Below are 54,685 nucleotides of genomic sequence, written 5' to 3'. Positions count from 1 at the left end.
CGCGGGTTCACCAGGCAGGAGGTGACCCTGAGGCTGAACGTGTGGTCCAGGCATGCCTGGTTGCAGCCGATGCAGGTGTTGATCTCCTCGGGTGTCCCCGCGGCGGCCTTGGCGACGAAGTCCGGGTCGGCCAGGAAGGGGCGGGCCATGGAGACCATGTCCGCGTCGCCCCCGGCCAGGACCGCCTCGGCGACCTCTGGGGTGTTGATGCGGTTGACCGCCACGAGCGGGACGGACACCCTGCCCCGGAGCCTGCGGGTCACCCAGCTGTAGGCGCCGCGCGGCACGGACGTGGCGATGGTGGGGACGCGCGCCTCGTGCCAGCCGATACCGGTGTTGATGATGGTCGCCCCGGCCTCCTCGACGGCCTCGGCCAGCCGGACCACCTCGTCGAACGTGGACCCGCCTGGCACCAGGTCGAGCATGGACAGGCGGTAGACCAGGACGAAGTCGTCGCCGACGCGCTCGCGCACGCGCCGCACGATCTCCACGGGGAAGCGCATGCGGTTCTCGAAGGATCCGCCCCAGCGGTCCTCGCGCTTGTTGGTGGCCGAGGCGATGAACTGGTTGATCAGGTAACCCTCGGAGCCCATGACCTCCACGCCGTCGTACCCGGCCTCCTTGGCCAGTTCGGCGGTGCGGGTGAAGTCCTCGATGGTCTGCTCGACCTCGTCGCCGGTGAGCGCGCGCGGGGTGAAGGCACTGATGGGGGCCTTGAGCGCGCTGGGGGCCACCGAGTCCTCGCTGAAGGCGTACCGGCCGGTGTGCAGGATCTGCATGGCGATGCGGCCGCCCTCGCGGTGCACGGCGTCGGTGACCACGCGGTGCTCCTCGGCCTCCGCCTCGGTGGTCATCTTCGCCGCGCCCGTGTACGTGGCGCCCTCGGGGCTGGGGGCGATGCCGCCGGTGACGATGAGGCCGACGCCGCCCCTGGCGCGCTCGGCGTAGAAGGCGGCCATCCGCTCGAAGCCGCCGGGCACCTCCTCCAGGCCGACGTGCATGGAGCCCATGAGCACGCGGTTGGGGAGGGTGGTGAAGCCCAGGTCCAGCGGTTCCAGCAGGTGGGGGTACTCGCCCATGTCATCTCCTCGCGGGGTGCCTCGGGCCGGTGTCCGGCCGACCCGCGATCTATTATGCAACAAGTTGCAAAAAACGGGGGCGACGGTGGCCACACCTGTGCGCGGAGGGCGGGAGGTGAGGAGCGCGGGACGGCGAGCCGGGACGCTCCCTGGCGGATGTGTCTCAGGCGTCGCTGGAGCTCTCCTCGGCCTCCACCGGCAGGAGCGCGGGGCGCTTGGCCACACGGCCGTCCCCCGAGGACCGTCCGCGCAGGCGCCGCAGTATCCACGGGCCGAGGAAGGCCCCCAGCCAGCGGACCTCCTCCGCCACCGTGCGCAGTGCGCCGGAACGGGGCGGCGGGGGCAGTGGGTCGCACCACGTGTCGTCGGAGTCGGGCAGGGTGAGCGCCGACGCCAGCGCGCCCGCGATCCTGTCGTGTCCCAGCGGAGTGCAGTGCAGCCGGTCCCGCGACCACAGGCGCCGGTCGGTGGAGATCTCGTGGGCGGCGACGTCGGCCACCACCACGCCGTGCCGGGCGGCCGCCGCGCGCACGCGCTCGTTGAAGTCCAGCACCCGCGGCAGCAGGGGCTTGGTCAGCGGCGCGACCTTCGCGATGTTGGGGAAGGTCAGGGTCGCCACGCGGGTACCGGAGGCGGTCAGGTCGGCGAACATCGCCTCCAGGTGGCCGACCACCTCGTCGGCGTCGTACCCGGAGCGGATGACGTCGTTGACCCCGGCGAACACGGTGGCCACGTCGGGCCGCATCTCCAGTGCGGGAGCCAGCTGCTCCTCGCGTACCTGTCGGGCGAGCCGGCCCCGGACGGCGAGGTTGGCGTACTCCACCCGCGCACCGGTGGCGGCGAGGTGGACTGCCAGGCGGTCGGCCCAGCCCCGGACCCCGGTGCTGTCGTCGCCGTCCCCGACACCCTCGGTGTGGCTGTCGCCCAGAGCCACGTAACGCAGGTCTCCGTCGAACCGCATGCCCTCTCCTCACCCTCGTGAACACCGAGAATGTTACTCGGCGAAGTGACTATTCAACTTGGGGAGTAGGGCACGGGGGCTCCGGCCGCCACCGGCGCCTGAGTGAACGGAGGCGTCCGCGCGTGCCCGTCAGTCCCGCTCTCCGTCTGGCACCTCCGGGACGACGGAGTGCTCGGAGAAGGCTTCGACGACCACCGCCGCCTCCGTTCCGGCAGCCCCCTCGCCGGACACGGCGAAGGCCCCGACCGGTGTCCGGTCGGGGCCTTGCGTCTGCCCTGGCGGGCTCTTCGGGGGCTCGGGGGCCGTCCCCCGACAAGCAGCGAGGGCGGCCCTGTTCGCAGGACCGCCCTCGACCGGCGGAGGATAGGGGATTCGAACCCCTGAGGCGTTGCCACCAACACGCTTTCTTTGTAGTCGGACTAGCGAATCCCCACGTGACGCGACAGGACGAGTCTCACGTGTGGATATGCTCCACGTCAAACCACACAAAGAAAGCGAAGCGTCATTCCTAAGATGAGCCGTTGCGGAAGCGCTTCTTAGCCCGCATGTCTTCCATGTTCTCAGCGTGGGTGCCGACTCGAAGGTGTCGGGGATTAACACATGGGGGGTGGTCACAAACCACGTGCATGACAATCTCACCGCGCTCTAGCTCTCGGCTGAGGGTGTGGGACATGATCCAGCGGGTGGCTTTGTACTTCTTCTGGCGGCCGTTGCGGGTGACGTCGAACTCGCCGTAGCCTCCACGGTCTTTGTAGCGGAGCCAGAGCCAACACGAGTCATCACCGCCCGACGTGTCGGCGTAGGACATGAAGCGGTCGTAGTCGCTGGGGCCACGGGTGTAAGGCTGCTTCGTGCCGTTCGCTTTGCGGCAGAGGTAGCGGGCTCGTTTAGTTCCCTCATGGTCACAATCAGCATGAGGGCCACGACGTCCCCGCTTCGCTTCGGACATGTCCCGCATGTTGTCGGCGTGGGTTCCTGGCACCAGGTGATCGGGGTTGACACAGGCTTTGTTGTGGCACGTATGCCGGACTACTTCGTCTTCTTCGAGCGCGCGTCCAAGGTGGTATTCGAGCATCCAGCGCGGAGCGGAATAAGTCTTGCCGTCTACTCTGAATGAGCCGTAGCCATTACGCGCCAGGCTCTTAGTCCACACCCAGCAGTCTCCCGACGTGTCAACGCGGCTCATGAATCGCTCGTGTGTGCTCATGAGTCCATGCTCTCGTGCGTTCTGCGGCTCGGTCCGAGGTAGCTCTGAGTAAGTGTAATCGAGTGACTACTTTCTGTGGACGCCGATAATGTTCACTTATCGGAAGTCAGAATTCACGGGATGATCATACGTGTGGGTTAACGCTCTGTGAACCCATTCCCCACACCCTCAGAGGGTGAAATCTCGCGTTTCTCAGAATGCCGCTCGTTCGAAGCTCATCCATTGACTCTCACCGTCCGCAGACTGTTACCAGCAGTAACACCTTTTGGGGAACGCCTAAGTGGGCCCATGTAATCCGGACTACTACCCTCAACACTTCGCCACGTCGTGCGACTGCTCTAACGAACCCCCGTGGCTCTGCTCTCAACTGCGTTCGTTATCGTGCTCTAACGAACTGTCTCCGCACGTCACTAAGCCCTTAACTCTTAGTTCGTTACAGCTCGTTGCAGCTCGTTAACAAACCGGTTCGTTAGTTCGTTAGCTCGTATATAGAACGAGCTACGAACGAACGACGAAGTTCAACACACCAACGAGCACAGACCCTCAACACCAGACACCTAAACCCAAAGCTAGACGTCGCCGTCCTCAGCCTGAGCCAGCGCCGCGCGGTATTCGTTCGTCCACTCCGCGCCCTGCTGATCCTCGGGCAGGTTCGCTAGCGCGTCGCGGATGCTGTCGGCAGCCTCCCCGTTATCACCCAGAGCCAGGTACGTAAGGCCGATGTTCAGCCCGTGGAACGAGGGCACCAGCCAGTAAGCAGTGTTGGGCGGCGTCTCGATCTCCGCGCGGTCCTTCAGCGCGTGCGCCTGGTCCAGCAGACGCCGCGCGTCTTCGTCTTCCCCGAGCATCGCCAGCCCTTGCGCGGCTTGTGCGAGGTCCCCGAGCCGTTGTGCAGGATGAGCGCCCGGGGTGTGGTGCGCGGTCAAGAACCAGCGCACGACCGCACGCGGTCGTCCCTGCTGCCTTGCTAGATAGCCCTTGAAGTTGGCAGCCTGAGCGGCCAACGGCCCATCGTTGATCTCGTCTGCGTAGTCCTCGGCCTCGGTGAGGAAGTGCACCGCCTCGCGGTCGTTGCGTGCCTCAGCATGGAGCCACCCGGCGAACTGGACCCATTCCGCGGCTACTCGTTTCAGCCCGTCCCGGACGCCGGCGTTTCTCAGACTCTCCGAATCACGCGCTAGGGCAACGACGGTGTCCATCTGTACGAGCGTCGGTGACAGCATCGCCCTCGGCCCTAGCGTGTCGTCTAGACGCCGTTGGGCGGCGAGAACGTCACTCAGCGCGCGCACTGTCGAAGCGTCGGCGCGCATCGGTCCGATGCCGCCGTTCCGCTCGGCAACCGCCGCCACACGAGCCCGGTCGTCTTCGTCTATGGCGGTGTGGAGTTCGATAAGCCCGCCCTCAGCACCGAGCAGGTTGTCTAGGGCGGCGACCAGGGCCGGGGACGGGTGTTGCTTCCCGTTGACCACACGCGAGACATAACCCTTGTCGAAGTTCATCGCACGAGCGGCAGCGGAGATGGACATCCCGCGCTCTCGAAGCGCGGTCCGGACACGTGCGGCGAGATCCGACATACAGCCCCCCACGGGAGGTACAGGGGGTGACCTCCCTTGCCTCCAGGATAGTCAACGCGGTCACTCTTCCCCGGGCTCTTGGTGTTGGGGTCTGATCAGGGCATGGCTTACTCTTCACCGCTCTCCGAAGGGTGATCACCCGGAGACACGAACGTCCCGCGCTGAGGGACGACGAACACCACGCCCTCATCCGCCAGGACGTGAACCGCCTTGCGCACCGTCAGACGGGCTATGCCGAACTCGTCCGCGATGCGCTGTTCACCGGGGAGCGGCCGGTTTGGCTTCCAGTCGCCCCGCTCGATCCGCGCACGGAGGATCTCGGCGAGCTGCCGGTACACGGGCACGGGGCCGCCGTGGATGAGGTCGTCGTCAGGTCCATATTCCATGGTCACGACGCTAGATGGGCAGTCTCCAACACCCTCACTCGTCTACGTATAGTTCCTGGCATAGACGAGTAGTTCCTAGGTCAAGTATCGTGTTGTCTCACTCACTCGCTGGTCAGCGTGTGGGGACACAAAAAAGCTCCGACGGGTCGGCTACCAACCAGGACCCGCCGGAGCTCCCCGCCCCACACACCAGGTGTGAGGAGCGGGTGCCACCGACTAAATAGGAGTCGATGACATGAAGACTGTAGCGCGACGTCGTACCCATCGTGTGCGTCCCTTCCTGCGGGTGTGGGAAGAGCAGCAGGCAGCCGCGAATGCCGCCTACGCCGAACTCCTGGGCCGCGTGCGCGCTGGACTGGAGGCGATCTAATGAACCGCTTCACCGTGCCCGCGCCCCGTCAGCCGTCTACCCCTGGAGACGAAGTCACCGCCATGCGACAGAAGCGGCTTGAGGCCAAGGCCTCCGAGTGGCAGCGGACGATGGATCTCATGATCGCCCTCAACAACGCTCTGACCCTCCAGTTCCGGACGGGCACCATCGACAGCGGGCTTAGGACGATCGGAGACATGCCGATCCTCGTCACTGGCTGTGTGGTCGTGGAAGTCGAAGGCCCCGACTTCTCGATCAACAAGACCGACCACTACGGCGACATCCTCACGCGGCACCGCGTGTCCACCGGCACCGACGTCCACTCCGTCGCCAAGTTGATCACCCGGCTTCTCTGAGATCCACCACTCCATGAGTGGTGACCCCCCGAGCGCCCTTCCCCAGGAACCCGTCCGGCGCTCGGGGGTTTCTTATGGCTAGTCCGTGCCCCGGGTTAGTGAGTAGAGCTTGGCGTTACTAGCGCCCCTGTCATACTTGAGGGGACCCTCTTCCGCTCCCCACTTAAGCGCGTCGCGGATGACCCGCTGAGCGTGTGAACCCTGTAGAGCTGTCTCAATGGCGTTGCCGGAGCTTCCTGGGTTCGCGCGTAGGAAGCCGACGATGTCAGCGAGAGCAGCGTCACGCTTCGCGTCGCCCCGAGACCCTACGCCGACCGTAAGGTTCCGTGACTCGTGGTCATAGATCAGTTCGGTCTCTCGAACGTCAACGTCGCGCCCGTACGCACTGAGGAAGCGCGGGCTCCGCTCATCACCGGAGCGGACTAGCTTCCACTCTGAGTCGGGCCAGTCCCGCAACACCGAGGTTCCGCGCGGTCGCTCTTGTTCGTGTCCCATGTGGTGGACGATCATTCCCTCGGTGGCGCCAGACTCGCCCAAGAGCTCGTTGAACGCGGTCAGGAAGCGCCGTACCTCGGTCCCGTTCTCGTCAATGCCCATCATGCTCAGGATCGGCCCCAGGCAGTCGAGAATGACCACGCTTGCGCCGAGGTGGCGAAGCGCGTCGGCCCAGTGAGCGCGCGTGTCGGCGTCGGTGACGTCGAAGGACGAGACCCGGCCCCGGAGAGACACGATGGCGGCGTTCTGTGGGTTCTTGATTCCCTGGTCCCGAAGCCAGCGACGCGCCATCCGTTCGCTCAGCTCGACATCCAGCAGCACCACACGGCCCGAGGGCTGGCGTACGTGGTACTTGTCCAAGAACGGGGTGCCGTCCGCGAGAGCACGAACGACGTTACCCATCATGGTCGTCTTACCCGCCTTGTACTGAGCGGCTAGCAGGGCGTTCCCGCTGACTGGCCAGAAGTCTTGAACCAGGTACTCTTCCGGCTCGTCCTCCACGCTCAGGAACTCGTCTAGGGGCGTGATTGGGGGAACGTCGATCGTGAGGGATTCCGCCTTGTACCGGCGCTTGGCCTCTTCGCGGACCCGGATCTTGCGAAGCTCGGCCTCAACCTCCTCTGACAGGTCGTCATCCGGGGCGCTCTCTTCGTCGTCCTCCCCGTCTTCTTCCGGCTCGTCAGTCTCCCCCGGCTCGTCAGTCTCCGCCTCTTCACGGATCGCGACCGCTTCGGGGTTCCTCCACGCCCACGCCACGTAGTGGGAGAGCGGGTTACCCGACTCCTCGACCTTGGCCACGGCGAACTTACAGTTGCCCAACACCCAGAGAGTCTGGGCGAAGCTGAGCCCGTAGCGGCAACACTCCTTGACGCTGCCAGCAATGAGGCTGTGCTTCTTTACCTGGGGCTCGTCCTGCTCCCCCTCTTCAACCGCGCTCAGATCCGCCTCATAGAGGCCATTCGGCTTCCGTACTGCCCTACTCCGGAGGGCGCCGTAGTCACTCCACTTGATCGGCTCAGGCTCCATGTCGCCGACGTCTGCAAGGGGTGTTGAGCGTGACTCTTCCACCAGCTCTGAGAGCGGCTTGTCCGCGCCCAGCTCTTCCGCTAGCTCTTCCGGGACCCACTTGAACCGCTTCGTCTCAGCTTCGCGCGCTACGCGCTTCGACGTCTTGTGATTGATCGTTCCTGGCAGCCTGAGAACGCGCGACGGGTCCCAGCACTTATCCCCGCGATAGCGTGATGCGAGAAGTTTGTTCAGAGCCCGTACTTCGTCTGCGGAGACTTGCCGATCCAGCTTGACGTAAGCGTGTCGCCCGCCCTCACGGCCGGAGAGATTGACCCACGCGCCCAGCTCTTCAAGCTTGGGCAGCGCGGTCCCTTCCAGCCACTCCAGGTGTTCGGCAAGCTCTTGCTTGTACTGGGGGAGTGGGTTCCCGTCCTTGTCCTTCCGCTCCTTCGGTGGGTCGATGTCCACCCAAGCGACGAACGAGCCGACGACGTTCTCATCCTCACGACCGCCTGTGCCGTCCATCTCTGCGGGGGTGACGAAGATGTTCAGCGTCTCCGCCTCGGCAACCAGGGAGCGGATGGCGTCCTTGTCTCGCGGGTCTAGGGACTCGTTCCACCAGCTCTTAGTGTCCGGGTCCTGCCGACTTACCACGATGTATTTGGACTCCGGATGTACCGCGCGCAGGAAACGACGCGCTTTGGATGCCGCATCGATCGTGCTATTCTTTTCCATGTGATTCCCAAGTGAATATAGTTATTGGGGGCGCGCTTACGGGACAGGTAAGCGCGCCTTCCCTTATTTGACGATATAAGCCACGTCTGAGGCTCGGATCATAGCCTCTTCCATGGCGGTGAGCTTACGGCCGAGAATGCGCTCAGAGATAGCGATAGCCCGGCCGTTCTCCTCACAACACTCGGTGTGGTGTTCGCCATCACACCAAGCCGCGTGGATCTTTTCATTTTGAAAGTCGAAAACCCTTGCAGTAGCGCCCATGAGTTCCTCGCTCGTGTGTTGGGGGCGGTAGAAGCTGGCACTTCTGCCGCCCCAATTTATGGCTAACTGGCTGCCTGCTCTTCCTGAATCTGCCTCCAAGCCTTTTCGATCCTCGCGCGTTCCCGGGCTTCACTCTTGCGCTTCCAGGTGCACGCTTGGAGAGCTTTCTGTCCCGGCCCGTGGTCGCATTCTGGGAACTGTCGCATGTGTTCGCAATAGTTCTGTCCCACGAAAGTCTGCGGGTGGTCGCATTCCGGGTGGTACTTGCGACCGTTCCGGCAAATATGACGCTCATACGACGTAGCCGGGTGCTCGCATTCAGCATGGCTCTTAGCCATTCCTGTTCCCTGTCCAATTGAGTTTCTATCCCGTCACCAACAATGTAGCACACGTGTTATCGGAGTTACCCATAAAAAAAGGCTCCCTCTAGCACGGGGACTAGAGGGAGCCATCCCGGAGGGACAGACCGAGAGACATACCCATAACTAAGAATGGCACACGCCGGAAGAGAAGACACGCCGAAGAGCATCAAACCCATTCACAGAATAGCACGACGAATGTCGTTACTCACTTGTGATAATCACTCGGGACCACGTCAAATTTTGTCTCGCTTCTCGTGTTCTATTGTTCTCATGCACTCAAAACACGCGAGGAGAAACGGAATGAAAGCCACCCCCAGTGCGGAGCATGTGCGCGCTCGTGAGCCCCTTACGTGGCCGGATGAATATGCGGACGGCAATGTGTACGAGTTCACCACCGAAGAAGTTCAGGCGAACGGTAGGACGCTGGAGCAGGTCCGGAAGGACTTGCACAACTACGCACGTACACGAAGCCTACGGGCGATCACACGAATGATTGGGCCGAAGTCAACGCGCAAGCTTCGCTTTCGTTTCGTCAAGCGTCCATAGAAAAGCCCGTGCCTCTTGGAGCCAGGAGGCACGGGCTCGTGTCACATTCCCGCCTTGCCAGAAGGAGTAACAGTGAACAACGATATCAGTTCGCGCGTGTCGAGAATTCCCATTTACGTAATGATCGGTGTGGCGGTTGTCTGCCTCGCCGCTTCGTTCGACCACCTGTCATCGGTGTTGAAAACGTTCGGCTACTCGGACATTGTCGCGTACCCGCTCGCCGTGGCAATCGACCTTTACATCCTGTCCATGCTTTTCTTGTGCTGGCAGCGGACACACTGGATGCTTCAAGCTTTGCTAGCCCTCGGGATCATCGCCAGCGGCAGCGCGAATTTCTTTGCAGGGATGGAGCACGGGTGGTTTAGTGCCGTGTATTCGCTTGTGCCTATCGTGTTGATCAAGGCGGTGTATCTGGCACTGTGGAGTATCTCGAAGACGCCCAACACCCCGGCCGCTTCGACAATCGCCACACCCGTTGTCGATAAGAGGAAGACGTTCGAAGAGATCACGGCGCCACTCCGGGAAGAGCTGGCGGATCGGCAGGGCCGAGCCGACGACGTGCGGGAGAGGCCACAGGGCTTGTCAGACGAAGATCTCCGCGCCCGCATGACCGAACTGGATGCCGAGATGAAAGAACGTGCTCAGCAGCATGTCCGGGACAACCCCGAGGTAAGCGCTAGGGAACTGGCGCGACGTTTCAAGCGTAGTCAGACCTGGGCAAGCGATCGAATCTCCAAGGCAAACGTCGCATAGCCATAAAAGAGCCCCCGGGTCGTGGAATCCGGGGGCTCTGCCGCATAGCCTCATCTATTGCCGGTAAAATCCATTACCCAAGGCGAAACTAAACGTGGCATATCACGTACCAACAATAGCAGAAACGAGAGCAACAATGATCCGAGCACCCAGGAATCTTGTAGCGGTTTACGCGGACATGGAGGATGAGGAAGACAGCATTACCATTCCAGTCTGGGCGTTCAATCGCCATGGTGAGGCAATGGTGATCAACACTGAAACCGGATGTCTCATCTCTGCCATGAGCTTTCAACCCGACGGGTTTCCCGAGTTCTCTCGACTCGAATTCACCGCACCCGATGAATAGCGACATGTACAATACCATTAACATGACCGGAGGAAATTGAATGGCAGTCGCAGATAAGATTATGCGCGGGCTTAGGGGAGAGTGGGAAGCTCCCTCAGCCGCCGCAGAGAAGCCCGCAGCCAAACAGCCGGAGCTAGCCCTAGACGTCCAGGAAGTTCTTAGCGCTTTCCCGTGGCAGGTGCTGGCCCAGAATCTCGCCACACGGGAAGGCATCGACGCCGAAGAACTGTCCGGCATTCTCGAAGGCACCGAGGCGGAAACCGAGGAGGCAGCATGAGCAGCCGCACTATCCTAGAGGCTATGCAACGCGGGACCGGTATCGGTGACCCCGACGCCTACAAGCGCGGCAACGCCGAGATGTTCAAGGGCATTGACGCTGAGCGGGCGGCGATTAAGAAGCGCGCTCGTGCGCTCGAAGCTGAGGGCGTCACCAACGCCGATCAGGTCGCGCGTAAGGAGTTCAGCGACGCAGACGCGAAGCGTCGCACTGAACAGCGAGAGCGCACCCTACGAACTGCTATGGACGCGATCCAGGAACGCGATAGCCGGGAAGCCCGTGCAAAGTACTGGGAGGGACGCGCGGACGAACCCCTCGTTCCGCCGGGTGAGATTCCGCCCGGTACCCCGGTCAACGTCGTTCACCGGGCCAAGACTCGTGACCGCGTGGGCGAGAAGCTCATGGCCCAGGCTTACAGGGTTAAGAACCAGGAGAACTAATGTCCACTGTCAGCATCGATTCCAACGACCTCGAAGCGGTGTTCTGCCTGCTTCTCAAGGAGCCCACCCGGAAGAGTAAGGGGCTCGAACTCGTCAACGCTATCCGTGTGGAGAACGGACGCGCTGAGGTTGGCGACATCCACACCGTGACGTCTCCCCACCCGCAGGCGACCACGATGACGAACATCCTCGCCGACATCGAAGCGGCGGCGTAGCTGCCACACAAAAGAGGGGGTAGATAGCATCTACCCCCTCTTCTGGTGGATCTAGTCGTTCAGGGTGACGCGCTCGACCTCGTCGGCCGGGACGCGGACGCTCTTGTCAGCGCCCAACACCAAGTAATCAAAGTAGACCTTGCCCCACCCGGTCACGCGGGCGTTCTTCACCGGCATCCGGTTGTAAATGTGGATCGTCACGTTCTCGTCCTTGTGGCTCTTCCACGTCTCCCGGGTGACGACGTTCGGGGAGTCGGTGACCCCGTCGAGAACTGCGGGGGTCTCGGCGATCTCTTCGACCTTCGGCGCGGGAGCGGGCTTAGCCGTCACGGTGGCACCCGCGCTCTGCTGAACAGTGATCTTGCCCTTTGCGCGACGGCACTTCGCTCGTGCTGCCTTCGTCGCTTCGTGGTCACAGTGGCTGTGGGCCGTGATCTTCTTAGCGCCCGTCTTCTGCTCTTCGGTCATCGTGACTCCCTCGTGTTCGTCGTTGTGCTTACGAGGTCAACACTCTCAAGGCACCAGGTGCCTCCGAAGGGGTAGAAGAGAAGTCCATGGCGAATCGAGACCACACCCCACGGCTGAGCGTTACATAGCAGCGGGCTTGATAACGATCGCCCACGGAATCACTTGTGCGCCCTTCGGTGTTGGGGTCGCTCTTCGTAACGTGAGCCAGGTAAGCACACCGGGCGCGAAGGGACACAAGATGAGCCACAAAGAATGCACCCACGAAAGCACGAAGGCAGCTCGTGCGCGTTGTCGTCGGGCCCGCGCAAAGGGTGAAAGCGCTCCGAAGATTACGGTAGAGAAGCCCGCCGCGATGACCGTCCCCGCCAGCGCCGACGAAGAGCGCCGGATTAAGACCGTGATCTTTGAGAACACCGAGTGCGGGCGTTGCGACGGGTCGGGACAGTACGGCCCCGCTAGTGTCGCCAACGGGGTTTGCTTCTCGTGCGCCGGCAAGAAGACGAGGCTCACCAAGAAGGGGGAGCGCGCTTCGAACGAAACGACTCGCCTCCTGGACGAGCGTTCGAGCGTGCCGCTCTCTGACCTCAAAGAGGGCGACGTGATCTGGGCTAAGGCGAGCGGGTGGTCCGGGTTCCACCCCATCGACTACCCGTACAAGTGGCGCCAGATTAAGAGCATCTCCGAGCCGCGCGTGTCGGCTCACTCGATCACGAAGGACGAAGACGGCAACGAAGTTCGTACGCCCTGCTATAACGTGACCGTGACGTTCGAGTCCATCGCCGGTCAGGAAGAGCGCACTAACTCCCTCGGCGGCAGCTCCCCCGAAGAGATCATGGCGAAGACGTACCGCCAGCGCACGGACGAGTACCGCGAGATCCACCAGGGCGTCATGCGAGAGATCGTCCGTCGCTTCTCGGGAGCCACCGCCGTGTACTACGAAGACGAGTAAGCCCAACACCAGCCCGCTCTTTCGCTTCTGAGAGAGCGGGCTTTTCTATGCGCTCTCAGAAGCTCTCTCGGGCTCTGCTAGTGCTCACTTGATAGACGACACGCGAGACGCACGTCTAAGCGCTCAGCGTCGATCTCAGCGACGTTTGGGATGTGCTCGTGACTTCTTATGAGCGCTCATAAAAACTTTCTGAGCGCTCATAAAGTTAGGGCGGTGTGGGATAAGAGTTCCCACACCGCCCCGTCGTTACTTTGCCGACGTCGGCAAAAAGTACGTGGCTAGTAACGATCCCCGAGCTTCTGAACCGCGTTGACCGCGCGGGATGATGCCATGTCCGCGCCGTAGCGGCGGAGCATTGCCGGGCTCTTCCATCCGCGAATTGCCATGACGTCCTCGCCGGAGACGCCCGCGCTCAGCAGATCATCCGCCCACGTGTGGCAGAACGAGTGCGGCGAGACCATCGCGGGATCGTATCCGGCCTGTTCTGCCCGACGCTTCACCATGCGACGGAGCCCGCCGTACTTGAGACGAGAGCGGTTCCGCGTGCCCAGCCACAGATGGTCGTCTTTGGTGGCGAACTTGTGAGACGCCCGCACGCGGAGGTATCGCGCTAGTGCCTTGACCGTGGACGGCTGGAGCGGGATCACCCGGCCGTCGGTGGAGTTGCGCGCGTCCTTGAGCGGCAGCACGACCAGGGTTCGCGTCGGCAAGTCGAGGTCCTGGACGCGGAGAGACAGAAGCTCTTCCGACCTCAGCCCCTCGGTGAGAACGCGGACGATGGCGTGGTCCCTCGTGGTCTCGAAGTCATGGGGGGCACCTGGTGACCGCCGTCGTTTGGGGCCGGTGACCGCCAGGACGTCAGACACAAAGTCGGTGCTGAGTGTCTTGGGCTTGCCCATCGGCGGTGTGGCGTAGCGCTGGAGCTTCACACCGGACCCGTCCGCTGTGTAGGGGTTGGCGACGTCGTACTCCTCGGCTAGGAAGAGGAAGAGAGCGCGAAGGTTGCGCTGGATCGTGTTCGTGCCGCCCGTGTAACCGCCCTTGCCGTCCTGGCTCTTCGGGACGTCGTAAGTCTTGTAGTACCAGCGGAAGAACTTGTTCAGCGTCGCCGTGTCCACGTCTTCGAAGCGGGTGCGCGACGGGAGCCAGTTATGGAGCTGGTGCGCGGCATAGCGATAGGCATTGATCGTCCGTCGCTGGTAGGGACGACCGCGCTTGTTGTTGGTCGTGCTGAGGTGAAGCTCTAGCTCAGCGATGATCGCCAGACGCTCATCCGTCGCGCTCTGTACGGCGCGTACGGGTGCGGGGACTGCTGAGAGCGTGTGCTCTGACGTGCGCTGAGATGAGACGCGCCGCTGAGCGCGTAGGGGACTCTTGTGTGCCATCGGGCGACTTCCTTACCGAAGCGTGTTGCCTAGTCGGAGTCGCGACACGTTCCACACCAGCCGAGCGGTGACATGAAAGAAGCCCCGAGCCACGTCATCGCAGCTCGGGGCTTCACCCGCGGAGGATAGGGGATTCGAACCCCTGAGGCGTTGCCACCAACACGCTTTCCAAGCGTGCGCCCTAGGCCACTAGGCGAATCCTCCGCTGACAACTCTACATGCCGTCACAGGGTGCTCCGAACGGTTTCGGGCCGTCCCGGTGACCGCCCGACGGCGGCCCCGGCGGTCCGCCGGATCCGGCCCGGCTCAGGGGCGGCGGCTGGACCGAACGCCGCTGATGGCGTTGTTGCGGAAGGCGTCCACGAACAGCAGGTGGTCGGCCCGGGCCTGGGCCGCGTACCGGTGCGCGAACTCCACGCACCAGCGCGTGAACTCCGCCTCGCGGCCGTCGAGCACCTCCATGATCGCCGCCTCGGTCTCGCCGCCCCCCATCGTGGAGTCCGCGTGCGAGTCGGACACACAGTGCGCCTTGGCGGTGGCGCGCCCCAGGTAGTCCAGCACCGGGGCGATCTCCGCGGGCTCGGTGAGACCGTCCCAGTCCAGGTCGTTGGTGTAGGGGGAGATCTCGCTCACCACGAAGCCCATGCCGTTGATCTCGGTGTGGCCGAGCAGCGGGTCGGCGTGCGCCTGCAACGCGCGCTGGGACACGGCGGTGCGGTGCCCGTGGTGCTTGAAGTACCCCATGATGCTGGGGTCGGTCACCACCCGCGACGGCGCGGCCACGTTTCCCTGCTTCACGGACAGTACGACGTCGTTGTCCCACGCCTCGGACTGGCCCTCGATGAGCAGGGTGTAGGCGGGCAGCCCCGCCGAGCCGATCCCGAAGCCGCCGCTGCCCACCACGTCCTTGACCCCGTAGCTCAGCGACGCGAACCGCTGGTCCTCGGGGATGGTCTCCAGGTAGGCGTCGTAGGCGGCCAGGACCCTCTCCCGCTCCTCGTCCTCCAGGCGGCGCGCCCGGCGACCCTCGCGGAAACGGCGGGCGTACCCGTCGCGCTCGGTCATGGACACCAGCATCTCGGCGCGGCTGTTGAGCCGGGCCTGCTGGAGCACGTCGTGCACCGTGCCGTCGGTGTTGTCCAGCTTGAGGGAGAACTCCGAGTCGCCGCCCTCCGTCGCGAACTCGCGCACCTGGGCGACGTAGGCGTCGACGTAGTGCGGCACGAGCATGCCGATGTCGTCGTCGGACAGGGCCTTCTGCCACCCCATCAGGGCGATGCTGGCCACGAACCTGAGCACGTCCCAGGTGAAGTGGCCGAGGTAGGCCTCGTCGAAGTCGTTGACGTCGAACACCAGCCGCCCGGTGGAGTCCATGTAGGTGCCGAAGTTCTCCGCGTGCAGGTCGCCCTGGATCCACACCCGCGAGGTGCGGTCGTCGGCCCAGGGGTCGTCCATGGCCGATACGTCGGTGTAGAAGAGCGCGGCGCTGCCCCGGTAGAAGGCGAACGGGTTGGCCGCCATCTTGCGGAACTTGACGCGGAAGGCGGCCGGGTCGGCGGCCATCAGGTCCGAGAAGGCGTTCTCCAGGGTGTCCACGATGAGGTCGCGGCGGGCCGGGGAGTTGTCAGTGGGTTTCAGGGGGTCGAGCATGCCGTCCATGATGTCCGCGGACGGGTCGTTTATCCAAACAAGGCGCGTGGTCCGCCGGGGCCGGAGGGATCGTCGGATCGGGCGCGGACGGGTTGCCAGAGCAGTCCGGGTGTCGGATAGACTTGAGGCAGACCCCTCGTGCGGCGTCACCCTATGAACCTCCCCAGGGCCGGAAGGCAGCAAGGATAAGTGGGCTCTGGCGGGTGCGCGGGGGGTCCTTTCTCTTTCTCCGGCCCGGTCGAACCCCTCCCGGTCTGCGCCAACCGGCGCGAGTCGTCACTGCTCGCGGGTTGAATGGACACGTGGCAGGGACCAGGGGAGTGATCACACCGTGAGCATCGCGCTGTACCGCAAGTACCGGCCCGCGACTTTCGGCGAGGTGCGCGGACAGGAACACGTGACGGACCCGCTGCGCCAGGCACTGCGCAGCGGACGGATCAACCACGCCTACCTGTTCAGCGGCCCGCGCGGCTGCGGCAAGACCACCAGCGCCCGCATCCTGGCCCGTTCCCTCAACTGCGCCGAGGGCCCCACCCCGGACCCGTGCGGCACCTGTGACTCCTGCGTGGCGCTGGCCCCCGACGGCGGCGGAAGCATCGACGTCATGGAGATCGACGCCGCCTCCCACGGCGGTGTGGACGACGCCCGCGAACTGCGCGAACGCGCCTTCTTCTCGCCGGTCAACTCGCGCTACAAGATCTACGTCATCGACGAGGCGCACATGGTGACCCGCGAGGGTTTCAACGCGCTCCTCAAGCTGGTGGAGGAACCGCCGCCGCACCTGAAGTTCGTGTTCGCGACCACCGAGCCCGAGAAGGTCATCGGCACGATCCGCTCGCGGACCCACCACTACCCCTTCCGCCTCATCCCGCCGAGCACCCTCAAGGAGCTCATGGAGGACCTGCTCAAGCAGGAGGGCATCCCCTACGACCCTGCCGCGCTGCCGCTGGTCGTGCGCGCGGGCGCGGGCTCGGCGCGTGACACGCTCTCGGTGCTGGACCAGCTCATCGCCGGTTCGGACGAGGGCGGCATCACCCGCGAGGGCGCCGTCTCCCTGCTGGGTTACACCGACTCCAGCCTGCTCGGCGAGATGGTCGGCGCTCTCGGCGCCCGTGACGGCGCGGCCGTGTTCGGCCTGATCGACCGTGTGGTGGAGGGCGGCCACGACCCGCGCCGCTTCACCACGGACCTGCTGGAGCGCTTCCGTGACCTGGTCGTGCTGGCCGCGGTCCCCGACGCCCTGGACAAGGGCCTGATCAACGTCGGCCCGGAGGCGGTCGAGCAGATGAAGGGCCAGGCCTCCAGCCTGGGTCCGGCCGAGCTCACCCGCGCCACCGACATCCTCAACCAGGGGCTGACCGAGATGCGCGGGGCCACCGCGCCCCGGCTGCTGCTGGAGCTCATGTGCTCGCGGATACTGCTGCCGGGCACCGACGGCGACCAGGGTGTGGCCCTGCTGGCCCGCCTGGAGCAGATGGAGCGCCGGATCGCCTCCGGTGCCGTCGCTCCCGCCGCCCAGTCCCAGCCCGCGCCCGGGCCCCAGCAGTCCTCCCAGCCTCCTCGGCCCTCGCCGGCGGCCACGCCCGAGCCTGTGCGGGCCACCGAGCCGCCGGCTCCCGCGGCCCCGTCGAACCCCGCTCCGGCACCGGCACCCGCGGAACGGCGCTCCGAGCCCGCGGGCTGGGACGCCCCGGCCCGGCAGAGCGCCCCCGAGCGGGGACAGGCGCCCGCACCCTCCGGCGGCGCACCGGACCTGGGGCGGCTGCAGGGCGCCTGGGGCCAGATCCTGGAGGCGGTCAAGGGTCGCCGCCGGTTCACCTGGATGGTGCTGAGCGGCAGCGACGTCCGCCCGGTGGGGGTGGAGGGCAACACCGTCCTGCTCAGTTTCTCCCGGCCCAACGACGCCAAGGGCTTCGGCAACAGCGGCAGCGACCAGGTGGTCGCCGCAGCGATCCGGCAGGTCCTCGGAGCGGAGGTGCGTGTGGCCGCGGCGGGCGGTGCCACGGCGCCTCCCGCCCCCGCACGCAGGGCGGAGCCCGCGCGCCCGGCCGAGCCCGCGGGATGGGACGCGCCCGCTCCCGAACCCGCGCGACCCGGCGCGGCCGCTCCGGAGTCCGCGCCCTCTCCCGAGCCGGCGCCCGGACCCGCCGGTCCGCCGCCGGACCGGATCGTCACCGGGCTCCAGGAACCGCCGCCCGACCCCTACGAGGACGCGGCCGCGGCACCTCCGCCGGAGTACGCCGACCCGTCGGCGTCCTCCTCGCCGGCGCCCGCGCCGAAGCAGTCGGAATCCCGGGCGCGGACCCCGGCCTCCTCCGGAGGGGGGGCTTCCCCGAAGGCCCCGGTGTCCCCGGGGGCCGGGACCGCGCTCATCGAGTCCGAGCTCGGCGGCCGGGTCATCGAGGAGATCGAGCACGAGGCCCCGGACACGCTCTAGCGTTCTCCGGGGCGCAGGGCGCGCAACACCGTGTCCACCAGTCCGTCCACGTACTCGTGGGTGAGCGGCGCGGTGCGCAGCAGCCAACGATGGTGGACCGGCCCGTTGATCAGCTCCGCGGCCAACTCCAGGTCGGCCTCCGGATCCACCTCTCCAGCGTCGACGGCGGAACGCAGCCGGTCCTTGAGCGCTTCCGTGTTCGGGCGGACCAGGCGCTCGTTGACGGCCTCGGCGAGGGCCAGGTCGCCCTGGATCTCCGCGGTGAACGCCCGGGTGGTCCGGTCCATCTCCGGGAGGTGGAACTCGTCCACCGTGGCGCGGAGCACCGTCCTCAGGTCAGCGGACAGGTCGCCGGTGTCGGGCAGCGGTTCCCCGGCGGTTCCGCCGGTCAGCGCCGTGAACACGTCGAAGGCCACGGCCGCCTTGGAGGGCCACCACCGGTAGATGGTCTGCTTGCCGACCCTGGCCCTGGCCGCGATCGCCTCCATGGTCAGCCTCGCGTAGCCGACCTCGCCCATCAGTTCGGCGGCGGCGTCCAGGATGGCGCGCCGCGAGCGCTCGCTGCGGCGGCGGGGGTCGGGGCTGCGGCGAGCCCGGGTCTCTTCCTGTGCGGTGCTCTCTGCCATACCTGCCACGGTAGTGGCTGAAAAATGACGAGACGTATCGTCTTGGTGGGGATACCCTGAGGAGGTCAGGACCGATTCCGGCAGGACCTCGCGTGTCCGGCCTGAAGGGAAAGGAGGTCCGCGTGGCCAGGAACAGTGACAACCTTCTCGGTATGGGCGGACAGCGCACCAACGTCTCCCGCTCCACGCTCCGCGGGGGTAACGGCGGAGGGAAGGGCGGGCCCAGCACCGATGCCGTGGAACGCAGGCGGGAACTCCTGCGCAAGCTCCAGGAGAGGAACGCCTCCCGCGGCCCCGGGGGACCCGGGCAGTCGGAGGGGGCCGAAGGAACGGCGTGAGCGTGCGGTGACGGTCCCCCGGCGAGGGGGCCGTCGGCGTTCACAGCCGCCAGCCGTGGCCGTCCGGCGAGTCCAGCCACACCCGGTGCGCGCCGTCGGCGCCCACCGACAGCCCGAACCGGTCCGGCTCCGGCTCTCCCAGCCCCTCCCACAGCTCCAGGGCCTCCTCGAACTCGTCCCAGATACTCCTCGGGCCGCCCTGCTCGATCATCCACGAGGTGCCGTAGGGGTAGACCCGCACCCACGAGGCGCCTTCCTGGTCGCACACCCACACACCGGACCCGGTACCGATCCACCGGCGCCGCATCCGCCAGCCCGGCACCATCACCGACAAGGCGAACGCCGACGGGAACGCCATCAGCGGCGCCACCGGATCGGTCTGGGTGAGCCGGTACTCGTCGGGCTGCTGTCCCGAGTCCCGGACCGGCCGCAGCGGGGGCTCCGGGGTGCGCAGCGGCACGAACCCCACCCCGCCGTGGAAGCTTCCCCGGGCCGAGCCGTCCCCCGGGCACTCGATCCGCGCGAGTACCCCCGCCCCCTCCAGCAGCCCCCACGGGCAGACCGCCAGGCCGCCCGGGCGCAGCTGCTCCATCCACGCGGGCGGCAGCCGACGCACACCGCAGGTCGAGGTGATGCGGTCGTAGGGCGCGCCGGGCGGATACCCCTCGTACCCGTCGGTCAGGTGGACGGTGGGGGAGTAGCCCTCCGATCTCAGGGCCTCCCGGGCCGTCCTGGCCAGACGTGGGTCGATCTCCAGGGAGGTGACGGCGCGGTCGCCCAGCCTGTGCGCCAGCAGCGCCGTGTTCCAGGCCGTCCCGGTGCCCACCTCCAGCACCCTCTGCCCGTTGGCCAGGTCGGCCAGCTCCAGCAGGTGCGCGAGGACCGTGGGCGCCGAGCTGGACGAGGTCGAGGTCTCCCCCCTGTGCCGGGGATCCGGTTCCCGGGGCGCGGGCGCCTCCCTGCGCTCGGGGACGAAGGGGTCGTCGATCTGGGTGACGATGGCGTTGTCGGCGTAGACGGCCGCGAGCCACCGCTCGGGGTTGCTGTTGGCGTTGAGGGAGGTCCCGTGCGCGGTCAGCGCTCCCATCTCGGGGATGAACCGGTGGCGGGGCACCGACCGGAACGCTTCGATGAGGGAGGCGTCGGTCAGCGTGCCGTCCGCGACCATCGCCTCGACCAGCGCCGAGTGGCGCTCTCTGGCGGTCAACACGTCCTCAGTCCCCCGTGGCTTTCAGTGGTACCGGTAGTGCCCGAGAGCACTACCGGAACTTTTCTGCCCCGCGAGGCACCCTCTCAACCGAGAGTGACGCTAGGGGCACCCTTCGTTCTCGCTGCTGGTGGGAGTCCCGTTCGAGTGAGTCGTTCCCGTGTCGTGGCGTGGGTAGTCCACATATCCCCGCAGACCGGACGAGTAGTGGAAGTTCTTCTCCCTGATCGGTGCCCACGGGACCCCGGCGGCGATCCTCTCGACCGCGTCGGGGTTGGAGATGTAGGGGCGCCCGACCGAGACCAGGTCGGCCCGCCCGTCACCCCTCAGACGGGCGGCGCTCTCGGGGGTGGTCTCCTCGTGCTCGCCGGTGTTGCCCACGAGGGTCCCGCTCCAGCGCGGGCGCAGGTCGTCCAGCGCCGGATACACCGGGTCGTCCGTGACGTGCAGGTACGCCAGCCCGAGCGGGTCGAGGGCCGCCAGCAGTTCCCGGTAGACGGGAGCCGGGTCGCGCTCGACCATCCCGCCCTCGGGGTTTCCCGGAGCGATCCGCAACCCCACCCTGTGCGCGCCGACCGCGTCGGCCACCGCCTCGGCCGCCTCCACGGCGAACCGGATCCGCCCGACCACGTCCCCGCCGTACCGGTCCGCGCGCAGGTTGGTGTTGTCGGCGAGGAACTGGTGCGGCAGATAGCTGTTGGCGCCGTGGATCTCCACCCCGTCGAAGCCGGAACGGATCGCGGCGCGCGCCGCCTCGGCGTGGTCGGTGACGGCCTGGCGCACCTCGGTGGCGGTCATCGCGCGCGGGACCACGGTGTCCACCTTGCCGTCGGGCGTGTGCAGCGGTCCGGGCGCGCGGACCGCGGAGGGCGCCAGGGGGACGCCGCCGTCCGGCCGGTTGGCCGGATGGCCGTTGCGCCCGGCGTGCATGACCTGGGCGAAGACGCGGCCGCCCGCGTCGTGCACGGCGTCGGTGACCCGGCGCCAGGCCTCCACCTGTTCCTCGGTGAACAGCCCGGGCTGGGTGAGGTACTGCTGTCCGTCCATGCTCGGGGCGATGCCCTCGGAGACGATCAGTCCGGCTCCCGCGCGTTGCGCGTAGTACTCGGCCATCACCGGCCGGGGTACCGACCGGCGGTCTGCGCGCAGGCGGGTCATGGGTGCCATGACCACCCGGTTGGGCAGGGTGAGTCCGGGAAGCTCGTACGCGCTGAGCAGGGAGTCGACGGTGTCGTCGGTGATCGTTCCGGTCGTGTGGAAGGCGGTGTCCGCCGTGCCCGTCTCGTTCATGGGAAGAGCGTAGAATCTGACATGGATGTCAGGTTCAAGTCCTTGTGCGGCACATCACAGGAGGATCGGTGCGTATCGGTGAGCTGTCGCGGCGGACCGGGGTCAGCCCCAGGTCGCTGCGCTACTACGAGGAACAGGGGCTGCTCGCCTCCACCCGGACCCCGGGCGGGCACCGCGAGTACGGTGCGGACGCCCTCGAACGGGTCGACCGCATCCAGTGCCTGTTCACCGCGGGCCTCAACAGCGACACCGTGCGCGAGCTCATGCCGTGCATGTACGCCCACGAGCGAGGCGAGCCCGCCCCCGACCTGCTGGACGGGCTCCGGGCCGAGCGCGCGCGGGTCGACGCCGCCATCTGCCGGTTGGAGAGGAGCAGGAGCGCGTTGGACACGGTGATCGGGGACGCCACCTGAGCCCGCCGGCGGGCGGATCCCGGACCGGCTTCGCCCGGGCCGCCGGTGACGCCCGCATGTTCGCTGATGACCGGTTACGCTCACAGCAACAGCGACATGACAGCGAGACCCAGCACTGAGAGTGCGGCGAGGAGACGGCCGTGAACCCTGGCGGAATGGACATGCAGGCCCTGCTCCAGCAGGCCCAGCAGATGCAGCAGCAGCTCGAGGAGGCCCAGAAGGCACTGGAGGAGGCCGAGGTCGAGGGCACCTCCGGCGGAGGCCTGGTCAAGGTCAAGCTGAGTGGGCGCGGGCAGGTCGAGGACATCGCCGTCGACGCCCAGGCGATCGACACCGCCGACGCGGAGGAGAGCGCCCAGACCGTCGCGGACCTGGTCCTGGCGGCCATCCGCGACGCCGAGGCGCAGGTGGAGCAGCTCCAGCAGGAGAAGATGGGGCCGCTCGCCGAGGGCCTGGGCGGCGGCGGGATGCCCGGCATGCCCGGCATGCCCGGCCTCCCCGGCCTTTAGGCCGTGTCCACGGGGCCCGGGCCGACAGCCGCGGAAAGGGTCTCCCGGGACCGTTCCGCGCGCCTGCTCGGGCACCCGCGCACGCCCGTGCGCAGGTGAGGGCCTCCGTGTACCCGGCAGGTCGTCGCTACGGATACGGTGGGCAGAGGGGAGACGGGCCGCCCCGAAGCATCCGGTCCGACCTGGTGGGTAGGCGATGTACGAAGGCGCGGTACAGAATCTGATCGACGAGCTCGGGCGGCTGCCCGGCGTCGGTCCGAAAAGCGCGCAGCGCATCGCCTTCCACCTGCTGTCCGCCGAGCACGCGGACGTCAAACGCCTCGTCAACGCGCTTGTCGAGGTCAAGGAGAAGGTGCGTTTCTGCGAGGTCTGCGGCAACGTCGCCGAAGAGGACCAGTGCCGCATCTGTCGCGACGCCCGCCGCGACCCCGCGATCATCTGCGTGGTCGAGGAGTCCAAGGACGTCGTCGCCATCGAGCGCACCCGCGAGTTCCGGGGCCGCTACCACGTCCTGGGCGGCGCCATCAGCCCCATCGAGGGCGTGGGCCCCGACGACCTGCGCGTCAAGGAGCTCATGACCCGTCTGGCCGACGGTCACGTGACGGAGCTGATCCTGGCCACGGACCCCAACCTCGAAGGGGAGGCCACCGCGACCTATCTGGCGCGGCTGGTCAAACCCATGGGGTTGAAGGTGACCCGTCTGGCCAGTGGCCTGCCCGTGGGCGGCGACCTGGAGTACGCCGACGAGGTCACCCTCGGACGCGCCTTCGAGGGCCGTCGCAGCCTGGAGTTCTAGCTCACACTCAGCCTTAATGTAGCCGAAACGCGAGTAACCTCCGTCTGACCGGGTAAGCCCGAGCGCTGGTGTGTCAAGACGCCACGCCCTCCCGCCGCAGGTCGGACGGGGTCGACGAGGACGTCGCTGGCTACACTCCATTTCATTGTCTTGATCCCAACTCCTCAGGAGCATCGATCGTGGCCCTAATCGTGCAGAAGTACGGTGGGTCTTCCGTGGCCGACGCGGAAGCCATCAAGCGAGTAGCCCAGCGGATCGTCGCTCAGAAAAAGGCGGGATATGACGTCGTCGTCGTGGTCTCGGCCATGGGCGACACCACCGACGAACTGATCGATCTCGCCGAGCAGGTGTCCCCGCTGCCGCCCGCGCGCGAACTCGACATGCTGCTCACCGCAGGTGAGCGCATGTCCATGGCGGTGGTCGCCATGGCCATCGAGAACCTGGGCTTCGAGGCCAGGTCCTTCACCGGCTCCCAGGCCGGTGTCATCACCACGTCGCTGCACGGCAACGCCAAGATCATCGACGTGACCCCGGGCCGCATCCGGGAGGCCGTGGACGAGGGGGCGATCTGTATCGTCGCCGGTTTCCAGGGTGTCTCCCAGGACAGCAAGGACATCACCACCCTGGGTCGTGGCGGCTCGGACACCACCGCGGTGGCGCTGGCCGCCGCCCTGGACGCCGACGCCTGCGAGATCTACAGCGACGTCGACGGTGTGTTCACCGCCGACCCGCGCATCGTGCCGAACGCGCAACGCATTCCTCAGATCTCCTACGAGGAGATGCTGGAGATGGCGGCGTGCGGAACCAAGATCCTGCACCTGCGCTGTGTCGAGTACGCACGTCAGTACAACATCCCCCTGCACGTCCGCTCATCTTTCAGCCAGAAGCCCGGAACCTGGGTCGTCCCAGCAGTCGAGGAAAGCGAAGGCATGGAACAGCCGATCATCTCCGGTGTCTCACACGACCGGAGCGAAGCCAAGATCACCGTCGTCGGGGTGCCCGACAGGGTCGGTGAGGCCGCCACGATCTTCCAGGCCCTGGCCGACTCGGAGATCAACATCGACATGATCGTGCAGAACGTGTCGGCGGTCTCCACCTCGCGCACCGACATCTCCTTCACGGTCCCCAAGGACTTCGGCAAGGAGGCGGTCGCCGCGCTGAAGAAGGTACAGGAGAAGGTCGGTTTCGAGTCCCTGCGCTATGACGACAAGATCGGCAAGGTGTCGCTGATCGGTGCGGGTATGCGCTCCTACCCGGGTGTGACCGCCCGCTTCTTCGACTCCATCGCCTCCTCCGACACCAACGTCGAGATGATCTCCACCTCGGAGATCCGTATCTCGGTGATCGTCGAGGAGGACCAGATCGACGCGGCCGTTCGCGCCGCCCACAGCGAGTTCAAGCTCGACGCCGACCAGGTCGAGGCTGTCGTGTACGGAGGTACCGGCCGATGAGTAACCGTCTTCCCACCCTGGCCGTCGTCGGCGCCACCGGCGCCGTCGGCACCGTGATGCTGGACATCCTGACCCAGCGTGAGAACGTCTGGGGCGAGATCCGCCTCGTCGCCTCCCCGCGCAGCGCGGGCAAGGTCCTGAGCGTGCGCGGCGAGGACGTCGTGGTCCAGGCCCTGGCTCCCGAGGTCTTCGACGGCGTGGACGTCGCCATGTTCGACGTCCCCGACGAGGTGTCCAAGGAGTGGGCGCCGGTCGCCGCCGCCCGCGGCGCGGTCGCCGTCGACAACTCCGGCGCGTTCCGCATGGACCCCGACGTCCCGCTCGTGGTGCCCGAGGTCAACGCGGACCAGGTCCGCGACCGCCCGCGCGGCATCATCAGCAACCCCAACTGCACCACCCTGTCGATGATCGTGGCGATCGGCGCCCTGCACCGCGCCCACGGCCTCACCGACCTCGTGGTCTCCTCCTACCAGGCCGCCTCCGGCTCCGGCCAGGAGGGCATCGACACCCTGCGCGACCAGATGGCCAAGGCCGGTGCCGACCGCAGCCTCGGTGAGAAGGCGGGCGACGTCCGCGCCACCGTCGGCGAGCTGGGCCCGTTCCCCGCGCCGCTGGCCTACAACGTCGTGCCGTGGGCGGGCTCGCTCAAGGACGAGGGCTGGTCCTCGGAGGAGCTGAAGGTCCGCAACGAGTCCCGCAAGATCCTGGGCCTGCCGGACCTGCGCGTCTCCGCCACCTGTGTCCGAGTCCCGGTGGTCACCACCCACTCGCTGGTCGTGCACGCGACCTTCGCCGACGAGGTGACCGGCGACGCCGCCCGCAAGCTGCTCGGCTCCGCCGAGGGCGTCGTGGTCCAGGACGACCCGGCCAACGGGGAGTTCCCGACCCCGGCCGACGTCGTGGGCACCGACCCGACCTGGGTCGGCCGCATCCGTCAGTCGCTGGACGACCCGAAGTCGCTGGACCTGTTCCTGTGCGGGGACAACCTGCGCAAGGGCGCCGCGCTGAACACCGCGCAGATCGCCGAGGTCGTGGCCCGGGAGTTCACCCAGGCCTGATCCGCGGGCCAGGGGCCCCAGGGCGAACGACGGGGGCGGTGACCGGTTCTGACCGGTCACCGCCCCCGCGCGCGTCCGGGGCCGGTCGCCGCTCGTGCGGAGTCAATACCGCCGCGGGTCGCCGGGGCGGCGGGGCCGGGCCAGCGTCAGTTTGTAGAGGAGTCGACACTGCTCGACCGACCCGATGAGGTCGGAGGTCTCCACCGGCCGGTTTCCGCTGTAGTGGGTGCGCTCCACCACCAGCACGGGTATGCCGGGGGCCGAACCGAGCAGGGAGGCCTCGGAGTCGCGCAGGGCACGCACCCTCACCTCCTCCGTCACACGGTCGACGGGGTACCCCGCTGCGCTGAGCCGTTCGAGCAGCCCGGCGTCGGACGCGCCGTCGAACGGGGCGCGCAGGGTTCCCGCCGTGAGGACCGCGGGCTCCCAGGACCGGTGCAGGGTGATGGGCATCCGCGAGGACAGCCCCCGCGAGGTGGTGCGGTACACCGGATCGCCCTCGCGCAGCCGGAGCCGTGAGCTCAGCGGTGAGGAGCACTGCTCCTGCTCGGTGCCGATCTCCTCACGGCTGAGCTGCCCCAGGCCGGAGCCGGAGGAGGAGTCGGTCCTGCAGATCCGGAAGACCTCGGGGACGGTGCGCACGAAGTATCCGGACCCGGGCCGGGACTCCACCAGGCCCTCGGTGACCAGGAGCCGGAGCGCGGTGCGGGAGATCTGCTCGCTGACGCGGTAGGAGCGTGCCAGCCGTGTCCGGGAGGGGAGCCGCGTACCGGGCGGCATCTCCCCGTTCAGGATCGGCTCGCGCAGCTGTTCCGCCAGCCAGAGGTACCGGGGTCGCCTGGCCATGGTCACAGGGTCCCGGCCGCGGTGCCTCCCGTCCGCCGTTGGCCTCTGTGCTTCCCGCGGGGGGTGATGGTGCGCGCGGATTGGCGGTCGCGGGTGCCGGTGCCGCCACCGTCGCCGGTGGGGTCTCCGGTGGGGAGGAGGGGAGTGAACCTGCCAGATCGCCGAAGCTCGCCCATGGTTCCCAGTAAAGCAGCGAAAAGGCCTGGTAGGGGGGCTTACCCGAAAGTAGGTGCTCCCGTGCGGTGTACGCCACCAAATCGGAACCTCGGTCGGAGGCTGAGGGAAACGCCCGAAAACCATGAAATAGGCGGGACTGGATACCCCGGTAATTACCCTGCGTAATAACATGGGTACGCCTTGTTTGGGGGAAGTATGATCACGAGTCTTGCGGACCGTGCGGAGACGGCGGTCGTCTGGATGGGCGGGACCACGGAACTGGTCCTGCTGCTCACCGCCGTGGCCCTGGTGGTGCTGGTGCTCGCGGCGGTCCTCTCGGCGCTGGCCGACCGCGACACGTCCGGGGGAGGCAAGCTGCTGTGGGTCGCCCTCGTCCTCTGGTTTCCGGTGCTGGGGGCGATCGCCTGGTTCGTGGTGGGCAGGAGGGGCCACCTCAACCGCTTCCTCGGCATCGACAGGGGGAGGGCGCGGCACACGGTTCCGGTCAGCGTCGGACAGCACAGCGACGCGCTGCCCCAGAGGAGCAACGGATTGCGCCACGCCTGAGCCGGGAGCGCCGGGCGGTACGGAGGAGAGCCCCGGAACCGGGAGGGGACCCGTGTTCCGGGGCTCTCACGTGCCGGAGGCCGGCGGAGGCCCCTGTGGACGACCGCGTCAGCGCCGGTCGGACGGGTACCAGACCAGTGACGAACGCGCCGATCACGCCTGGAGGGGACCGGGAGATGGTCAAGCACGCCGATATCGCCCGCGCGGTGGTGGACGAGGCGGGGACGACCCTCGCCGCCGAGGCCGGGATCAGGATGGCGGACAAACCCGCCGCGCTGTGGCAGCTGCTGGTACTGGTGAACCTGATGTCCGCGCGCATCTCGGCCGGGATCGCGATCGCCGCCGCCCGCGAGCTCAACGGGGCGGGCGGCACGACCCCCGACGGGATGGCCGGGCTGAGCTGGCAGGACCGTGTGGACGCGCTGGGCCGGGGGCACTACGTCCGCTACGACGAGAGCACCGCCACCAGGCTCGGCGAGTGCGCCGACCGGGTGCGCGAGGAGTACGGGGGAGACCTGCGCGGGCTCGGGGAGCGCTCCGAGCAGCAGGCCGGGCGTCTGGAGTCCGGACTGGGGGAGTTCCCCGGAATCGGACCGACGGGCGCCGCGATCTTCTGCCGCGAGGCGCAGGCGGTGTGGCCCTGGCTGCGGCCCTACACCGACGGGCTCGTCCTGGCCGGCGCCGGGAAGGTCGGCCTGCCCGGGGACGGGGACAAGCTCGCCGAGCTCGTGGAGGGGGACGACATCGCGCCCCTGGCCGCAGGGCTCGCCCGCGTCGCGCGCGACGACGACCTCGCTGGCCGGGTCCGCGGGAAGGCGGGGTGAGGTCAGGCGCCGAAGCGGTCGGCGACCAGGCGGTCGGCCCAGCGGGTCAGGGCCGGCCACACCGGGGGGTGCTCCAGCCCCGCCGCCCGGGCGAGGGTGTCGGCGGACGCGGTGTCGTAGCGGTCCTCGCTCAGGAACGACAGGGTCTCGGGCTCGACCCCCGTCAGCGCGCGGGGCAGCCGGCGCAGCAGCCAGAGGGGCACGGCCACGCGGGGGGCGCGTACACCGAGGTGGTCGGCCAGGCCCCGGAGGAGCGCGTGCAGGTGGGGGGTGCGGTCGTCGAGCACCCAGTGCGCACTCGGACCACCGGTGTCGTGCTCGGGGACCGCGGCGAGGAAGCGGGCGAGGTGGTCGACGGTCACCACGGGAACGAAGGTCGCGGCGCTCCCCGGCAGCGCGGGCAGGCGGCCCCGCCACAGATCCTCGACGCTCTCGGCCAGTCCGATGTACTGACCGGCCTCCCCCGTGGTCGAGTCGCCGATCACCGATCCGGGACTGACGATGCTCAGCGCGATCCCCTCCCGCTCCGCGAGGGCACGCACGGCCTCGTGGCCCTCGCGTTTGGACGCCTCGTAGGGCCCGTGCTCGCGGTACGCGCGCCCGATGTCCTCGCCTCCGGTTCCCGTGGCGGAGCCGGGCACCCCGGCCACCCGGTAACCGCTGATGTGGACGGCGCGCCGCAGACGTTCGCGCCCCGCGGCCCAACGGAGGGCGTTCAGCGCACCGTCGACGTTGGCGGCCCCGGCCTCGCCCCGGGTGAGGCCGAAGCGGAAAAGCGCCGCGCAGTTGTACACGTCCCGGACGTCGGCCAGCGCCTGGGCGGTGGCGTCGTCGAGGCCGAGTCCGGGAAGGGTGATGTCGGCGTGGACGGGGAGGAGCCGGTCGGTGGGGACGGCGTGTCCGTGCAGCCAGTCGAGCAGTTCCCGCGCGCTGGAAGCGCTCCGGGTGCCGACCGCGACGCTCCTGCCCGAGCCGAGCAGCTCGGCCGTGAGCCAGCGGCCGATGAATCCGTTCGCGCCCAGGACGAGGGTGTCCGGCCGGTGGCCGTCGGGTCTCGGGGACATGGGAACTCCTAAGTGGATCGATCTACATATTATTTGGACACGAGTGCGGATCCGGGCGGGCCGGTCCTTCGCTCAGGCTCCGGGCAGCAGGCGCGCGACCGCGTCGCGGGCGTGGTGCAGCGGCGCGAGGCTGCGGGTCGATCGGGACAGCAGGAGCGCACCCTCGACGAGGGAGAGCACGGACCACGCGTCGGCGTCCGCGTCCGCGGCTCCCCGCCCCTCCGCGGCCAGCCGCCGTGCCAGGGCCCGCTGCCAGGACGTGTAGACCCTCCGGCAGCTCTCGCGCACCGTGTCGTCGGCCTCCGAGGCGTCCAGCGCCGTCGCGGCGAGCGGGCACCCCCTGGTGAAGTCCGACTCCTCCAACCTGGCGGCGAAGGCGTCGAGCAGGCCGAGGACGGTCCCGCGCGCGTCCGGGGCCCGGTCCGCGATCTCCTCGATCAGCGCACCGACCTCGGAGCCCGACTCCTCGATCGCGGACGCGACGAGTTCGTCCTTGCCCCCGGGGAAGTGGAAGTACAGGGAGCCCCGGGGCGCGCCGCTCACGGCGAGGACCTGGTTGAGGCCGGTGCCCGAGTACCCGTGTGTCTCGATCAGCTCGCGCGCTCCGGCGACGAGCCGGGACCGCGTGGCCTCTCCCTTGCTTCCCATGGTCGAATAATAGACTGATCTACATATTTTGGCAACGCGGGCGGGAGCCCCGGTGAAGCACCCTCGCGAGGGCTGGTCAGAGGGCCTCGAAGTCGGCGAAGTCGAAGCCCGGGGACACGAAGCAGCTGACCAGGACCTCCTCGCCGGCCATCGGCCGTGCGGCCTGCCAGGTACCGGCCGGGACCACCGCCTGGAGGTGTTCGCCACGCTCGACCGCCGGGCCCAGGACCACCTGTCCGCCGGGCTCCGGTGCGGCCCCCGTGCCGCCGAGCTCCAGCCGCAGCGGGCCGCCCCGGTGGAGGGACCACACCTCGTCGGAGTGCACCCGGTGCCAGCGCGACTCCTCCCCGGGACCCAGCAGGAAGTGGACGCCGGTGGCGGTGGGCCGCGGCCCCGGGTAGCCGTCGGGGCGGACCGTCACCCCGCTGCTCCAGGTCCGCCGGTACCAGCCGCCCTCGGGGTGGGGCAGCAGGTCCAGCGCCTCGGCGGTCGCGGACCGCTCCTCGGCCCCGGTGTACCGGCCGGAGGGGTCGCGGCGCAGGTAGCGCACGCCCGTCACCGCCGCGCGCGGGATCGGTCCGTAGACGTGCGGGAAGAGGACGTCGTCCCCCACGCCCGGCGGCGGGGCGGGGTCGGCCGCCTCCCAGCGCACCTCGCAGCCGACCGCGTCGGTGTCGACGACGAGGGCGACCAGCTGGCCCGCGGCCTCGGCGTACAGCGTGTTGGCCACCGCCAGCAGCGCGGGCTCGTCCGGTGAGGCGTGCAAGAACCCCTGGGCGCGCAGGGAGTCGGCCTCGACGTCGCCGCCGGAGGCCCAGCGTTCGAGCTCGGTCATGTGCAGCACACGGGGCATGCGGCCGACCGTACACCGGCTCGGGCCGTCAGCGGACGTGCCCCCGCCGGTCGACTCGTCGCCCTGTGGGTTCGTCGCCATGTCGACTCGTCGGCCTGTCCGTTCGTCCGCTTGTCCGTGTGTCCGCTCGTCCACTTGTCCACAGCCTGTGGACGACGTCCGCCGATCCCCACGGCGTCGGGCACCGGGAACGACGGACGCCCCGGCCGTCTCCGGCCGGGGCGTCCGACAGCGAGGACGCCGCTGTCTCGGTTCCCGTGGCTACAGGATGATCCGCATCGGCTCCTCAAGGATCTCGGCGAGGTCCTTGAGGAAGGCGGCGCCCACGGCTCCGTCCACCGCGCGGTGGTCCACCGACAGCTCCAGGGAGATCCGGTTGCGCACGGTCACCTCGCCGTCCACGGCCACCGGCTCCTGGCGCATCGCGCCGACCGCGAGGATGGCCGCCTCCGGCGGGTTGATCACCGCGGAGAAGCTGTCCACGCCGAACATGCCCAGGTTGGACACGCTGAACGTGCCCCCGCTCATCTCCTGCGGCTTCAGCTTGCCGTCACGGGCCTTGCCCGCCAGCTCGCGCGTGCGCGTGGAGATCTCCGACAGAGTCGCCTTGTCCGTGTCGTGCAGCACCGGCACGACCAGCCCGGCGTCCACGGCCACGGCCACGCCGACGTTGACCCGGCGGTGCTGGAGCAGCTTGTCGTCCACCCACGAGGTGTTCACCTCCGGGTGCAGCTTCAGCGTCGTCGCGCAGGCCTTGACGATCAGGTCGTTGAAGCTGATCTTCGCGCCCGTGCTGGACAGCTGCTCGTTGATCTGCGCGCGGAAGGCCTTGAGGGCCTCGGCGTCGATCGTGCGGCGCAGGTAGAAGTGCGGCACCGTCTGCTTGCTCTCGGTCAGGCGGCGCGCGATCACCTTGCGCACGTTGCTGACCTTGAGCTCCTCGGAGTCGCGGCCGTCGTCGAAGGCCGGAGCGGTCGCCGCCTTCTCCGCGGCGGGCCTGGCCTCTCCCTCGGACGCGGCGGCGGGAGCGGTCCCCCCGGCGGCGCCGCCCTCCCGGGCGGCCTCGATGTCGGCGCGCACGATCCGGCCCTTGGGGCCCGACCCCTTGATCCTCGTGATGTCCAGGCCGTACTCCCTGGCCAGCCTGCGGGCCAGCGGGGAGGTGCGGGGACGCGGAGCGCCCTCGGCGGGCTCAGGCGTCTCGGGTGCCTCGGCGGGTTTCCCCGCGGACTCCTCGGCTCCGGCCCCGGAGCCCTCGGCCGCCTCCTTCAGCTCCTCGGCCTTCCCCGCCTGCTCCTCCTCGGGAGGCGCGGCGTGCTGCTCCGCGCCGCCGTCACCGGAGTCCTCGGGCACCGCGTCGGGGGAGTCGGCGATCACACCGATGACCGCGCCGATCGGCACCGTGTCGCCCTCGGAGACGGACTGCTTGACCAGGAAGCCGTCCTCGTAGGCCTCGTACTCCATGACGGCCTTGTCGGTCTCGATCTCGACCAGGACGTCACCGGAGGCGACCTTGTCGCCCACGTTCTTGACCCACGTGCTGATGACGCCTTCCTCCATGGTGTCGGAGAGGCGCGGCATCTGGATCTCGCTCATGCTTGGAATCTCCCTCTACCCGACCCGTTTGCCGACGGCGCTCAGGGTCTCCTTGATGGCGGTGCTGATCGAATCGACCGACGGCAGGGCCGCCGTCTCCAGCGGCTTGGCGTAGGGCATGGGGACCTCCGCCATCGCCACCCGGCGGACCGGGGCGTCGAGGTAGTCGAAGGCGCCCTCCTGGATCGAGGCGGCGATCTCCGCGCCGATCCCGTAGGTCAGCCAGTCGTCCTCGCAGATCACCGCGGCACCGGTCTTCCTGACCGAGTCCACGAAGGTCTGGCGGTCGAGCGGGCGCAGGCTGCGCAGGTCGACGACCTCGACGTCGATGTCCTCCTCGGCCAGTTTCCCGGCGACCTGGTTGGCCACCATCGCCATCCGGGAGTAGCCGATGAGGGTGATGTCGCTTCCCTCGCGCGTGACCTTGGCGCGGCCGATCGTGGCGACGGAGTCGTTCTCCGGTTCGGCGTAGCCGTCGGCGACCTCGCCCTTGGAGTTGTACAGGCCCAGGTTCTCCAGGAACAGGACCGGGTCGTCGTCGCGGATGGCCGCCCGCAGCATCTCCGAGGCCTCGGCCGGGGTGCTGGGAGCGAGCACCTTCAGCCCGGGGATGAAGGAGTAGAACAGCTCGATGTTCTGCGAGTGCGTGGCACCGAGTTGCTGACCGCCGCCGCCCGGCGTGCGGATGACCATGGGCACGCTCTTCTGGCCACCGAACATGCCGTAGATCTTGGCGGCGTGGTTGATGATCTGGTCGATGGCGATCAGTGAGAAGTTGATCGTCATCAGCTCGACGACCGGGCGCAGGCCCAGCATGGCCGCGCCGACGGCCGCGCCGACGAAGCCCTCCTCGGCGATCGGGGTGTCCTTGACCCGCCGGGGGCCGAACTCCTTGAGCAGGCCCTCGGTGATCTTGTAGGAGCCCTCGAAGACGCCGATCTCCTCGCCCATGACGAGGACGTTCTCGTCGCGGACCATCTCGGCGCGAAGGGTGTCCCGCAGAGCCTGGCGGTAAGTGATCACAGACATGTGGGTTCCTTCCCTACTCCGCGAACACCGGGTCGGCGGGCATGCGGGTGGACTCGTTGGGCACCGGGGTGGCGTAGGTGTAGTCGAAGAGCGTGGACACCTCGGGGTGCGGGCTGTTCTCGGCGAACTCCGCGGCCTCGGCCACCTCGGCCTTGACGGCGGCGGCGATCTCGTCGCGCAGCTCGTCGGTGAGGATGCCCTCCCGGGTGAGCTTCTCGCCGAACAGGGCGATCGGGTCGTTCTCCCGCGACCGCGCCTCTTCCTTCTGCTCGTCGCTGCGGTACTTGGCCGGGTCGACCACCGAGTGGCCCTTCATCCGGTAGCTCCACGCCTCCAGCAGGAAGGGGGCCTGCTCCTCGCGGGCGCGCTCGACCAGCCGCGCGGCGGTGTCGCGGACCGCGAGCACGTCGCGGCCGTCCACGCGCTCACCCTCGATGCGGAAGGCGGCGCCGCGCTTGTACAGGTCGGGCTCGGCGGAGGACATCTCGACCGTGGTGCCCATACCGGTGAAGTTGTTGACCACCACGAAGACGATCGGCAGGTTCCACAGCTTGGCGATGTTGAGGGTCTCGTGCCAGGCGCCGATGTTGGTGGTGCCGTCGCCCATCTGGCACATGACGACCTCGTCGCCGCCCCGGTAGGAGATGGCGAGAGCGGCACCGGCGGCCAGCGGCAGCTGCCCGCCGACGATGCCGTAGCCGCCGAGCATGCGGGTCTCGGTGTCGAACATGTGCATGGAACCGCCCCAGCCCTTGGACACGCCGTCGACGCGCCCGTAGAGCTCGGCCATGACCCGCTTGGGGTCCATGCCCTTGCCGATCGCGTACCCGTGGTCACGGTAGTTCGTGAACAGGTAGTCGCTCTCGCGCAGAGCGGTCATCAGGCCGACGACCGTGGCCTCCTCGCCGAGGTTGAGGTGGCAGTATCCACCGATCCTCGCCTGGGTGTAGGCCTGGGCGGTGCGCTCCTCGAACCGCCGGACGAACATCATCTGGCGGTAGTAGTCGAGGAGGGTGTCGGGTTTCTCGTCGGCGATGCCGGGGGAGGTGTCCTTGCGGCCGCGTCGACGGGTCCCTGAGGACCTGGCGGCGGTGCGGCCCTTCGGCTTGGCCGTGTCAGCCATGGTGTGCCTTTCTACGTGCGAGAAGGCCCGTCGCTCCGGTCTGTGGACCGGGGTGCCAGGCCCGCCGTGGTCACGCTGTCGGACGCGATCACGGCGTGCGCCTCCGCCCGGCTCATGGGCGTCGGTGCTCTGTGGCTGTTGCGGGGCGCGTTCCGGGGAGCGTGGCTCGTCCTCCCCGGAGGCGAAGCGCTGGTGGTGGGGTCTCGTGTGCAGTTGTCCGCCGGATCCCTGACCGCATTGCTTCCCGGTCTGCATCGGCCTATGCATCCGGGACCTGGCGCGACGGTGTCGGTCACCCGGGTTCGTCCACCGGCCGGATGAACGACTCAGGGTGACCGGGAGGGGTACCACGTGTGTGACATGCGTCGCGCCTACTCTACGGTCTGATCGATGATCGATCAATACAACTGTACGCGAGACGGCCGGGACGGGCGCGTGGGGGCAGGTCACACGCGGGGCGCGGACTTCCTCAGTGCACGCCCTGGTGGGACTGCAGCGCCGCCTCCACGTAGTTGAGGACGTGGTCACTGAGCATCTGCCCCACCGAGGGGTCGCGCTCGCGGAAGGCCTGGGTGATCTGGGCGTGGTCGGCGGCCTTGGCGTGCAGTTCCATGTTCAGCCAGCGCACCGACAGGGCGGTCCACACCTCCACGCCCAACGACTCCCAGGTGTGCAGCAGGACGCTGTTGTCGGCGGCGCGCACGACCTCGCGGTGGAACTCCACGCTGTGCCGGATCTGCTCGGACACGTCGCCCCGCGCGGTCGCCCGCCGAAGGGCCTCCACCTCCCGCTCCAGCGGGGCGGGGTCGGCTGCCAGCCGGGGCGCCGCCAGCTGCGCGGCGACCAGCTCCAGTCCGGCGCGGACGGGGTAGATCTCGGCCATGTCCTGGACCCCGAAGGCCCTGACCCGGGCGCCCTTGTTGGGAACCGTCTCGATCAGGCGCAGGGTCTCCAGCTCGCGCAGGGCCTCGCGGACCGGCGCCTGGCTCACCTTCAGCTCCGTGGCGACGCGGCGCTCCACGATCCGCTCCCCGGGCTGCCAGCGCCCGGACAGCAGGCCCTCGACCAGTACCTGCCGGATCTGCTCCCTCAACGGCTCACGGGCCAGTTTCGAGGGATCATCCGGCAACTGTGGCAGGTCGACCATCCAGGGCCCTTCCGTTCCACGGCCAGCGCACGGCCTGTGCGCGGACCGGCTCGCTCAGCGTCGTACAGACTCCTTGAAGAGTGCCACACACGCGCGGGTCGACCGGACGGCAGGCCTCGAACCGCTAACGGAAGGCTCACGAACGTGTCGCATGGCGGTGAACCGTCGCTGCCCGGCACCGGGGTTTCAGGCAGAGTCCGGGGTGGAGGAGAAGATACGTGTGCGACCACACCCCCGCTGCGGGGGAATGTCCAGGTAGGCTCATCTGTCGGCGATATTCACACAAAGCCGTACGGAGCGTGACGCACGTGACGGTGAGGAGACCGATGGGAGCGCCCTGACCTGCGCCCACCACATCATGGAGGTGCGCGGTGCGACGCGGACGCCAATGTCAGCCCCCTGCCCCCGTGTCTCGGACGCCGATCCCGCCGACGGCCGGCCACGACGCGGTGAACCAGTTCCAAGGACCGGCCGTCGAACGGAAGTGGGCGGAGGCGTCCATCCTCCGCAGTCCGCTCCGAGTCGACCCTGAGGACGTCGGATCAGTTCCAGCAACCACGGCTAGCCCATCCCCCCACGCTTCACGAGTGCCACAGGCAAGGCCACGACACGTGAGACAGCACTGAGCACATGACGCACTCTCCGAGGACCCGACGACATCCACGGGCCAGGCAGTTGACCAAGCCATACGACAGGGAAACGCGGCCGCTCCCGGCCGCGGGACCGTACAGCGGACCCATCCCCGTGGTGCGTACCACCGAGTACGCCCCCGGGCCACCTGTCGTGCGCGCGGTCAGATGGCCGAGTGTGAGCGAGATCGCGTGGGGTCTGGCCTCGGACCGTGTCGCCATCATGCTCGCCGTCGCGCTGATCGTCATGACGATGCTCGCCGCGGGGCCGCTGCACCCGGTGGACAACTTCCTGAACGAGCTGCCCCGGCCCTACTGGGACCTGCTCCGGGACCCGCTCATCCACTGGCTGGACACGGTCGCCTCCCGTGCCGTCGCGCTGCCGGTCCTGGGCGTCACCGCGCTCCAGCTGGCCTACTGGCACCGCAGCTGGCGCCCGATCGTCCTGAGCGCGGTCGGGGTCGTGGGAATGATGTCCATGGTCTCGGTGATGAAACTGGGCATCAACCGGGGGCACGCCAAGAACTTCGACCCGGACTTCTTCCTGGGACCGGGCAACGTGGCCTTCCCCTCCGGGCACGGCGCGAACGCGATCCTCATCTACGGGGTGGTGCTGTTCCTGATCATCCGGTTCGGCGCGGCCCGGCCGCACATCATCCGGCGCCTGGCGTACTGCATCGTCGGTATCGCCGTGCTGCAGTCCACGGTCTCGATCTACCTGCACTTCCACTGGTTCACGGACCTGGTGGCGGGGATGTTCGCGGGCGGTTTCGCGCTGCGGGTGACCATCCGCCTGGACCGGATGTTCCCGCACGGTCGCACCGTCGAGTGGTGGCCCTGGTACGGCGGGCGGCAGGACCCGCTCCCCACGAGGGAGTGAGCCTCCGGGCCGCCCACGGAGTACCGCGCCCGCCGGACCCGATCCGGCGGGCGCTCCCCGTCTCCGGGCCTTCGTCCGGTCCCGCCTGGGACGGTGTCAGCCCTCGCCCTCCAGCAGTTCCCGCATCCGGGCCAGACGTGTGAGGAACATTCGGTTCATCACAAACCGCAGAACTGTCCTGTCCATAACAAGGCCAAAGCGGCTGGCGAACTCCACCCGATCGGTGTAGAAGGTTCCGGTCCCCTCCGGCTCAACCGAATGGGTATGCCGAAAATACCGGAACAGGCCGCGTAGTTGCAGGTCGGTGAAGCGGACACCGTCCTCGAAGGAGTCGATGACGCCGACCCAGCGCACAGGGAGCACACCGGCCAGGCGCCAGCGCAGCACCATCACCTCGCCCTCGGCGAACCCCCGTCCGGGCCAGTGCAGGACCCTCACACCGCCCGGCATGGAGTCCTCGAAGCCCGACCTGCTCGTGCAGAACGAGAACACCCGGCCGGGCGGTGCGTCGAAGCGCGCCGTGTAGACCGCGGTACTCGTGGAGCGGGGGCGTTCGGTGGTGTGCGGTCCGCTCAGGAACCCGCGTTCGTCGGTCTCTCTCTCGGCCATGGTCCTCTCCGCGCCGTTCTCGGAGTCGGCCTACCCCGGCGTCGCCTGGAGGGAACCCGCGACCGGGGCCCGGGGCGCCGGGGACGTCCCCGCCAACGCGAGTGGTGGCGCTGGTCCCGGGAACATTCAGTAGATCGGGAAGCCCCGCCGTGGCGGGAGGGGCCTCGCGACAGGCCACCGTCCCGATCGGATACGGGACGGTGGCCGCCTTCCCTCCCGGCCTCCGTGAGGTTTCACGTGAAACCTTCACACAGGTCAGGCGATGCGCGCCTCGCCGAGCGTGGGTTCCCAACGGCTTCCCCGCCGCGGCGACCGCCTGGATCCGCGGCGCCGAGACCCGGCGTGGGTACAAGATCACGGCGGAAACGGGCTCCGGGACGGGTAGTCGGCCCGTGCGGGGGTAAAGAATCCTTTCCGTGCATCCGGCAGTTCGGAAAGGAAACCCCCTATGCGCGCCGTGACCCTACTCACCTCCCCCACGGAGGCCCTGCTGCCCGGGTTCGTCCCCGAGTGGTCCGTCATCATCAGCGTGGTCGGCGCCCTGCTCCTCGTCTCCGCTCTGGTGAGTGTCCTGAACTCGCGGCTCGACGGTCCGATGAAGGCGCTGTGGATCGTCATCAGCCTCGTCGTCCCCTTCGTCGGACCCGCCCTGTGGTTCCTCGTCGGCCGGCCCAAGGCCCTCTCCAGGTAGGGACGGTCGAATCCCGACCCGGTGCCCGGAACGCCCGCCGGCCGGATCCGGGGAGTCACGCGTGAGGGTCCGCGCCCACCCGCGCACGCTCCGGGGCGCACAGCGCCGGGTGGTCCAGGCACGCGTCCATCGCCCGGTGCCACCGGTTGCCCCGCAGCCGGGGCTCCAGGGCGGCCACCGTCGCCCCGTACTTGGTGAAGCGCGCCTCCCGGAACCCGAACCCGTGCAGCCTGCGCTCGGTCGCGGTGAGCCCGCCGCGCGTCTTGACCTCCAGCAGCACCACGTCCGGGCGCGTCCGCACCGACCAGCCTCCCCGGTACCCGGTCAGGCCGGTGTCCACCGTCACCCGCTCCTCGCCGGAGAACGCCACGACCGTGGCGCGCCGGTAGTCGGTCACCGCGCTGGCCTCCAGCACGTCCGGCGGCTCCACGCCGTACGAGAGCAGGACGTCGTCCAGGAACCTCCGGGTCTCGGGGACCAGGCGGTCCGGCGGCCCCGCGTACCTTGTCCGAACTTTGTCGGTGATCCCGCGCGCACCCTTGAGCTTGACCTCGAACATGCGCGTCCCCGTGTCCACGTACGTGCGCGTCCTGACCTTGAAGCGCGTCCGCCGCCCCTGGCGGTGGTCATGGAAGGTCCGCAGCCCGGGGGTGTCGAGGTAGGTGGACGAGTAACGGAAATCCCGCCGCCCGTCGATCGCCAGCACCCCGAAGCGGTCTTCGGCACCCGTGAACAGCGGTTCCAGCAGTTCGGCGGGCACCAGGTACTTGCGGCAGGTCCGGGTGACCAGGGCGGCCCGCTCCTCGATTTCGGCGAGCGACACCGGCCGCAGGGCGGCCAGGGCGGCCAGGACGTCCGGGACCGCGGGGGAGTACGTGCCCGGCCCCGGGCGGCCCCGGGCGGGCGCGGGGGCGGCGGGGCTCATCGCCCGCCCGCCCGGCCCGACGGCGTGGTGGAGCCGGACCACCCGCGTGCGGGTGGGGGAGCGGACACGGCCCGGGGCACCTGGAAGCGCACGTCCACGACCATCAGGTCGCGCACGTAGTCGACCTGGGTGACCTCGGCCCTCTTCACGCGTGCGCGCAGCCGCGCCTCCAGGTCCTGCCGCAGCGCCACGGGATCCTCGTGCACCACGTCCAGGGTGAGGAGGCGGCGCTCGTGCCGCGCGAGCAGGCGCGGGTGGTCGGCCGCGTACAGGCCGGTGAGCAGCAGCGCGTTGAGGCCCAGCAGCACCCACGGCGTCTGCACCGCCACCGCGTTGACCAGGCCCAGGGCGATCGCGGTGAAGTAGTAGCCGATCTCGCCCTGGCTGATGAGGTCCGACCGCAGCCGCAGGATCGACAGTACGCCGAACAGGCCGAAGCCGACCGCCAGGCCGACCTCCCGTGCGGTCAGCATGGACACCACGGCGAAGATGCCGGTGTTGAGCGCCACGTAGGCCAGCAGCAGGTCACGCCGACCGTGGCGGCGGAAGTAGAGGACGTACGACAGGACCGTGACCGCGGTCGTGTTGACCGCCAAGGCGAACCAGAACATGGTGGCCATCCTCCGAACGGGCGGTGAGGCGCCCATGAGAGCAGGATGAGGGAACCCTCATCCGCGCCGTTCCGGGCCCACCGTCATCCGGTCAGCCGGTACCCCATCCCCCGCACGGTCACGATCCGCTCCGTGCCCACCTTGCGGCGCAGCGCGCGCACGAACACGTCCACCACGTTCGATCCGGGGTCGTAGTCGTAGCCCCACACGTGCGACAGCATCTGCTGCCGGGTGAGCACCTGCCCCGGGTGCCGCATCAGCAACTCCATCAGGGCGAACTCCCGCGCGGTCAGGTCCACGGAGACCCCCTCCACCGCCACCCGGCGCGTGCGCAGGTCCAGGGCGAGGCCGCCCGTCCGCAGCACCGTCAGGTCGGCGGGCCGCTCCGCGCGCATCCGCAGCCGCACCCGGGCCAGCAGCTCCTCGAACCGGAAGGGCTTGGTCACGTAGTCGTCGGCCCCGATCTCCAGCCCGGTCACCGTGTCCCGCACGCCGTCGCGCGCGGTCAGGATGACCACGGGGACGTCCACGCCCAGCGAGCGCACGCGCCGCAGCACGTCGAACCCGTCGGTGTCCGGCAGGCCCAGGTCCAGCAGTACCAGGTCGAAGCCACCGGTCACCGCGTAGTCCACGGCCTCCGCCCCCGTGCCCACCACGGTGGTGGTGAACCCGCTGGCGTCCAGGCCCTTGCGGACGAAGGAGGCGATCCGCTCCTCGTCCTCGACGATGAGGATGCGACTCACGCGTACCCCTTTCCGATGGGGATGACGAGGGTGAACGTGGAGCCGGCGCCCGGTGCGGAACGCAGGTCGACGCGCCCGTGGTGGGCCTCGGCGATGGCGCGGACGATGGCCAGGCCCAGACCGGCGCCCCGGTCCCCCCTGGTCGCGCCCCCGCCCCGGGAGAAGCGCTCGAAGATCCGGCCGTGCTCCTCGACCGGGATGCCCGGCCCCCGGTCGGCGACCCAGAACAGCGCGTCGCCGCCGCTGAGAGCGGAGCCCACGCGCAGCTGGGAACCCGGTTCGGTGTGCCGCACCGCGTTGGCGGCCAACTGCGCCACGGCCTGGGTGACGCGCTGCGGGTCCAGCGGGGCGGTCCCCTCGGCGATCGACTCCAGTCGCCAGTCCCGGTCGCCGAGCCTGCGCACCTTGGCGTCGATGTCGCTGGTCAGCTCGGCCAGGGACACCTCCTCCACACGCAGGAAGTCGGGCTGCTGGGCCTTGGCCAGCAGCAGCAGGTCCTCCACGATCCGGCCCATCCGGTCCAGTTCGTCGGTGACCAGGCGCACGACCTCGCGCCGCTCCTCGGGGTCGTCGCCCATCAGCTCCAGGTGGCCGCGCACGATGGTGATGGGCGTGCGCAACTCGTGCCCGGCGTCGTCGACGAACCGGCGCTGGGCCGTGAAGGCGCCCTCCAGCCGGTCCAGCATGCTGTTGAACTGCTCGGCGAGGGCGGCGATGTCGTCGCGCCCGGACACGTCGATGCGCCGGGTGAGGTCCTCCTCGGTGATGTACGCGGCGGTCTGCCGCACCAGGCGCACGGGTGCGAGGATGCGGCCCGCCACCCACCAGGCGGCCGTGCCCGCGGCGAGCAGTCCGACCAGGCTGACCATCGCGATCGTCTGCGTGGTCGCCACGACCGTGTCCTCGTCGGCTTCGGTGAAGTAGCCGATGACGAACCAGCCCGAGGCACCGGCCCCGGGCGGCAGCACGCGGATCTTCTCCCACCGCATGGGACCGGCGGGGGTGTCCAGTGCCCCACGGGCGCCGGGGGACTCCAGGACGGAGGCGACCATGGCGGGATCGGTGGACACGTCGAAGGGCGGCTCCTGGCCCTGCCGGATGCGCACGGCCTCGGCGGTGGCTTCCGGGGCGCCGCCCGCGCCCCCGTCGGGGACGGCCGGCTCCTCCACCCAGCCGAACAGGATCTCGGCCCGGTCGGGGTACTGGCGCTCCAGGTGGACCTGGACGAGGGTGGAGACGTCGGTGAAGGGTTCGCCCGTGTCGGGATCCGAGCCGTCGGCGGCGAACTTCTGGAACTCGCTGATCTCCTGTGACAGCGCACGGTCGACGCGCTCGGCGTTCCTGGTGGTGAGCGCGCTCCAGGTGAGGATGTTGACCAGGGCGAGGACGGCGGCCATGAGCAGGACGACCCAGGCCATGATGAGGAGCCGGGCCGGGACGCGGCGCCGCTGCGGCGTCTCGGGCTGGGGCCCCTCCAGGACCATCGTGGGGTGGACGGCCGTGCGTTCGGATCCGTTCCGGGCATCCCCTCCGGGGACGCCGCCGAGGTCCACCGTCGGAGAGCCCCCGTCGAAGCGGTCCTCAGTCGTCATCATCGTCCCCGTCGCCGTCGTCCCAGTCGTCGCAGTCGTCGTCATCATCATCGTCGCCATCGTCCCCGCAGGTGACGGTGGGGGTCTGGCCGGGAGTCGGGGAGGGGGTCGCCGGGGGTTCGGTGTGGTCGGGGTCGTCCTCGTCCGGGGTCCCGTCGACGTCGTGGTCGGTGACCGGCGGCGGGGGAGCGACGACTCCCTCGTCGGAGGACGGGAGGGGGCTGGTGGCGGGGGACTCCCCGACCACGACCTCGCCCGGGGGAGCGGTCTCGGGAGTCCGTCCGGTCACCGCCCACACCAGGACCGCGCCCGCGACCAGGGCGGCCGCCGCGGCACCGGCCAGCAGCAACAGCAGTGGTGATCTCATATCCACCGAGCATCCCGGGCCAGGGGAAGTCCGAGATGAAACGGACATGAGGATTTCCTCATCCGCGCTCGTCGGCGGCCCGGCGCCGTCGCGGAAGCACCTTCCGAGACGGCACCGGGCCCCGCGCGTACGGGGCGGACCGCTACGCGGCCTCAGCGCGCGTGCGCCCGCGCCAGGCACCCACGGCGGCGTCCACCAGGAGGAACACCAGCAGGGAGATCCCGAACAGCGGCAGGAACAGGCCGACACCCACCGCCGTCGCGGCGACCAGGGCCAGGCACCACCACGGCAGGCCGCGCCAGGTGCCTCGCGGCACCAGCGGCCGTCCCATGGAGAGCGCGGTCTCCTTCGTCGGACGGCGCAGCCACCACATCCGGTAGCCCCAGAAGACGAGGGCGAGCACGGACAGGCCGACCAGCGTGAGCAGGATCTGGTTCGGCAGGCCGAACAGCAGGCCCATGTGGAAGGCGATCCCCCATGAGGTCATCTTGGCCATGAACGGGTAGTCGGCGAACCTCAGTGCCTCGACCACCTCGCCGCTCGACGCGTCGACGGCCATCGAGTCCTGGTTGACGGGCCAGGTCCGCGAAACCCCCGCCACCGTGAACGGCACACCCTCCTCCACGGGTACGGAGACCTCCACCGGGCCGTCCAGTCCCGCCGCGCGCGCCGACTCCAGCACCCGGTCCAGGTCCGCGCCCTGTCCGGCCGCTCCGTGGTCCGCTTGTCCGGCCCGGTCGCCGTGGCCCTCGTGCCCCGACGCGGCGGAAGCCGACAGCGCGGGGGTCGTCCAGCCGAGGGCCGTGCGCACCTGGCCGACGTTCTCACCGGCGAACTGGGACCAGGTCAGCCCCGTGGCGGAGAGCATCAGCAGACCGGCCAGCGCCCAGAGCCCGACCGACCCGTGCCAGGACAGGGTCCGGTTCCGGCCGGTCGCGGAGTTCTCGGGCAGCAGGGCGCGGCGCAGGCGGCGGTTCCTGCGCCTGCGGCCGATCCACAGAACGACCCCGCCGAGGCCGACCACCCACAGCCAGCTCGCGGCGAGTTCGCTGTAGACGCGGCCGAGGTCCCCCAGGTGCAGGTGGCGGTGGAGCTCGGACAGCCACGACCGCACGGGCAGGGCGCCGCTGCTGCCGTAGCTGGTCATGTCGCCCAGGACCTCACCGGTGTAGGGGTCGACGAAGACGGCCAGCCGGTGGCTCTCGGAGAGCCCCTCCACGTCCAGCAGGACGCGGGTGCTCTCGTCGGGCTCCGTGGCCGGGCGCACGGCGTTCAGCGTTCCCTCGGGGTGGGCGTCGACCGCGGTGTCCACCTGCGTCTGGAGGGGCACCGCGCTGTCGCCGGGGGTGACGTGGAGCTGGTCGGAGTAGAGGGCCTGTTCCAGCTGGGGCGTGTAGACGTACAGCAGTCCTGTCACGGCGGCGACGACGACGAACGGGGCGATGAGGAGACCCGCGTAGAAGTGCAGGCGGAGCAGGAGCTGGCGCAGCGCCGCCCACGTGGAGCGGGAGCGCTGCCGGGCCGGAGGGGGAGCCGGTTCGGGGGAGCCGAGCCGGTCGGGGGCGTTCGATGCCATGGGGGTGACCTTCCTGGGCTGGTCTCGGAGCAGCCCACAGGGGGTTTCGGGCACGCGGTACGGAGGTGTCGGTGTGGGGGCCGGACACGGGGGCCGACGGAGCGGTCGGCGGAGTGGTCTCAGATCAGGGGAGCCGCGGGAGGTCCGCGCAGGATCCGCACATGGCGCAGGAACGTCAGCCGGGCGGACCGCCGGGGGGATGTCCGCGCGGGGCTTCCCGCGGGGACGGGGCGGGGGACGGGTGCGGGCTCCGCGACGAGGAGCAGCAGGCGGTCCAGCAGGGAGCGCACGAGGCCGGCCAGGGCGAGGACCGCCCGTTCCCCCTGGCGCAGCCACCACGCGCACACCACTCCGGCCACGGCGTGGGCGAGGAGCATGCCCGGCCCGGCACCGGATCCGGTCAGTGCCTCGGGCCCGGCCGTGTGGGAGGCGGCTCCGCCCGGTGACGTGACGGCGAAGAGCAGGTGCAGCGCGGCCTGCCCCCACAGTGTCGTTCCGACGAGGGGGCCGAGACGCTGCTCGGAGCGGAAGAGCCCGTGGGCGACGGCGAGGACGAGCACGAAACCCGCGGCGATGCCGAGGAGCGGTACCGCGTGTCCCGCGGCCAGGGCGTGACCGACTGAGGACACGCCGGTGCACACGGTGGCGAACACCGTGGCGCGGGGCAAACGGAGCGGGACCGTTTCAGCCATAACGGACAGTGTGGCCCATTTCCGTGTGGGTGCCCACACCTTCCGTGGGAGCGTTCACGTGACGTTATGCGCACAGCCGGATGCGGTGTGCTCGCCGGGGCGCGGTGCCCGTCCGGGCGCGGAACGCGTTCGGGAGGCCTTCCGCCCACGGCAGCCGGCGGGCGCCGTGGGAACCAGAGCGGCTACCGGGCGGCCACCGCCCCGCCGCCCCGCGGGGCGCTCAGGGAGGGCCTTCGGCCGTCCGCACCTGGACGCGTTTTCGGGTGACGAAACGACGCAACGAAACCGCGATCCGGGGCGGAGCGGATTTCGTCACTCCCACGGGGACGCGGCACCGCCGGAGACGGTCGGCACCCGCAAACGGAAAGGCCGTGCCCCCGGCCGGGTGCCGGACCGGTCACGGCGCGCGCTCGGCCCCCGTGTCCTTCGGCGCCCGCTCCGCCGTCCCGTCCAGGGGGACGGTGAGCAACCGGATCCCGTACGCCGCCAGCAGGGCGCACGCCATCGCGACCGCGCCGCCGACCCACCCGCCGACGTAGGCCTCGTCCATGAACACCACACCCACCACGGCGGCGGAGACCGGGTTGGTGAAGGTGGTGATCCCCAGCGGGGCTCCCAGCTCCATGCCCTGGTAGGCCGCCTGCGCCAGGAACAGGCCCAGCACCGCGATCACGGGTGTGGCCAGCGAGGACGCGTGCAGCAGCCCGGCCGCTCCGTTCTCACCGATGACCGACACCGCGGTCTTGACCATGGCCGAGGAGACCCCGAAGGCCACCCCCGCCGCTCCCGCGAGCAGATAGCTTCGCCAGGCGGCGGACCCGACCCTTCCCGCCAGCCACGCGGTCGCCGACAGCACCGCCGTCGTACCCGCGCCGACCACCGCCGCGTCCGTGTCGTCGAGCACGCCGCCACGGCCGTCGGTCACCGTCGCCACCAGCAGCACGCCCAGAGCCACCGTGGTGAACGCCGCGCCGCGCCACTCCGCGCGGGTGACCCGGCGCCCGCCCAGACGGGCCGACCACGGGACGCCGAACACCAGCACCAGCACGCCGAGCGGCTGCACCACGGTCAACGGCGCGTGGCTCACCGCCGCCACCTGGAAACCGGCCCGGATCCCGTTGAACAGCAGGGACGCCCACCACAGCGGATGCCGTAGCAGGGCGGTCAGCTGCCTGCCTCCGGTGAGCGGCTCCGCCACCCGCACCGCGAGCCTGCGCTGGGCCACCGCCGCGACCGTGTAGGCGGCACACGAGAGCACCGCGAAGACGATTCCCCACACCACGCCCGAAACCATGACAGAGATGATCCCACCTCCTCAGGCCTCACCGTCCTCCCGAACCGGGCCCGCGGCCTCTCCCTCGTCCTCCTCACGTCCCCGCTCCTTCCTCCTCCTGCGCTCGGCGCGCCGCTCGGCCCTTCGGAGCCCGCGGCCCTCGGCCATGGTGTAGAGGACCGGCAGGAAGACGAGGGTCAGCACGGTCGAGGAGAACAGGCCCCCGATGGTGACCACGGCCAGGGGCTGGGTCATGAAGGCCCCGCCGCTGTCCGTCAGCTCCAGCGCCAGGGGCGTCAGCGCGGCCATGGTGGACACGGCGGTCATGAGGATCGGCCTGAGCCGGTTGAGCGAACCGTTCACGACTGCTTCGCGCAGCTCCATGCCCTCGGACCGGTACTGGTTGATCAGGTCGACCAGCACGATCGCGTTGGTGAGCACGATGCCGATGAGCATGAGCAGGCCGATCAGGGCGGGCACGCCCAGGGGGATGTCCGCGATCAGCAGCAGACCGAGCGATCCGGTGGCCGCGAAGGGCACCGACACCATCAGGAGCACCGGTTGCACCAGGCTCCTGAACGTCATCACCATGATCACGTAGGCGATCGCCACCGCGGCGAGCATGGCGTAGAACATCTGGTCGAACGCCTCGTCCTGCTCGGCGCTCACGCCTCCGACGGTGGTGGTGACCTCCGGTGGAAGGTCGAGGCCGTCGAGACGCTGGGAGATCTCCTCACCCAGCCGACCGAGGTCCTCGGCCGTCGGTGCGGCCGTGACGGTGACGGCCCTGACGCCGTCGACCCTGTGCAGTACCGGAGGCGTGGTGACCTCGTCCACGTCGGCGACCGTGGAGAGGCGGACCGTCCCGCCCGAGGGTGTGGCGATGGGGATGTCGTCCACGTCGTCCAGGGTTCCGGGCTCCTCCCGGAGGTGCAGGACGAGGTCCCGGCTGACGTTGTCGACGTCCGCCGTGCCCAGTTCGACGCCCTGGAAGGCCTCGTGGACGGCCTGGCCCACGGCTCCCTCTGTCAGACCCCGGTCGGCCGCGGCCTCGCCGTCGACCCGGACCTCGTAGGTCCTCACGGTCTCGCTGGTGTTGCTGCGCACGTTCTCCAGCCCGTCGAGGCCCTCCAGCGTCTCCACCACCTCTTCGGCGGCTTCCTCGGAGGTCTCCGGGTCCAGGGCGCCCACCTCCACCGACACGCCGGAGGACCCGCTCGAACTACCGTCGTCTAGAACGACGGGGTGGTCGGTGTCCACGTCGGCGAGCAGCGCGGCCAGCCGGTCCCAGGCGGCGTCGTGGTCCCCGTCGGGGTCGGAGGTGATGTTGTAGGTGGTGTCCCCGGCCTCGGCTCCGCCCAGGGCAGAGGTCACGCTGTCGCCGCCGATCGTGACCTGGTAGGACTCGATCCAGGCCGCGCCCCGCAGGAGTTCCTCGACCTTGGCCGCCTCCTCCTCGGCCTCCTCCGGCGGCATCTCCGCGGGAAGCTCCTGTACCGCCTGGAAGGTGTTCTGGCTCTGCTCCCCGATGAAGTCGGTCTTCAACCAGGGGGACATCGACACGCCGAGGGTGAGCAGGAACAGCAGGATCCCGGCCGCCACCGTCACGAGGCGGTGGGCGACGGCCCATCTGATGAGCCACCGGTAGCCGCGCTGGAGGGGGGTGAGCCGCTTCCCGGACTCCTCCTCTCCAGCGGGGGACGCGCCCGGCCGGGCGAACAGGTAGGCGAGGACGGGCACGACCGTCAGCGCCACGACCAGGGAGATCGCCAGGGCCAGACTCACGGTCGCCGCGAACGGCCGGAAGACCTCCCCGGTCATCCCGGTGACGAACAGCATGGGGAGGAACACCATGAGGGTGACCAGGGTGGAGGAGAAGACCGCCGTGGCCACCTCCAGGGTCCCGTCGCGTACCGCCGCGAACCGGTCTCCGCCCCTGGCGAGGTGGCGCCTGATGTTCTCCAGGATGACGATCGAGTCGTCCACCAGCCGTCCGATGGTGACGGCGACGGCTCCGAGGGTGACCAGGTTGAGGGAGTAGCCGACCAGCTGGGTCGCCGCCACGGTCAGGAGCAGGGCGAGGGGGATGGAGAGGGAGACGATCAGGGTCGAGCGAACGGACAGCAGGAAGAGCAGGATGACGACGATCGCGAACGCGATGCCCAGTGCTCCCTCTTCGATCACCGAGGAGACGGAGTCGTGGATCTGGGGAGCCTGGTCGAAGACCACGGCGATCTCCGCGTCGCCTCCGAGCAGTGCCTCCAGGTCGTCCAGCTGGGCGTGTACCGCGTCGGAGATCTCCACGGTGTTGCCCTCGGGCGCCTTGGTGATGATCACGCCGAGGCTCGGGGAGCCGTTGGTCCGCGTCAGCGTGGCCGCCTCGCCCGTGCCGAGCTCGACGTCGGCGACATCGGAGAGCCGGACCGCGTCCGGCGGGGAGCCGGTGTCCCCGGAGAGGACCGACTCGGTGATGGCGCTCCGGGGCGCCACCCAGACGTCCTCGACGTCCTCCACCGAGTCGAACGAGGAGTTCGTCGTGACGCCGAAGGCGCCGCCGCCGTCCCGGACCACGCCGCCCGGGCTCCTCAGGCCGTTCTCCTCCAGGGAGGCGAGAACGTCCTCGGGCGTGAGGTCCTCGTCCTCCAGGGCCTCCTCGTCCACCCGCACGGACACGGTCTGTTCGCGGATCCCGTTGACCACCACCGACTGGACACCGGGGAGCGCCTCCAGTTCGGGGACGGCCCGCCGCTCCAGCGGTGCGGCCAGGTCCTGCTCGTCCCCTTCGGAGCTGACGGCGAGTATGACGATGGGGATGTCCGTCTCGCCGAACGACTGGGAGAAGACCTCGACACCGTCGGGAAGGTCGGAGGCGGCCTGGTCCGTCGCCCTGCGGATGTCGCGGAGCAGGTCCTGGCCGGACTCGCCGTAGTCGAACTCGGCCGTCACCCGGGCACGGCCCTCGGAGGAGGTGGAGCTGAACGAACTGACGCCCGGAACGCTCCTGACCGCCTGTTCCAGGGGAAGTGTGACCTCCCGCTCGACCGTCTGCGGAGAGGCGCCGTAGTGAACGGCGTCCACCATGACCATGGGCATTTCCATGGAGGGCATGAGCTCGCGGTCGGCCACGTTGGCCGACACCACGCCGGCGACGGCCGCGGTGATCACCACCAGGATCACGGCCGTTCTGTTGCGAAGTGAGAATTGGACGAGGCGTCTCACGAAAGGGGCTCCCTACGGGCTGCGGTGAGCCCTGCTCCACTGCGACGGGGGGTTCTGCGCGGTCCTCGGACTTCCTCGGACACGGGTTCTCTCATCTCCTCGCGTCGGAACGGGGACCGTACGAGTCCGTGTCCGCGGCGGTGCCGCCGACGGCCGGCGCGGGGAGGCGGGGGAGTGCTGCGGGCGATCCGACGGTCACCAGGCCCATGCCTCGGGGCCGGGACCGCCGTTGCCCACGGGGGGGAAGAGCTTCTCCAGCTCTTCGAGCAGGCCTGGATCCAGTTCCTGCTCCAAGGTGCGCAGCGCGCCGCGCAGGTGCTCCTCCGTCCGGGGACCGATGACCATGGAGGTGACTCCGGGGCGGGAGAGCACCCAGCCCATGGCGGCCTCAGCCGGATCCAGGCCGTGCGCTCCGCACAACTGCTCGTACTCGCCGACCGTGGCCTCCAGCGTCGGCATGGCGTTCATGGCGCGCCCCCGGGCGGTCTTGACCGCCGTTCCCTCCGCCAGCTTGCGCAGGGCGCCGCCGAGGAGGCCGCCGTGCAGGGGTGACCAGGCCACGACGCCGATCCCGTACGCCTGGGCCGCCGGGATGAGCTCCAGTTCGACGTGCCTGCGCACCAGGTTGTAGCACGACTGCTCGGAGACCAGGCCCAGGAAGTGCCGCCTGTTCGCCGCCTCCTGGGCGGCGACGAGGTGCCAGCCCGCGAAGTTGGAGGAGCCGACGTAGCGCACCTTGCCCTGCTGTACGAGGAGTTCCATCGCCTGCCAGACCTCCTCCCACGGGGCGCTCCTGTCCACGTGGTGCATCTGGTAGAGGTCGATCCAGTCCGTACCCAGACGTCGGAGGGAGGCCTCGCAGGCGGAGATGATGTGCCGGGCCGAGAGGCCGCCCTCGTTGGGCCAGTCGCTCATGGGTGTGAAGACCTTGGTGCCGAGCACCATCTTCTCCCGCCTGCGGCCGCCCTGCGCGAACCACTCACCCAGCAGTTCCTCGGTCCACCCCCGGTGCACCTGCCAGCCGTACTGGTCGGCGGTGTCGACGAAGTTGACGCCCTCGTCCAGGGCCGTGTCCAGCAGGGCGAAACTGTCGGGCTTGGGCAGGTTGACGCCGAGGTTCAACGTGCCGAGGCACAGCCGGCTCACTTGCAGTGCTGTCCGGCCGAGGCGTGTGTACTGCATCATCATCCCTGTGGTTCGTGCTGTCCGGGGGCTTGGGGTGCGGTGTTCCGTAGAACGGTTCGGGGCTCGGCTCCGTCATTCCGTACCGGGCGAAAACGGTGGTGATTGTAGGTGTGCGCCCTCCTGCCGGGACAGGCCGGACCGGGTGGACGGGACCGCTGCCCCCTCCAGCCCCAGGCACTCGGAGTAGAGGGGGAGCGCTCCGCGTCCGCGTGCCTCCGCCAGGGTCGGGGCCTCCAGGTCGCGCTTCGACATGATCGGGGCCGCACCGCGCGGCAGGGGCAGGTCCAGCGCCGGGTCTAGGGGTGACAGCGCCATCTCCTGTTCCGCGAGGTAGACGGTCGACAGCAGATAGGTCATGACCGTGTCCTCCTCCAGGGAGACGAAGACGTGGCCGACCCCGAACGGTAGGTACAGCGCTCGGAAGCTCTCCTGGTCGAGCACCACGGAGTCCCAGCGACCGTAGGTCGGCGACCCGATCCGGATGTCGACCACGATGTCCAGGGAGCGTCCTCGCGAGGAGTAGACGTACTTCGCCGCGCCCGGCGGCACCGCCGTGTAGTGGATCCCGCGCACCACGTCCTTGCGCGAGCGGCTGTGCAGGGTCTGCGCGACGGGGAACAGGGGCCGTCCCGTGGCGTTCGTGAAGGGATCCTCGTGGAAGTGCGAGGCGACGGCTCCTCGGTCGTCTGGGAACACCATCGCGGTGAACTCGAACGCGCCGTCGACGGCTAGTCTGCGTGCCTGCATTCTGGGGATGGCCTCCTGACCCCCGGCGGCCGGGTCGGTGTCGTTGGCGTCCGGGGTCCGCTCGCAGCGGAGGGACCGGAGCCGGCAGTGCGCAGAGTATTGCCCGGACACGGGGCGGACCAGGACGGAAGCGACCGCGATCGCGGGGCGGGGAAGGCGGACGGCATGAGATGGCTGGTCACGGGAGCGTGCGGAAAGCTCGGCCACGACCTGGTGGAGGAGCTTCTGCGGTCCGGCGAGGAGGTCGTCGGTCTGGGGCGCGACCACCTGGACATCACCGATCCGGGCGGTGTCCGTGCGGCGTGTGCGCGGTACGCCCCGGACACCGTGGTCAACTGCGCCGCCTACACGGACGTCGACGCCGCCGAGTCGCGTCCCGACGAGGCGTACCGGATCAACGCGGAGGGCCCCCGGCACCTGGCGGAGGCCTGTGCCCGGACCGGGGCCAGGCTGCTCCACGTATCGACGGACTACGTCTTCTCCGGCTCCGACCGCTCCTCCCCCTACCAGGAGGACCATCCGACCTCGCCCTGCTCGGTCTACGGGGAGAGCAAGCTGGAGGGGGAGCACGCGGTGCTGCGGGCGCTGCCGGACCGTGCGGCGGTCCTGCGGACGGCCTGGCTCTACGGAGCCCACGGCCGGAGCTTCGTGAAGACGATGCTGGGGATCGCGGCGAGCGGATCGGGGGCCGACGTGGTGGACGGCCAGGTGGGGCAGCCCACCTGGACCCGGGACCTCGCGCGCCGCATCGTCCTGGTCGGCCGCCGTCCGGACGCCAACGGGATCCTGCACGCGACCAACAGCGGGCAGGCCACGTGGTTCTCACTGGCGGCGGAGGTCTTCCTGCTCGCCGGGGCCGACCCGGACCGGGTGCGCCCCTGCGCCGACGACCTCTTCCCGCGGGCGGCGCGCAGACCCGCCTACAGCGTGCTGGGGCAGTCCAGGTGGGCCGAGTTCGGTGCGCCGCCCCTCCGTCCCTGGAGGGCGGCCCTGCGGGAGGCGCTGGATGAGATGTCCCCGCCGGAGAGCTGAGGCCGACCGGCCGCGCGTACGGCACGCGGCCGTCACATGTCCGTACTGCCCACGTAGACCGTGTGTACCTCGCCAGGGGCGGCGCTCCGCACGGGATCGGTCGCCTCCGCGATGCTCTCGGCGAAGGCGCGGGTGTCCGGGAGCGCGCCCACCCTGTCCAGCCGGGCCCGGATCCACCCCGGGTTCAGGCGGTCGAGCATGTGGGCGATGATGCTGTCGGCGATGACGTCCCCGCTCACGACGGACAGCGTGACCCCGCGCTCGGCCAGTTCCGGGGCGCGTTCGCGAAGGGCGGTCTCCCCGGCGCGCTTGCTGCGGGCCACACGCGCGTACACCGGCGATTCGTACCGTTCGAGGTGCGCCCAGTGGGAGGTCACGAACGCGATCCGGCCTCCCCGCGGCATCAGGGGGAGGAGCATGTCCACCAGCCTGACCTGGGCGCGGAAGTTGATGAGCATCGGGTAGTCGTCGTCCACACCGTGTTCGAGACCGCCGCTGGCGTTGAGCACCAGCCGGTCGACCCTGCCGTGCTCCGACCCGAGGGCGCTCACCATCGCCTTCGTCTCGTCCGGCTCGGTCAGGTCCGCGCGCAGGACGTCCGCCCGGCATCCGGCCGCCTCGACCTCGGCGGCGACGGCGCGCGCCATCCATGACTTGCGCTCGTCGCGGTGGTTGATGACGACGGTGCCGACACCCCCACGGCGGGCGAGCCTGCGTGCGACCTCCGCGCCGACCCCGCGGGAGGCACCGGTGATGAGAGCCACGCCTTGCGCCATCGATTACTCCTCGGTCGTCTCGGTCGCGTCCGGCCGCCGTCGCCGCGGGTCACGCGTATCACCGGTGGCTCCGCTTCGGCGCGGAACGGAGTACCAGCATTGTTCGCGTCCGCGGCCAGTCCTAGCATGTGTCCCGCTGGCGGGACAGCGAATGCATGGGACGGCGAAAACTCAGAATTGGTGTTGCCGGTCGCCTCCTCGGTACCGATAACGTCCTCCGAAGCCCTGCACGCTCAGGGAGTGCCCCTGTGCCTTCTGCAAAGCGGAACCGAGGTTGGTGATCCATGATCGACTCACATGTTCGGACCAGGAGAACGAGACTCCACGTTCTCGCGCCCGTCGTCGGTGACCGGCTGCGTGACCTTCTCGTGGAAAAGGATTTCGGCGGGTACCCGGGATTGGATTCCTTCGTCGAAGCCCACGGCGGTGATCCGGCGGGTACCGAGGCCCACTTCCTGGTCGAACAGGTCATAGGAGGCGTGAACATCGGGTTCGCCTCCCTGCGGAACGTGGACCCCGGTACCGGGGAGGGCGAGATCGAAATGGTCGTCAAGGACGACCTCGTCAGCGGCCTGGCCATCGAGTCCAATCTCCTCCTGATCAACCACATCTTCTCCGAGCGGAGTCTGGAGAAACTCCACTTCTGGCCTCTGAAGAAGCACAGTTCCACCATGGAGGCGTATCCCGCCATGATCCGCGAGGTCACCGACCCCTCTCCGGAGCTGGCACAGCGGGCCGCGGGGCGCAGGACCTTCGCGATCGAGCGTCAGGAGTGGGAGAAGATCGGCACGGTGTTCCTGCGCGTCCTCTCAAGGTCCTGACGCGGGCGCCATGGTGGTGAGACACACCTGAAGCACCTGAAACCCCTTACGAGCAACCCAATCCCTCCTGGAAAGGCCTTCGGTACCCATGCCCTCCATCGACCGCGAGAAGCTCGTCTCCCAGATCAAGATCCAGGCCATGACCGTGCTCATGTTCACGCACAGCGAGCCCCAGTACGACCTTCCGCAGCCCGAGCTGATGGAGGACCTCGGATCGTTCGCGGTCGTGCAGCTCACCCTGATGCTCGAGGACCTGTACGGCGTGGAACTGCTGGAGGAGATGGTCGAGTTCAAGGGCGGCTCCTTCGAGGAGTTCGCCGACTTCGTCATCGAGCGCGTCGAGGGGACCAAGGAGAAGGACACCGGGGTGACGAACTGATCCTTCCCTCAGCGGTGGGGGGTGGTGTGTTGTTCGGCGAGTCGGGTGAGTCGGGCGGCGGTGTGGTTGGGGGTGGGCATCCGCTGGGCCTGGCGGCGTAGCCGGTCGGCGTTTCGGCGGTGCGCGGGGTCGTGCAG

The 54,685-nt window shown here is 68.9% G+C and carries 54 protein-coding genes, 1 tRNA gene and 1 other RNA gene (1 of these 56 cut by a window edge); 22 read left to right on the top strand and 34 right to left on the bottom strand.

The window, feature by feature from the left end; translation table 11 throughout:
- The 5 genes from FYX01_RS02620 to FYX01_RS02600 form a co-directional block, all read right to left on the bottom strand.
- Positions 1-1,079, bottom strand: the 5' portion of a protein-coding gene (locus FYX01_RS02620; RefSeq protein WP_150237123.1) for an NADPH-dependent 2,4-dienoyl-CoA reductase. Its footprint begins 934 nt before the window's first position; the window shows 1,079 of its 2,013 coding nt (coding positions 1-1,079); its start codon is at positions 1,077-1,079; its stop codon lies beyond the left edge, outside the window.
- A gap of 163 nt (positions 1,080-1,242) precedes the next feature.
- Complete coding sequence (locus FYX01_RS02615) at positions 1,243-2,040, bottom strand: SGNH/GDSL hydrolase family protein (RefSeq protein ID WP_150237121.1); 798 nt, start codon at positions 2,038-2,040, stop codon at positions 1,243-1,245.
- Between the two features lie 508 nt (positions 2,041-2,548).
- Entirely contained in the window at positions 2,549-3,247 is a 699-nt protein-coding gene (locus FYX01_RS02610) for an HNH endonuclease (RefSeq protein ID WP_150237120.1), read from the bottom strand.
- Positions 3,248-3,816: 569 nt separating this feature from the next.
- The gene (locus FYX01_RS02605; protein ID WP_150237117.1) at positions 3,817-4,821 is read right to left on the bottom strand and encodes a helix-turn-helix domain-containing protein; all 1,005 of its coding nucleotides are present in this window, start codon (positions 4,819-4,821) and stop codon (positions 3,817-3,819) included.
- Between the two features lie 107 nt (positions 4,822-4,928).
- Positions 4,929-5,207, bottom strand: a complete 279-nt coding sequence (locus tag FYX01_RS02600) for a GntR family transcriptional regulator (protein WP_150237114.1) — start codon at positions 5,205-5,207, stop codon at positions 4,929-4,931.
- Positions 5,208-5,442: 235 nt separating this feature from the next.
- Here FYX01_RS02600 and FYX01_RS27015 point away from each other — a divergent pair, with 235 nt between their 5' ends.
- Positions 5,443-5,577 (top strand): hypothetical protein, encoded by a 135-nt coding sequence (locus FYX01_RS27015; RefSeq protein ID WP_263363630.1) that lies wholly within the window; start codon positions 5,443-5,445, stop codon positions 5,575-5,577.
- Positions 5,577-5,933: a hypothetical protein gene (locus FYX01_RS02595; protein ID WP_150237112.1), complete on the top strand. Its 357-nt coding sequence runs from the start codon at positions 5,577-5,579 to the stop codon at positions 5,931-5,933. Before FYX01_RS27015 ends, FYX01_RS02595 begins: the two co-directional genes overlap by 1 nt.
- 78 nt (positions 5,934-6,011) lie before the next feature.
- On the opposite strand, the gene FYX01_RS02590 is transcribed toward FYX01_RS02595, so the two are convergent.
- Positions 6,012-8,171, bottom strand: a complete 2,160-nt coding sequence (locus FYX01_RS02590) for an AAA family ATPase (protein ID WP_150237110.1) — start codon at positions 8,169-8,171, stop codon at positions 6,012-6,014.
- A gap of 1,241 nt (positions 8,172-9,412) precedes the next feature.
- On the opposite strand from FYX01_RS02590, the gene FYX01_RS02585 reads away from it, so the two are divergent.
- From FYX01_RS02585 to FYX01_RS02570, 4 genes are all read left to right on the top strand, one after another.
- Positions 9,413-10,093 (top strand): hypothetical protein, encoded by a 681-nt coding sequence (locus FYX01_RS02585; RefSeq protein WP_150237108.1) that lies wholly within the window; start codon positions 9,413-9,415, stop codon positions 10,091-10,093.
- A 386-nt stretch (positions 10,094-10,479) separates the two neighbouring features.
- Positions 10,480-10,716: a hypothetical protein gene (locus FYX01_RS02580; RefSeq protein WP_150237106.1), complete on the top strand. Its 237-nt coding sequence runs from the start codon at positions 10,480-10,482 to the stop codon at positions 10,714-10,716.
- The gene (locus tag FYX01_RS02575) at positions 10,713-11,156 is read left to right on the top strand and encodes a hypothetical protein (RefSeq protein WP_150237104.1); all 444 of its coding nucleotides are present in this window, start codon (positions 10,713-10,715) and stop codon (positions 11,154-11,156) included. Before FYX01_RS02580 ends, FYX01_RS02575 begins: the two co-directional genes overlap by 4 nt.
- Positions 11,156-11,371, top strand: coding sequence for a hypothetical protein (locus FYX01_RS02570; RefSeq protein ID WP_150237102.1), 216 nt, complete (start codon positions 11,156-11,158; stop codon positions 11,369-11,371). The genes FYX01_RS02575 and FYX01_RS02570 overlap by 1 nt, the downstream gene beginning before the upstream one ends.
- 51 nt (positions 11,372-11,422) lie before the next feature.
- Here the strand turns inward: FYX01_RS02570 and FYX01_RS02565 are convergent, their stop codons facing one another.
- Positions 11,423-11,839 (bottom strand): hypothetical protein, encoded by a 417-nt coding sequence (locus FYX01_RS02565; RefSeq protein WP_150237099.1) that lies wholly within the window; start codon positions 11,837-11,839, stop codon positions 11,423-11,425.
- Positions 11,840-12,191: 352 nt separating this feature from the next.
- On the opposite strand from FYX01_RS02565, the gene FYX01_RS02560 reads away from it, so the two are divergent.
- A complete protein-coding gene (locus FYX01_RS02560; RefSeq protein ID WP_150237097.1) occupies positions 12,192-12,788 on the top strand; it encodes a hypothetical protein in 597 nt (198 codons plus the stop codon).
- 278 nt (positions 12,789-13,066) lie between these two features.
- Here FYX01_RS02560 and FYX01_RS02555 read toward each other — a convergent pair whose 3' ends face one another.
- From FYX01_RS02555 to FYX01_RS02545, 3 genes are all read right to left on the bottom strand, one after another.
- Entirely contained in the window at positions 13,067-14,173 is a 1,107-nt protein-coding gene (locus FYX01_RS02555; RefSeq protein ID WP_150237096.1) for a tyrosine-type recombinase/integrase, read from the bottom strand.
- 119 nt (positions 14,174-14,292) lie between these two features.
- A tRNA-Ser gene (locus tag FYX01_RS02550) sits at positions 14,293-14,377 on the bottom strand.
- A 102-nt stretch (positions 14,378-14,479) separates the two neighbouring features.
- Entirely contained in the window at positions 14,480-15,823 is a 1,344-nt protein-coding gene (locus tag FYX01_RS02545) for a DUF2252 domain-containing protein (protein WP_394350424.1), read from the bottom strand.
- Positions 15,824-15,950: 127 nt separating this feature from the next.
- Between FYX01_RS02545 and ffs the strand changes: the two genes are divergently transcribed.
- Together ffs and FYX01_RS02535 are read left to right on the top strand one after the other, a co-directional pair.
- An RNA gene (gene ffs, locus FYX01_RS02540) (signal recognition particle sRNA small type) lies at positions 15,951-16,046 on the top strand.
- 108 nt (positions 16,047-16,154) lie between these two features.
- Positions 16,155-18,260, top strand: coding sequence for a DNA polymerase III subunit gamma and tau (locus tag FYX01_RS02535; protein WP_150237092.1), 2,106 nt, complete (start codon positions 16,155-16,157; stop codon positions 18,258-18,260).
- Here the strand turns inward: FYX01_RS02535 and FYX01_RS02530 are convergent.
- On the bottom strand, positions 18,257-18,886 hold the full coding sequence (locus FYX01_RS02530) for a TetR/AcrR family transcriptional regulator (RefSeq protein WP_150237090.1): 630 nt from the start codon (positions 18,884-18,886) through the stop codon (positions 18,257-18,259). The genes FYX01_RS02535 and FYX01_RS02530 overlap by 4 nt on opposite strands.
- A 122-nt stretch (positions 18,887-19,008) precedes the next feature.
- On the opposite strand from FYX01_RS02530, the gene FYX01_RS02525 reads away from it, so the two are divergent.
- On the top strand, positions 19,009-19,224 hold the full coding sequence (locus tag FYX01_RS02525) for a DUF6243 family protein (RefSeq protein ID WP_150237088.1): 216 nt from the start codon (positions 19,009-19,011) through the stop codon (positions 19,222-19,224).
- 40 nt (positions 19,225-19,264) lie between these two features.
- Here the strand turns inward: FYX01_RS02525 and FYX01_RS02520 are convergent, their stop codons facing one another.
- Together FYX01_RS02520 and FYX01_RS02515 are read right to left on the bottom strand one after the other, a co-directional pair.
- A complete protein-coding gene (locus tag FYX01_RS02520) occupies positions 19,265-20,431 on the bottom strand; it encodes an rRNA adenine N-6-methyltransferase family protein (protein ID WP_150237317.1) in 1,167 nt (388 codons plus the stop codon).
- Between the two features lie 102 nt (positions 20,432-20,533).
- Positions 20,534-21,721: an alkene reductase gene (locus tag FYX01_RS02515; protein ID WP_150237086.1), complete on the bottom strand. Its 1,188-nt coding sequence runs from the start codon at positions 21,719-21,721 to the stop codon at positions 20,534-20,536.
- A 68-nt stretch (positions 21,722-21,789) separates the two neighbouring features.
- Here FYX01_RS02515 and FYX01_RS02510 point away from each other — a divergent pair, with 68 nt between their 5' ends.
- From FYX01_RS02510 to FYX01_RS02490, 5 genes are all read left to right on the top strand, one after another.
- Positions 21,790-22,134, top strand: coding sequence for a MerR family transcriptional regulator (locus FYX01_RS02510; protein ID WP_150237084.1), 345 nt, complete (start codon positions 21,790-21,792; stop codon positions 22,132-22,134).
- A gap of 155 nt (positions 22,135-22,289) precedes the next feature.
- Positions 22,290-22,643, top strand: a complete 354-nt coding sequence (locus FYX01_RS02505; RefSeq protein WP_150237315.1) for a YbaB/EbfC family nucleoid-associated protein — start codon at positions 22,290-22,292, stop codon at positions 22,641-22,643.
- A gap of 196 nt (positions 22,644-22,839) precedes the next feature.
- Positions 22,840-23,439 carry a recombination mediator RecR gene (gene recR, locus FYX01_RS02500; RefSeq protein WP_150237082.1) on the top strand — a complete coding sequence of 200 codons (600 nt, stop codon included), beginning with the start codon at positions 22,840-22,842 and terminating at the stop codon, positions 23,437-23,439.
- Positions 23,440-23,618: 179 nt separating this feature from the next.
- Positions 23,619-24,890, top strand: coding sequence for an aspartate kinase (locus tag FYX01_RS02495; protein ID WP_150237080.1), 1,272 nt, complete (start codon positions 23,619-23,621; stop codon positions 24,888-24,890).
- Positions 24,887-25,948 (top strand): aspartate-semialdehyde dehydrogenase, encoded by a 1,062-nt coding sequence (locus FYX01_RS02490; protein ID WP_150237078.1) that lies wholly within the window; start codon positions 24,887-24,889, stop codon positions 25,946-25,948. The genes FYX01_RS02495 and FYX01_RS02490 overlap by 4 nt, the downstream gene beginning before the upstream one ends.
- A gap of 102 nt (positions 25,949-26,050) precedes the next feature.
- Here FYX01_RS02490 and FYX01_RS02485 read toward each other — a convergent pair whose 3' ends face one another.
- A complete protein-coding gene (locus FYX01_RS02485; protein ID WP_150237076.1) occupies positions 26,051-26,794 on the bottom strand; it encodes a GntR family transcriptional regulator in 744 nt (247 codons plus the stop codon).
- 372 nt (positions 26,795-27,166) lie between these two features.
- Here FYX01_RS02485 and FYX01_RS02480 point away from each other — a divergent pair, with 372 nt between their 5' ends.
- Complete coding sequence (locus FYX01_RS02480) at positions 27,167-27,517, top strand: PLD nuclease N-terminal domain-containing protein (protein WP_150237073.1); 351 nt, start codon at positions 27,167-27,169, stop codon at positions 27,515-27,517.
- Between the two features lie 176 nt (positions 27,518-27,693).
- Positions 27,694-28,341: an endonuclease gene (locus FYX01_RS02475; protein ID WP_150237313.1), complete on the top strand. Its 648-nt coding sequence runs from the start codon at positions 27,694-27,696 to the stop codon at positions 28,339-28,341.
- Positions 28,342-28,343: 2 nt separating this feature from the next.
- On the opposite strand, the gene FYX01_RS02470 is transcribed toward FYX01_RS02475, so the two are convergent.
- The 7 genes from FYX01_RS02470 to FYX01_RS02440 form a co-directional block, all read right to left on the bottom strand.
- Positions 28,344-29,405 carry an SDR family oxidoreductase gene (locus tag FYX01_RS02470; RefSeq protein ID WP_150237072.1) on the bottom strand — a complete coding sequence of 354 codons (1,062 nt, stop codon included), beginning with the start codon at positions 29,403-29,405 and terminating at the stop codon, positions 28,344-28,346.
- 72 nt (positions 29,406-29,477) lie between these two features.
- Positions 29,478-30,053: a TetR/AcrR family transcriptional regulator gene (locus FYX01_RS02465; RefSeq protein WP_150237069.1), complete on the bottom strand. Its 576-nt coding sequence runs from the start codon at positions 30,051-30,053 to the stop codon at positions 29,478-29,480.
- A 76-nt stretch (positions 30,054-30,129) separates the two neighbouring features.
- A complete protein-coding gene (locus FYX01_RS02460) occupies positions 30,130-30,906 on the bottom strand; it encodes a cupin domain-containing protein (protein WP_150237311.1) in 777 nt (258 codons plus the stop codon).
- A gap of 261 nt (positions 30,907-31,167) precedes the next feature.
- A complete protein-coding gene (locus FYX01_RS02455; RefSeq protein ID WP_150237067.1) occupies positions 31,168-32,502 on the bottom strand; it encodes a dihydrolipoamide acetyltransferase family protein in 1,335 nt (444 codons plus the stop codon).
- A 15-nt stretch (positions 32,503-32,517) separates the two neighbouring features.
- Complete coding sequence (locus FYX01_RS02450) at positions 32,518-33,531, bottom strand: alpha-ketoacid dehydrogenase subunit beta (RefSeq protein WP_150237065.1); 1,014 nt, start codon at positions 33,529-33,531, stop codon at positions 32,518-32,520.
- Between the two features lie 13 nt (positions 33,532-33,544).
- Positions 33,545-34,654: a pyruvate dehydrogenase (acetyl-transferring) E1 component subunit alpha gene (gene pdhA, locus FYX01_RS02445; RefSeq protein WP_150237063.1), complete on the bottom strand. Its 1,110-nt coding sequence runs from the start codon at positions 34,652-34,654 to the stop codon at positions 33,545-33,547.
- A gap of 469 nt (positions 34,655-35,123) precedes the next feature.
- A complete protein-coding gene (locus FYX01_RS02440) occupies positions 35,124-35,801 on the bottom strand; it encodes a GntR family transcriptional regulator (RefSeq protein ID WP_150237062.1) in 678 nt (225 codons plus the stop codon).
- A gap of 744 nt (positions 35,802-36,545) precedes the next feature.
- Here FYX01_RS02440 and FYX01_RS02435 point away from each other — a divergent pair.
- Positions 36,546-37,310: a phosphatase PAP2 family protein gene (locus FYX01_RS02435; protein ID WP_150237060.1), complete on the top strand. Its 765-nt coding sequence runs from the start codon at positions 36,546-36,548 to the stop codon at positions 37,308-37,310.
- A gap of 96 nt (positions 37,311-37,406) precedes the next feature.
- On the opposite strand, the gene FYX01_RS02430 is transcribed toward FYX01_RS02435, so the two are convergent.
- On the bottom strand, positions 37,407-37,919 hold the full coding sequence (locus FYX01_RS02430; RefSeq protein ID WP_150237058.1) for an SRPBCC family protein: 513 nt from the start codon (positions 37,917-37,919) through the stop codon (positions 37,407-37,409).
- Positions 37,920-38,367: 448 nt separating this feature from the next.
- On the opposite strand from FYX01_RS02430, the gene FYX01_RS02425 reads away from it, so the two are divergent.
- Positions 38,368-38,610, top strand: a complete 243-nt coding sequence (locus tag FYX01_RS02425) for a PLD nuclease N-terminal domain-containing protein (RefSeq protein WP_150237056.1) — start codon at positions 38,368-38,370, stop codon at positions 38,608-38,610.
- Positions 38,611-38,665: 55 nt separating this feature from the next.
- Here FYX01_RS02425 and FYX01_RS02420 read toward each other — a convergent pair whose 3' ends face one another.
- The 11 genes from FYX01_RS02420 to FYX01_RS02370 all read right to left on the bottom strand — a co-directional run bounded on the left by FYX01_RS02420 (position 38,666) and on the right by FYX01_RS02370 (position 51,540).
- Entirely contained in the window at positions 38,666-39,535 is an 870-nt protein-coding gene (locus FYX01_RS02420; protein WP_150237054.1) for a polyphosphate polymerase domain-containing protein, read from the bottom strand.
- Positions 39,532-40,146 (bottom strand): DUF4956 domain-containing protein, encoded by a 615-nt coding sequence (locus FYX01_RS02415; RefSeq protein WP_150237052.1) that lies wholly within the window; start codon positions 40,144-40,146, stop codon positions 39,532-39,534. The genes FYX01_RS02420 and FYX01_RS02415 overlap by 4 nt, the downstream gene beginning before the upstream one ends.
- An 83-nt stretch (positions 40,147-40,229) precedes the next feature.
- Positions 40,230-40,889, bottom strand: a complete 660-nt coding sequence (locus tag FYX01_RS02410) for a response regulator transcription factor (RefSeq protein ID WP_150237050.1) — start codon at positions 40,887-40,889, stop codon at positions 40,230-40,232.
- Positions 40,886-42,481: a sensor histidine kinase gene (locus tag FYX01_RS02405; protein ID WP_150237309.1), complete on the bottom strand. Its 1,596-nt coding sequence runs from the start codon at positions 42,479-42,481 to the stop codon at positions 40,886-40,888. Before FYX01_RS02405 ends, FYX01_RS02410 begins: the two co-directional genes overlap by 4 nt.
- Positions 42,471-42,848 (bottom strand): hypothetical protein, encoded by a 378-nt coding sequence (locus FYX01_RS02400; protein WP_150237048.1) that lies wholly within the window; start codon positions 42,846-42,848, stop codon positions 42,471-42,473. The genes FYX01_RS02405 and FYX01_RS02400 overlap by 11 nt, the downstream gene beginning before the upstream one ends.
- A gap of 142 nt (positions 42,849-42,990) precedes the next feature.
- Positions 42,991-44,424: a PepSY-associated TM helix domain-containing protein gene (locus FYX01_RS02395; protein ID WP_150237045.1), complete on the bottom strand. Its 1,434-nt coding sequence runs from the start codon at positions 44,422-44,424 to the stop codon at positions 42,991-42,993.
- 119 nt (positions 44,425-44,543) lie between these two features.
- A complete protein-coding gene (locus tag FYX01_RS02390) occupies positions 44,544-45,116 on the bottom strand; it encodes a hypothetical protein (RefSeq protein WP_150237043.1) in 573 nt (190 codons plus the stop codon).
- A 397-nt stretch (positions 45,117-45,513) separates the two neighbouring features.
- Positions 45,514-46,410, bottom strand: coding sequence for a DMT family transporter (locus FYX01_RS02385; RefSeq protein WP_150237041.1), 897 nt, complete (start codon positions 46,408-46,410; stop codon positions 45,514-45,516).
- A gap of 21 nt (positions 46,411-46,431) precedes the next feature.
- Positions 46,432-49,608: an efflux RND transporter permease subunit gene (locus FYX01_RS02380; protein ID WP_150237039.1), complete on the bottom strand. Its 3,177-nt coding sequence runs from the start codon at positions 49,606-49,608 to the stop codon at positions 46,432-46,434.
- Between the two features lie 195 nt (positions 49,609-49,803).
- Positions 49,804-50,796 carry an aldo/keto reductase gene (locus FYX01_RS02375; RefSeq protein ID WP_317846040.1) on the bottom strand — a complete coding sequence of 331 codons (993 nt, stop codon included), beginning with the start codon at positions 50,794-50,796 and terminating at the stop codon, positions 49,804-49,806.
- A gap of 69 nt (positions 50,797-50,865) precedes the next feature.
- The gene (locus FYX01_RS02370; RefSeq protein WP_150237037.1) at positions 50,866-51,540 is read right to left on the bottom strand and encodes a dTDP-4-dehydrorhamnose 3,5-epimerase family protein; all 675 of its coding nucleotides are present in this window, start codon (positions 51,538-51,540) and stop codon (positions 50,866-50,868) included.
- A 165-nt stretch (positions 51,541-51,705) separates the two neighbouring features.
- Here FYX01_RS02370 and rfbD point away from each other — a divergent pair, with 165 nt between their 5' ends.
- Entirely contained in the window at positions 51,706-52,572 is an 867-nt protein-coding gene (rfbD, locus tag FYX01_RS02365; protein WP_150237036.1) for a dTDP-4-dehydrorhamnose reductase, read from the top strand.
- A gap of 32 nt (positions 52,573-52,604) precedes the next feature.
- On the opposite strand, the gene FYX01_RS02360 is transcribed toward rfbD, so the two are convergent.
- Complete coding sequence (locus FYX01_RS02360) at positions 52,605-53,348, bottom strand: SDR family oxidoreductase (protein WP_223830274.1); 744 nt, start codon at positions 53,346-53,348, stop codon at positions 52,605-52,607.
- 398 nt (positions 53,349-53,746) lie between these two features.
- Between FYX01_RS02360 and FYX01_RS02355 the strand changes: the two genes are divergently transcribed.
- Positions 53,747-54,169, top strand: coding sequence for a hypothetical protein (locus tag FYX01_RS02355; RefSeq protein WP_150237034.1), 423 nt, complete (start codon positions 53,747-53,749; stop codon positions 54,167-54,169).
- An 88-nt stretch (positions 54,170-54,257) separates the two neighbouring features.
- On the top strand, positions 54,258-54,548 hold the full coding sequence (locus FYX01_RS02350; protein ID WP_150237032.1) for a hypothetical protein: 291 nt from the start codon (positions 54,258-54,260) through the stop codon (positions 54,546-54,548).
- Positions 54,549-54,685: the final 137 nt, after the last annotated feature.

Source organism: Nocardiopsis quinghaiensis, from assembly GCF_008638365.1.
GTDB classification, from domain to species: Bacteria; Actinomycetota; Actinomycetes; order Streptosporangiales; family Streptosporangiaceae; genus Nocardiopsis; species Nocardiopsis quinghaiensis.
This window is presented reverse-complemented; position numbering and strand designations above follow the sequence as displayed.

What these genes read in the sequence shown, in the direction of transcription:
- FYX01_RS02615 (WP_150237121.1), bottom strand. Translation starts at nt 2,040, where the DNA reads ATGCGGTTCGACGGAGACCTGCGTTACGTGGCTCTGGGCGACAGCCAC.
- FYX01_RS02610 (WP_150237120.1), bottom strand. Translation starts at nt 3,247, where the DNA reads ATGAGCACACACGAGCGATTCATGAGCCGCGTTGACACGTCGGGAGAC.
- FYX01_RS02605 (WP_150237117.1), bottom strand. Translation starts at nt 4,821, where the DNA reads ATGTCGGATCTCGCCGCACGTGTCCGGACCGCGCTTCGAGAGCGCGGG.
- FYX01_RS02600 (WP_150237114.1), bottom strand. Translation starts at nt 5,207, where the DNA reads ATGGAATATGGACCTGACGACGACCTCATCCACGGCGGCCCCGTGCCC.
- FYX01_RS27015 (WP_263363630.1), top strand. Translation starts at nt 5,443, where the DNA reads ATGAAGACTGTAGCGCGACGTCGTACCCATCGTGTGCGTCCCTTCCTG.
- FYX01_RS02595 (WP_150237112.1), top strand. Translation starts at nt 5,577, where the DNA reads ATGAACCGCTTCACCGTGCCCGCGCCCCGTCAGCCGTCTACCCCTGGA.
- FYX01_RS02590 (WP_150237110.1), bottom strand. Translation starts at nt 8,171, where the DNA reads ATGGAAAAGAATAGCACGATCGATGCGGCATCCAAAGCGCGTCGTTTC.
- FYX01_RS02580 (WP_150237106.1), top strand. Translation starts at nt 10,480, where the DNA reads ATGGCAGTCGCAGATAAGATTATGCGCGGGCTTAGGGGAGAGTGGGAA.
- FYX01_RS02575 (WP_150237104.1), top strand. Translation starts at nt 10,713, where the DNA reads ATGAGCAGCCGCACTATCCTAGAGGCTATGCAACGCGGGACCGGTATC.
- FYX01_RS02570 (WP_150237102.1), top strand. Translation starts at nt 11,156, where the DNA reads ATGTCCACTGTCAGCATCGATTCCAACGACCTCGAAGCGGTGTTCTGC.
- FYX01_RS02565 (WP_150237099.1), bottom strand. Translation starts at nt 11,839, where the DNA reads ATGACCGAAGAGCAGAAGACGGGCGCTAAGAAGATCACGGCCCACAGC.
- FYX01_RS02560 (WP_150237097.1), top strand. Translation starts at nt 12,192, where the DNA reads ATGACCGTCCCCGCCAGCGCCGACGAAGAGCGCCGGATTAAGACCGTG.
- FYX01_RS02555 (WP_150237096.1), bottom strand. Translation starts at nt 14,173, where the DNA reads ATGGCACACAAGAGTCCCCTACGCGCTCAGCGGCGCGTCTCATCTCAG.
- FYX01_RS02545 (WP_394350424.1), bottom strand. Translation starts at nt 15,823, where the DNA reads ATGCTCGACCCCCTGAAACCCACTGACAACTCCCCGGCCCGCCGCGAC.
- FYX01_RS02530 (WP_150237090.1), bottom strand. Translation starts at nt 18,886, where the DNA reads ATGGCAGAGAGCACCGCACAGGAAGAGACCCGGGCTCGCCGCAGCCCC.
- FYX01_RS02515 (WP_150237086.1), bottom strand. Translation starts at nt 21,721, where the DNA reads ATGAACGAGACGGGCACGGCGGACACCGCCTTCCACACGACCGGAACG.
- FYX01_RS02505 (WP_150237315.1), top strand. Translation starts at nt 22,290, where the DNA reads ATGGACATGCAGGCCCTGCTCCAGCAGGCCCAGCAGATGCAGCAGCAG.
- recR (WP_150237082.1), top strand. Translation starts at nt 22,840, where the DNA reads ATGTACGAAGGCGCGGTACAGAATCTGATCGACGAGCTCGGGCGGCTG.
- FYX01_RS02490 (WP_150237078.1), top strand. Translation starts at nt 24,887, where the DNA reads ATGAGTAACCGTCTTCCCACCCTGGCCGTCGTCGGCGCCACCGGCGCC.
- FYX01_RS02485 (WP_150237076.1), bottom strand. Translation starts at nt 26,794, where the DNA reads ATGGCCAGGCGACCCCGGTACCTCTGGCTGGCGGAACAGCTGCGCGAG.
- FYX01_RS02480 (WP_150237073.1), top strand. Translation starts at nt 27,167, where the DNA reads ATGATCACGAGTCTTGCGGACCGTGCGGAGACGGCGGTCGTCTGGATG.
- FYX01_RS02475 (WP_150237313.1), top strand. Translation starts at nt 27,694, where the DNA reads ATGGTCAAGCACGCCGATATCGCCCGCGCGGTGGTGGACGAGGCGGGG.
- FYX01_RS02470 (WP_150237072.1), bottom strand. Translation starts at nt 29,405, where the DNA reads ATGTCCCCGAGACCCGACGGCCACCGGCCGGACACCCTCGTCCTGGGC.
- FYX01_RS02465 (WP_150237069.1), bottom strand. Translation starts at nt 30,053, where the DNA reads ATGGGAAGCAAGGGAGAGGCCACGCGGTCCCGGCTCGTCGCCGGAGCG.
- FYX01_RS02460 (WP_150237311.1), bottom strand. Translation starts at nt 30,906, where the DNA reads ATGCCCCGTGTGCTGCACATGACCGAGCTCGAACGCTGGGCCTCCGGC.
- FYX01_RS02455 (WP_150237067.1), bottom strand. Translation starts at nt 32,502, where the DNA reads ATGAGCGAGATCCAGATGCCGCGCCTCTCCGACACCATGGAGGAAGGC.
- FYX01_RS02450 (WP_150237065.1), bottom strand. Translation starts at nt 33,531, where the DNA reads ATGTCTGTGATCACTTACCGCCAGGCTCTGCGGGACACCCTTCGCGCC.
- pdhA (WP_150237063.1), bottom strand. Translation starts at nt 34,654, where the DNA reads ATGGCTGACACGGCCAAGCCGAAGGGCCGCACCGCCGCCAGGTCCTCA.
- FYX01_RS02440 (WP_150237062.1), bottom strand. Translation starts at nt 35,801, where the DNA reads ATGGTCGACCTGCCACAGTTGCCGGATGATCCCTCGAAACTGGCCCGT.
- FYX01_RS02430 (WP_150237058.1), bottom strand. Translation starts at nt 37,919, where the DNA reads ATGGCCGAGAGAGAGACCGACGAACGCGGGTTCCTGAGCGGACCGCAC.
- FYX01_RS02425 (WP_150237056.1), top strand. Translation starts at nt 38,368, where the DNA reads ATGCGCGCCGTGACCCTACTCACCTCCCCCACGGAGGCCCTGCTGCCC.
- FYX01_RS02420 (WP_150237054.1), bottom strand. Translation starts at nt 39,535, where the DNA reads ATGAGCCCCGCCGCCCCCGCGCCCGCCCGGGGCCGCCCGGGGCCGGGC.
- FYX01_RS02415 (WP_150237052.1), bottom strand. Translation starts at nt 40,146, where the DNA reads ATGTTCTGGTTCGCCTTGGCGGTCAACACGACCGCGGTCACGGTCCTG.
- FYX01_RS02405 (WP_150237309.1), bottom strand. Translation starts at nt 42,481, where the DNA reads ATGACGACTGAGGACCGCTTCGACGGGGGCTCTCCGACGGTGGACCTC.
- FYX01_RS02400 (WP_150237048.1), bottom strand. Translation starts at nt 42,848, where the DNA reads ATGAGATCACCACTGCTGTTGCTGCTGGCCGGTGCCGCGGCGGCCGCC.
- FYX01_RS02395 (WP_150237045.1), bottom strand. Translation starts at nt 44,424, where the DNA reads ATGGCATCGAACGCCCCCGACCGGCTCGGCTCCCCCGAACCGGCTCCC.
- FYX01_RS02390 (WP_150237043.1), bottom strand. Translation starts at nt 45,116, where the DNA reads ATGGCTGAAACGGTCCCGCTCCGTTTGCCCCGCGCCACGGTGTTCGCC.
- FYX01_RS02385 (WP_150237041.1), bottom strand. Translation starts at nt 46,410, where the DNA reads ATGGTTTCGGGCGTGGTGTGGGGAATCGTCTTCGCGGTGCTCTCGTGT.
- FYX01_RS02375 (WP_317846040.1), bottom strand. Translation starts at nt 50,796, where the DNA reads ATGATGATGCAGTACACACGCCTCGGCCGGACAGCACTGCAAGTGAGC.
- FYX01_RS02370 (WP_150237037.1), bottom strand. Translation starts at nt 51,540, where the DNA reads ATGCAGGCACGCAGACTAGCCGTCGACGGCGCGTTCGAGTTCACCGCG.
- rfbD (WP_150237036.1), top strand. Translation starts at nt 51,706, where the DNA reads ATGAGATGGCTGGTCACGGGAGCGTGCGGAAAGCTCGGCCACGACCTG.
- FYX01_RS02360 (WP_223830274.1), bottom strand. Translation starts at nt 53,348, where the DNA reads ATGGCGCAAGGCGTGGCTCTCATCACCGGTGCCTCCCGCGGGGTCGGC.
- FYX01_RS02350 (WP_150237032.1), top strand. Translation starts at nt 54,258, where the DNA reads ATGCCCTCCATCGACCGCGAGAAGCTCGTCTCCCAGATCAAGATCCAG.